Here is a 55,919-nt window from a genome sequence, read left to right on the forward strand (position 1 = left end):
TTGGGAAAGGTCATCTTGTTCATGGCCAGCCTCCTTGTTCTCGACGTCGAACACGGCGATGGCGCCACCGAACCTCGGCCTGCGCGAAGGGTAACGATAGCACCTGAAACGCCATCTTCGCGCACTGATCGTGACAAGCGCGTGAACGCAGCCCTGTCCAGCACGACCAACGTCGTGGGCGGGCAGGTCATGTTGCAGCGGCAAGCGTCTAGTGCGCGGTTTCTGGCTGATGGCACGCACGCTTCAGCACGCGAGCATCCATGGGTTTTCCGACCAACGGTCGGCACGGGCGCGTCTTGATCCAGTGATGGGCGTTGATCGTCTGGACGTGCCGAATGCGGTACCATTCCCCGTGGCCCCGCGCCGAGGCGCTGGCGGGCGGAGCCGATCTCCCCAAGCGTTCATCCCGCGTGCACAGGACCTCGTTTTGCCCAGTCTTCCGCTCAACCCATTGTCGCACTACCTCGCTCGCCTGGCGCCGTCCAGTCAATTGACCATGCGCTACGTGCTGCAGGACGTCGCCGACCGCCTGGGGTTCGACGATTGCGACATCGCCGACGTGCCGTGGCACCAGCTCGAAGCCGGGCACGTGATCGGGCTGGTGGCGGCCTTGCGCGCCGACGGATTCGCGCCCAATACTTCGTCGCTGTACGTCAACGCCGTGCGCGGCGTGATGAACGAAGCCTGGCGCCTGGAGCTGATCTCCCACGACCGGCTGCTGAAGATCCGCGAGGTCAAGCCGGCGGGTGGCAGTCGGCTGCCCCCGGGACGCAACCTGCGACGCAGCCTGATCCGCGAGCTGATGGACGTCTGTGCTGCCGACCCCAGGCCGCAAGGCATCCGTGATGCCGCGATCATCGCGCTGCTCTATGGCACGGGCATGCGCAAGTCGGAGTCTGTGGACATCGACCTGAGCCAGGTGGATTTCGAGGAACGCAGCGTGCAGGTGCTGGGCAAGGGTAACCGCCAGCTGATCAAGTACGCGCCGCCCTGGGTCTTCGAGCGGCTCCAGGCCTGGTTGAGCTTTCGTCGCGCGGCGTTGCCGCCAGGGCTGGAGGACGACAGCTTCCTGTTCAATCGCATCCGCCGTGGCAACCACATCACCCGCGCGCGCATCACCAAGCACGCCATCTACTACATCGCCCGCCAGCGGGGCGCACAGGTCGGCATCAAGATCATGCCCCATGACTTTCGCCGCGCGTTCATCACCCGGGTGATCGAAGAGCACGACCTGTCGATTGCCCAGAAGCTCGCCCACCATGCCAACATCCAGACCACTGCCAGCTATGACCGGCGCGACGACAACGAGCGGCGGCGCGCGGTAGACCGCTTCGATTATTGACCGACAGGACGGTGCGGCAGAGCCTGCCTCACTGTGGCGTGCCGAACAGACCGGTCCAGTAGATGCCGGCATCGCTCTTGGGGTCCACGGCATAGGCCGCCCCCAATTCGGTGAAGTCGGGATTCATCAGGGTGGCGCAGTGGCCAGGGCTGGCCAACCAGCCATCGACCACCTTGCGCGGTGTGTCGCGCCCTGCGGCGATGTTTTCGCCGATCTGCCGGTACAGGTAGCCGGCCAGCTCGGCACGGTCGCCCGGTGTGCGACCGTCCTTGTCGAGGTGATCGAAGTAGTTCTGGTTGGCCATGGCGCGGGTGTGGGTGGCGGCGACGCCCGCCAGGATCGTGCTCCAGGTGAGCGCGCCGGCCTGGGCGAAGGGTTGGCCGCCGCACTGGCGCGGCAGGCTGCGCGCGGCGTTGATCTCCTGAAGCAGTTTCTGGCCCTCGACTTGCCAATCGCCCAGGCGTCCACTAAGCAGTGGGCGGGCCAGGACGATGCGCCAGTCGCGACCTTCCTGGCTGACGCCGATGTCGACGAATTGCGGGTCAAGCACGACCTGGCAGAAGCTTTCCTCGATCACCTGCATCGCGGCCTGGGCATCCCGTGGGCCGGACAGGCTGATGGCCTGGACGTTGACCATGGGGTAGGCCGCCTGGGTCATGGCCTGCTGAAGGTCGCGCGTGCCTTCGGGGGACAGTGCCAGGCGTGTGTCGCTGTTGAGCGGCGCCAGTTCCAGGGAGGCTTCGCCACCGCAGGCCTGGGTCTGGCTGCGGTAGTGGTTGATCGACTCGATCAGCTGCGTTTCCTCGCCACTCATGGCATGGGCCAGGGTGAACGGCCCCAGGCTCAGCGCCGCGAGGGCAAGGCAAGCAGCGGATGACAACACGCGCATGAAGATCTCCCTATGACTGGCAGCGGCCCGATGTTGCGGGACCATCCTACACAAGCCGTTTGCGTTTGGCCCGGACTGAACTGCACGGTGGCCGCAGGCAAGAGTCGGTAGACCGTCGATGGGACGAAAAGTGCGGCGGGGCTTGCGGTCGTGCCGAGCGGGCATGTGCCGCCGCCATCGCCGGCAAGCCGGCTCCCACAAGAGGCGCTGAGACTGCCGTATCTCTTGTGGGTCCTGCGGACCAAGCCTTTCAACGTCTTTAATTAACACGGTGTGGATCACATCGCTAATCTGGAAGAGCGGTTCACCCCCTGTGTGGGAGCGGGCTTGCCCGCGATGCAGGCGGCGACGGACCGGACGCTATCGCGGGCAAGCCCGCTCCCACATGGATCGCGATGACCTGCATCACCGCGGCCGGTGGAGCGGCCCCTGCCGGGGCGCCGGACCGGCCGCGATTGGCCCCGCAGGGGCCACATTCGCACTTGGCAAAACCCATAGAATCTCCCACAGGAGGGTCGCGATGGGTGCTTCAGCCGCTCAAGGCGCCGGGTTCGGCTGCTCGACGTGAATGGCTTCCAGGGCCTGCACCAGCGAATCGTCAAGTGTCAGATCGACGCTTGCCAGGTTGTGCTCCAGCTGTTCCAGGGTGGTCGCGCCGATGATGTTGCTGGTCACGAACGGGCGGCTGGTGACGAAGGCCAGGGCCATCTGTGCCGGGTCCAGCCCATGCGCACGTGCCAGTTCGACATACCGTTGCGCCGCGGCTTCGGCTTGGGGGTTGGTGTAGCGCTGGAAGCGCTCGAACCGGGTCAGTCGCGCACCGTCCGGTCGTGCGCCTTCGAGGTACTTGCCGCTGAGTACACCGAAGGCCAGGGGCGAGTAGGCCAGCAGGCCGATCTGTTCGCGCAGGGCAATTTCCGCAAGGCCCACTTCGAAGGTGCGGTTGAGCAGGTTGTAGGGGTTTTGGATCGACACGGCACGCGGCCAGCCGCGTTGCTCGGCCAGGTGCAAAAAGCGCATCGTGCCCCACGGCGTTTCGTTGGACAGCCCGATGTGACGGATCTTGCCGGCCTTGACCAGCTCGTCGAGCACCTCAAGGGTGTCTTCGATCGCCACGAACTGATCGTCAGGGTCAAAGGTGAAGCCCAGCTGGCCGAAGAAATTGGCCTTGCGGTCCGGCCAGTGCAGTTGGTAGAGGTCCAGGTAGTCGGTCTGCAACCGTTCGAGGCTATCTTCCAGGGCCTTGACGATGTTGGCCCGGTTCAGGCGCGGGTTGCCGTCGCGAATGTGCGGCATGCGGCCGGGGCCTGCGACCTTGCTGGCCAGCACCCAGTCGCCCCGGTCGCCGAACTGGCGGAAGTACTCGCCGATGATGCGTTCGGTGCTGCCATAGGTCTTGCCATTGGGCGGCACGGGGTACATCTCGGCGGTATCGAGGACGTTGACCCCGGCGTCCTTGGCCAGGCGAATCTGCTCGAAGGCTTCGGCCTGGGTGTTCTGTTCGCCCCAGGTCATGGTGCCGAGGGCGATGGCGCTGACCTGCAGAGAGGTGCGTCCGAGAGGGCGTCGTTGCATGCTGTTCTCCATGACAGTAAGGGTCGGTGAGGGGGCGCTGTCAGACCTCGCGCGAGCGGGAAGTCGAGGTGCCTGGGTGATGCGCCCCATATGCCGAGCTCGACGTTGCCACCTGCACCGGTCGTTTGGCAAGCGCACACGAATGCCTTCCAGGGCCAATCCTTGGCGAGCGGACCATGTTAGGGGCACTCCTGCCGCCTGCTGGCAGTCCATGGTTACACATGCCTCGTCAAGGAGAACACCCGATGGATGCAGTGCTGGACGCGATCGGCGACGCCCTCGAAGCCGAGTTCGCCGACCTGGCCGACGTGGAGCAGGTCACGCGGATCCTGGTCAGGCTGCTGATGGCAGCGCTGCTGGGTGCGGTGCTGGGGTTGGAGCGGGAAAGCAAAGGCAAGTCGGCCGGGGTGCGCACGCACATGCTGGTGTCGCTGGGCGCTGCGCTGTTCGTGCTGGCGCCGAACATGGCCGGTGCCGATGCCCAGGCCATGAGCCGGGTCATTCAGGGAATCGTCGCCGGTATCGGTTTTCTGGGCGCTGGTACCATCCTCAAGGGCAATGGGCGCGAGACCAGCCATGTCAAAGGGCTGACGACGGCAGCCGGCCTGTGGATGACGGCGGCAATCGGTACGGCGGCGGGCATGGGGCGCGAGGCGACGGCGCTGGTCAGTACGCTGATGGCCCTGCTGGTGCTGCACAGCATGCCGGCATTGGTCGATCGTATCGAAGTGAGGACAGAGCAGAAAGCCCGTGAGGAAGATGAAAAGGGCTGAGCGCATAGCACGAGGGGGAGCCTGAGCTCCCCCTCGAAACGCTGCTGCGTGCTCTTTTATTGTTATCGAGGACCGGCCTGTTGTTGTGATTGTCAGCCATGTCTCGGTGTCGCGAACGACCCCCATTCGGGGTCAAGAGCAAACGTATTTTTTTGAGCGCTGACCTGCAATTGCCTGCGGGCCTGAGTCCGACCGTCACTGCCTTGAGGCAGTCTTGTTGTTCTGTGTCGGTTGACCTGCCGTGCACATCGACTTCAAAAAAATCTGCTTGCTGCGTCTCTGCCGTGTTGTTCTTGTTTTGTCAGAACCGCTGCCTGTTGTTGTTATTGGGTGCCGCTGCTGTTGTTCTTGTTATGCGTAAGAGATAGCAGGTGCCGTGCCAACTTTTTAGAATCCTTTTTAAACAAGGAGTTAGCCTAGACTTCGTAGGCTTGCTGCTGAAAATGCGCGTCAAATTGTTTCCCTGTTACCCGTTTCGCCGCGTGCGCTCGCACGGCGGTAACACTCAACTGCCAGCGCCGGTGACAGACACGCCTTGCCGCGCCCGTGCCACCCGCGAACCATTGGCACGCGCCAGTACGTCGCTGATGCGCTGACCCGCCGCGACCAACCGGTCCAGGTCGATACCGGTATCGATGCCCAGCCCTTGCAGCAGATACACCAGGTCCTCGGTCGACACATTGCCCGTGGCGCCGCGGGCGTAGGGGCAGCCGCCCAGCCCGGCAACCGACGCGTCGAAGACCGTGATGCCTTCCAGCAGGCTGGCATAGACATTGGCCATGGCCTGCCCGTAGGTGTCGTGGAAGTGTCCGGCCAACGCTTCCCGGGGCACGGCCCCCGCCACCTGGTCGAACAGCCGGCGCGTGACGCCTGGCGTACCGACGCCGAGGGTGTCGCCCAACGACACCTCATGACAGCCCATCTGGTACAGCGCCCGTGCCACCGGCACCACCTGCTCAGGGTTGACCGTGCCTTCGTAGGGGCAACCCAGCACGCAGGATACATAGCCACGTACGCGTACGTGGTGAGCCGTGGCAGCGGCCAGGATCGGTTCGAAGCGCGCCAGGCTGTCGCTGATCGAACAATTGATGTTGCGTTGCGAAAAGGTCTCCGAGGCGGCGGCGAACACGGCCACTTCCTCGACCCCTGCCGCCAGGGCGTCCTCGAACCCGCGCAGGTTGGGTGCCAGGGCGGCGTAGGTGACCCCCGGCAGGCGCGTCATGCCAGCGAACACCTCGGCCGAGCCTGTCATCTGCGGCACCCACTTGGGCGACACGAAACTGCCGACCTCGATGTAGCGCAGGCCGGCCGCGCCGAGGTCGTCGACCAGGCGGATCTTGTCGGCCACCGCGATGGGGCGCGCTTCGTTCTGCAGGCCGTCGCGTGGGCCGACTTCGACCACACGGACATGCGTCGGCAAGGACATGGCAGGTCTCCTGTTCAGTTCATGGGGTATTGGCGTGGGCGAGGGTGGTGGCCAGCGCCTGCTCGCAGCGCTCCTGGGCCACGTCCAGTTCGATCTGCATCTGCTGGATGTCGAGCATCTGCTGCTCGAGCTGCCCACGGCGTTCGTCGATCTTGGCCAGCATGCTCTCGAGCTGCTTGCGGTTGCCGCTGCTGGGGTCGTACAGGGCGATCAGCTCGCGGCATTCGGCGATCGAGAAGCCGATGCGCTTGCCGCGCAGGATCAGCTTCAGGGTGACCTTGTCGCGGGGCGAATAGATGCGCTCCTGGCCTCGACGCGTGGGGCTGAGCAGGCCTTGTTCTTCATAGAAGCGGATGGCGCGGGTGGTGATGTCCAGTTCGCGCGACAGGTCGGAAATGCTGTAGGTCTGATCGCTCATGGGTAAGCTCGCCAGGAAGGTCCGCTACGCTAGCGTCATGTTGACGTGCACGTCAACATGACGGGGTGCGGCAGCGTGTCGTTCAGCGGTTCACGTCCACGACGAGGCGGCCACGGACCTGGCCCGCCAGCAACGCAGGTGCTCGATCCAGCGCCTCGTTCAGGCCGATCGACTGGGTGATCAGGTCCAGTTGCTGGCGATTGAGCACCTCATCCAATCGCTGCCATGCCTCGACCCGCCGCGCATAGGGCTGGGTCACGCTGTTGATGCCCAGCAGGCTGACACCACGAAGGATGAACGGCGCCACCGAGGATGGGAAATCCATGCCCTGGGCCAACCCGCAGGCCGCCACCAGCCCTTCGGACCGAGTCCCGGCGCAGACGTTGGCCAGGGTATGGCTGCCCACCGAATCGATGGCCGCCGCCCAGCGCTCCTTGCCGAGCGGTTTACCCGGCTCCGACAGTTCACTGCGCGCCAGCACCTCGGTGGCACCGAGGGTGCGCAGGTAATCAGCTTCTTCGGCTCGACCCGTGGCCGCAATGACCTGATAGCCTGCCTGGGCGAGCAGGCTCACGGCGAAACTGCCGACCCCGCCACTGGCGCCGGTGACCAGCACCGGCCCCTGATCGGGCGTGAGTCCATGACGCTCCAGCGCCATCAGGCACAGCATCGCGGTGTACCCGGCCGTGCCGACCGCCATGCACTGACGCGCGTCCAGCCCGGCGGGCATCGGCACCAGCCAGTCGCCGTCGAGCCGTGCCCGCTGGGCCAGGCCGCCCCAATGGCGCTCGCCTACACCCCAGCCGTTGAGCACGACCCGGTCGCCGACCTGCCAGTCAGGGTGGCCGCTGTGCTCGACCGTGCCGGCCAGGTCGATGCCCGGCACCATCGGGAATTGCCGCACCACCGGGCTCTGGCCGGTGATCGCCAGCGCATCCTTGTAGTTGAGGGTGCTGTAGGTCACGCGCACGGTGACCGTGCCGAGGGGGAGCTGGTCATCGTCGAGGTCGGTGACCTGTGCGTGCTGCCCCTGCGCGGCCTGGTCGATCAGGATTGCCTTGAACATCTGTCTCTCCTCTGTAAGCAGGAATGGCCTGGTCAGCGGTCCATGATGCCGTGGAAATGAAGCCGACGACTGCACTTTTTCAGGCTTCGCGGTTCTATGCATGGCCAGGTCGCGCCGATCCCCGGCGCGCCGCCGACTGTCGATCCTGTCTCATGGCTGTTCGTTCGTCCAACCGTATCCGCACGCTGCTGCTGGCCAGCCTGTGTCTGTGCCTTGTCGCGTGCAGCCATCGGCCAGGCCGTGGCCTCGCCGCGCAACTGAGCGAAGGCACCCCCCGCGAGTTCTTCCAGACCAGCGTCGATCGCTTGGCCACCCTGGCGATGCGTGACAACCTGCGCAGCCTGTATCGGCTGATGAACAAGCTGTACCTGCGCAACCCCGAGCAGTGGAAACGCTCCGGCTACGTCGATGCCGCGACCGCCGAGCGGCAGATCCGCGTGGCCATCGAGCAACGCCAGCCGTTGCCGCAACTGGGCCAGCGGCGCGACCTGGCGGCCTTGAGCTACGCGCTGGATCCCGACTTTCGCGGCGACCGGGTCGGGGCCTTCATCTATGCCATCGGCAGCATGCTGGTCACCGCCCATGGGGGACGCACCGAGTTCTTCGTGACCGACGCCATCGACCCGCTGTTCGTCAGCAACGCGGCGCGCAACATCGAGAAGGCCACCTGGATGCTCAGCCAGCGGCAGGATGCCGATGGCGTGCTGCTGCTGTTCTCCAACGAGATCTCGGAGGAGGGCAGCAACCTGAGTTTTGCCGTGGGCTTCGGCAAGATCGTCGCGCGCCTGGACCTGCTGGCCGAGCTGCTCGACGAACGCTACCGGCGCATTGGCCTGAACTACGCCCAGAGCCTGCTGTTCATGAACTTCTTGCCGGTGCAGTGACGCTCACAGCAGCGCGTCGATCGCCTGACGGTACCGCGCGCCGGCGAGGCGCATGCTGTCGATGTGACCGGCGCCGGGCACCAGCAGCAGGGTCTTGGGCTGCGGCGCCGCGTCGAACAGGGCCTGGCTGAAGCGCGACGGCACGTAGCGGTCGTTCAGGCCATGCACCATCAGCAGGGGCATGCCCAGGTCCGGGATCTTGCCGAGCGAGTCGAACTTCTGCGACAGCAGCCAGCGCACCGGCAAGCTGGTGTTGGTCACCACCCCGGCAATGTCGCCGAGCGACGTGAAGGTCGATTCCAGGATCAGCCCATGGGCCGACACCGGGCTGCCAGCCTGGCGCGCCCGCTGTGAAAGGTCAGTGGCCAGGTCCACGGCGATCGCGCCGCCCAGCGAATGGCCGAAGATCAGTCGCTTGCTGGGGTCCGGTTGCAGCTGGGTGAGGCGCTCCCAGGCAATGCGGGCGTCTTCGTAGACCGTGGATTCGGAGGGCAGGTCGCCACGGCTCTGCCCGAACCCGCGATAGTCGACGGCCAGCACCGAATAGCCCATGGCGTGCAGCTGCTCGATGCGAAACAGTTGGCCGGTCAGGTTCCAGCGTACGCCGTGCAGGTAGAGGATCGCGGGTGCATTGGCGCGTTTGGCCGGCCACCACCAGGCATGCAGGCTCTGTTGCTTATCGAAGCTCGGGGCGCGCAGGTCGAGTTCCTGCACGCCGGCCGGCAGGCCGTGGAACCAGCTCGCCTGGCCCGGCTCGATGCGAAACACCAGTTCGCGTTCCTTGTGTTGCAACACGCTGCAGCCGGCGGGCAATGCCACGGCCAGCGTCAGCGCCAGGAGAGCGAACAGCCAGCGGCGCCTGGTGGTGGGAAACGCGTTGGGCATCGTAGGCTCCAGTGCAAGGGAAGAATGCCCTGTTTAACAGATCGATCCGGTCAGGGGCAGGCCAGCGGTCGTATGATCGCCACGCGAGGGTTGCAGCATGTGTCGTCTCGGACGCAGTGGATGCCCCCCGGCCTGAGCAGCAGGCGGGGAGCCGGAGCCGGTTCGCCTCAGTCCAAGGTGGCCAGCCATGTCTGGATCTGCTCGAGCGTTGCCGTCGCGCCTCCGCAGACCACCACCATGGGGTTGCGATAGGCCGAGAGGGCGTCGGGCGTATACGCCAGTGCCAGTGCAGCGCCACAGGCGGGCTCGACCAGCAAGCGGTGGTCGAGCAGAAAGCGTTCGCAGGCCAGCAGCGCTGCACGATCGCTGACCAGGTGGCTGAGCACGGGGTGCGTCTGCGCGCAAGCCAGCGCCTGGGCGGCGACCTGCTTGGCGCCGAGCGTGGTGGCCAGCGACTCGATGCGTTCCAGTTCGATCAGTTCACCTGCTTCCAAGGCCCGGTGCAACGAGGCGGCGCCTTCGGTCTCCACCGCCAGCACCGGCACATCGTGCCAGCCATGGCGCCGCAGGCCTTCGACGACGCCGCTGAGCAGCCCGCCGCCGCCGACCGAGAGGATGATCACGTCGGGCTTGTAGGCTGCCTGGACCAGTTCGTCCACCAGGCTGGCATGACCTTCCCAGAGTAGCGGATCATCGAACGGGTGGATGAAGGCATCGTCCGGCCCGACCAGGGTCAGGGCCAGTTCGTTGGCCTCCTGCCAGGAGCTGCCCTGCACGATGACCTTGGCGCCTTCCATCGCCAACAGTGCCTTGGCACGCTCGCTGGTGGTCTGTGGCACCACCACGGTCACGGCGGCGCCCAGATGACGGCCCGCGTAGGCCACGGCCAGCCCGGCATTGCCGCCGGAGGACGAGACGAAATGCCGGGCGCCACGGGCGAAATGGACCTCGCAGGCATGGCCGACACCTCGCAGCTTGAACGAGCCGCAGGGTTGCAGGGCTTCGAGCTTGAGCGACAGCGGTCGGCCACAGGCCAGCGACAGGGGGCGTGATTCGATCAGGGGGGTGGCGATGTGCAAGGTCACGGTTGGCTCCGTTCGGGGTGCGCGCGGGCGAGGTCGTCCGCTTCGCCGCGCAATTGATCCAGATAGTTGTAGACGGTGAAACGGGTGACGCCCAAGGCCGCCGCAGCCTTTTCCACCCCGCCCTTGACGATGAACAGGCCGCGCGCCTGCATCAGGCGCACGGCATCGACCTTGGCGGCCTTGTCCATCTTGCCGCGACCCGAACGCCGCAGGGCCGCGTCGATGATCTCGCTCATCAGCACGGCCATGTCGGCCGGAGGCTGAGCGGCCAGGGTGGCGTCCTGGACCACGGCAGGCTGAGCGCCCAGGGGGTGCAGGCCTTGCAGCAGGTCCAGCGCGGCGTCCAGGCCCGTCACGTCGGTGTTGACGCACAGGCTGGCAAAGGGCACGCCGTCATGATCGCGGAACAGGGCCGTGGCACTGCGCAGCGAGCGGCCCTTGAGGTGGGTAGGGTAGTCGGGGATGACCACAGGATCACTGCCCGCTTGCTGTCCAGACGCGCGCATCAACGCCTTGAACCCCAGGTCCTGCTCGGGTGCGGCCAGGATCGGGCTGCCCACGGTTCGACCCGAGAGATGACCGTTGGCGATGGCCACCACGGACTGTTCGGGTATACGCAGGTCGTGAAGGATCAGCTCGACATTGCGCGGCAGCACGCTGGCCAGGGCCTGCAGGGCGGCTTTCAAGGTCGTGAAGACGAGGTGGCGGTCGGACTCGGCGGCAGGGGACATGGGTTGAACACTGTGTTGAATTGCAACATGGTGTTGAATTGAGGGGTGGGCGTCAAGCAGGAAGAGGCCACAGCGTTGCCTGGGCTGGTGTCATGGTGGGTCATTCAGCGCTGAAGGCGAGTGCAGCCTGTCAGAAGGGGAAAGATTGCTCGGTGCCTGTGGCAGAGGTCGTTTCGCTGTACCTCACGCGCCAACGTGTGGGGTGATGTGTGGGCCCCTGCGGACCCAATCGCGGCCGGTCCGGCTTCCCGGCAGGGGCCGCTCCACGTTGGCCTGCGGCGCTGATCATTCAGGTCGACGCGATCCCCCTGTGAGCGGCCCCCGTGCCTCGATTGGGCCCGCAGGGCCAGGCCTTTCAACGTCTTTGGAAAAAGCTCCAGGATGGGATCGTTTGTTGCACCCATCGATTCAACGACATGATACAGGCACGCGCAGCCCTCTGTGTGGGAGCGGGCTTGCCCGCGATGGCGTCCGGTCCATCGCCGCCTTCATCGCGGGCAAGCCCGCTCCCACACAGAGGGTGAACCGCTCTGCCAGATCAGCAATGCGGTTCACATCGTGTTAGGCAAAGACGTTGAAAGGCCTGGCCCGCAGGGCCCATCAAATCAGCCACTCCATGTGTCCGGCCAGCATGCCTGAACCGCCCGGACAGGAGGCAGCTGCGCTGCCTTCAGCCAACCAACGGCGGCGTACGAGGCGGCACGCGACGGCGCTGGCCGGTCGCTTCGAACGCCGCTCCGTAACGCAGCAGCGCCGAGTCATCGTAGGCACGGCCTGCCAGGGTCAACCCCACCGGCATGCCGATGTCGGCCATCACCCCCATCGGCACGGTGACGGTCGGTACCCCCAGGTGCCGGATCGCCAGGTTGCCATTGGCCACCCACACGCCGTTGCTCCAGGCGATGTCGGCGCTGGCCGGGTTGACGTCGGCGTCCGCCGGGCCGACGTCGGCCACGGTGGGGAAGATCACCGCGTCGAGCCCGTGCGCGTCCATCCAGTCTTCCAGGTCCAGCTTGCGCGTGCGCTCCAGGCCACGCAGGCCGTCCGGCACACTGGCGATCTCGTCCCAGCGCTTGAGCCCGCGCTTGGCCATGTTCACGTACTCGTCCATCCCGGCGGCCAGGTCATCCTCGCGGTTGGGCAGGGTGCCGGGGTCGTGCGGGAAGATCTTCGGCCCGTCGACGTCTGCCAGACGGTTCAGCCGCGGGTCGTCATTGGCGCGCAGGAAGTCGTCGAAGGCCCAGCCCGACAGTTCCCACAGCTCGTCGTGCAGGAATTCGGGCGAGACGATGCCACGGGTGAACACGGTCGGAGCGCCCGGACGATCGCCCTCGCAGTTGGACACCAGCGGGAAGTCCACCTCGACGACCTGGGCGCCGGCGGCCTCCAGCGCCCGGCGCGCGTCGTGCCACAGGGCCATGACGCTGTCCCGGGTGTGGATGCGCTGGCCGGTCGGGCCGCCGATACCGGGTTTCTCGGACGTGCCGGCTTCGGCGTCGGCATTGATGTACAGGCGCGGTACGCCGAACCGCTTGCCGCGCAGGGCGCTGGCGTCTGCCGCCAGGTCCAGGTAGCTGGCCGGGCGTACGGTGGAGGCGCGCGGGATCGGTACCCAGGGCTGCAGGCGCCAGAGATCGCCACGGGTATCCGGGTCGTCGGCCACCACCACGTCGAGCACCTGCAACAGGTCGGCCATGGTCCGGGCATAGGGCACCACCACGTCCATGGTCGGCGTCAGCGGCCAGTTGCCGCGCACCGAGATCACGCCACGCGACGGGGTATAGGCGCACAGGCCATTGTTCGAGGCCGGGCCGCGTCCACTGGACCAGGTTTCCTCGGCCAGGCCGAAGGCCGCGAAGCTGGCCGCCGTCGCCGTGCCGGCGCCATTGGACGAGCCGGAGGCGAACGGTGCCGTCAGGTAGTCGGCGTTGTACGGGCTCTCGGCGCGGCCATAGACCCCGCGCTGCATGCCACCGTTGGCCATGGGTGGCATGTTGGTCTTGCCCAGGCAGATCGCCCCGGCCGCGCGCAGGCGCTCGATGGTGAAGGCATCGCGCTGTGCCACCAGCTCGGCGAAGGCCGGGCTGCCGGAGGCGGCCGTCAGCCCCTTGACCAGGTAGCTGTCCTTGGCCGTGTACGGAATGCCGTCCAGCGGCCCCAGGCTTTCGCCGCGTGCCCGGCGGGCATCCGACGCCCGCGCTTCTTCGAGCGCCGCGGGGTTGTGCACCACCACGGCGTTCAAGGCCGTGGCGGTCCTGGCACCATCGTAGGCCGCGATACGGGCCTGGTAGGCCTCGACCAGCTCGACCGCCGTCGTGCGGCCCCTGACGAGCGCCTCGCGCAGCGCAGCGATGGAAACCTCGGTTACCTCGATCATTGCAGTCACCAGTCTGTGTGCAGGTGGGTGATAAAGGGCGGCAGTGTACCAACAAGGTGCCGGGCCTCGCAGGCTGGCGTGGGGGCAATGGGTCTTTGCAGTGGAGCAGTGAGGGGCGAGGGGCGAGCTACAAGCCACAAGCCGCAAGCTGACCGTAGGGCGGTGAGTCAGGTGCTGGCAGGATGTCGAGTCGGCGCTGACGCCCTGGCTTGAAGCTTGAAGCTTGAAGCTTGAAGCTTCAGGACACCTGCGACAAAGGCCGAGCGACGTCCTCCAGCGACTTGCGCTCGGCCGCCGTGCCCCATACCGCCTGGACCACGGCGGCCACCACCATCAGGGCGGCGCCGAGCAGGTAGCCGTAGAACACGAAGGTGCGGTCCCCGGTGTCGATCAAGGCGCCGAACAGCATCGGACCGACGATGCCGCCCAGCCCGGTGCCGAAGGCGTAGAACACGGCGATGGCCAGGGCGCGGATCTCCAGCGGAAAGGTCTCGGCCACGGTGAGGTAGGCCGAGCTGGCGGCGGCCGAGGCGAAGAAGAAGATCACCATCCAGCAGAGCGTCTGCTCGGTCACGTCGAGCAGGCCCTGCTGGAAACCGTAGCCGCTGGCGGCCAGCAATACGCCGGACAGCAGGAACGTGGTGCTGATCATGATGCGGCGCCCGACCACGTCGAACAGGCGCCCCAGCAGCAGCGGCCCGCACAAGTTGCCCAGCGCGAAGGGCAATACGTACCAGCCCACCTGGGCCGATGGCACGTCATAGAAGTCCGTGAGCACCAGCGCATAGGTGAAGAAGATCGCGTTGTAGAAAAAGGCCTGGGCCGTGAGCAGCGTCAGCCCGACCAGTGCCCGTTGGCGATGACCGATGAACAACGTGGAGAACACTTCGCGAAGCGGCGTATGGTCCCGCGCGCGCAGGCGCAGTGGCGGGGTGGTGACTGGCGGCAGGTCGATACCATGCGCCCTGTAGCGCTGCTCGATGGCGGCGACGACGCGCTCGGCTTCGTCGGGACGATCATGGATCATCAGCCAGCGTGGACTCTCCGGGATCCACAGGCGCATCCAGACGATGATCAGCCCTAGCGCCGCGCCGATCCCGAAGCACAGCCGCCAGCCCAGTTCGGTACTCACCCAGTGTGCATCCAGCAACACGATCGCGCCAACCGCGCCAAGGGCAGCGCCGATCCAGAACGTGCCATTGACGGTCAGGTCCACCCAGCCACGAAAGCGCGCAGGTGTGAATTCCTGGATGGTCGAATTGATGGCCGTGTACTCACCGCCGATGCCGGCGCCGGTCAGAAAGCGGAACAGCAGGAAGCTCCACAGGTTCCAGGACAGTGCCGTGGCTGCCGTGGCGGCGATGTACAGGAACAGCGTGATGAAGAACAGCTTGCGCCGTCCCAGGCGATCGGTGAGCCAGCCGAAGAACAGCGCGCCCAGCACGGCACCGGCAATGTAGACGGCGCCCGCGATACCGATGTCGGTGTTGCTCAACTGCAAGGCCGGGCTGTCTTTCAAGGCGCCGGACACCGAGCCCGCCAGCGTGACCTCCAGGCCGTCGAGCAGCCAGGTGATTCCCAGCGCGAACACCAGCAAGGTGTGAAAGCGTGTCCATGGCAGGCGGTCCAGGCGTGCGGGGATGTCGGTGGCGAAATGGCGCTCTTGCGTAGAGGCCGAGGGTTCGCGCAGGGCTCGGGTGGTCATGGCAACTCCTGTTCGCTGACAAGCCTTCAGCAGATGGAGCGCCGCAGCGCCACAGAGTTCAAGCCAGGGAGGCTGGCGTCCCCGTCGGGGCCTTCTCGTTTCAGGCGTTCGTCACGAGAAGCGCCCCTGAGCGCCTCACCAGAGCGCGGGTGTCGTGGCCGCGAGAGTGCGCTCGAAGACGTCGAGGGCCCGTTCGACCTCGGCCTCGGTGGTCTGGCGGCCCAGGCTCAGGCGCACGCTGCTGCGGGCCTGCGCCGGGGTCAGGCCCAGGCCCAGCAACACGTGCGAGGCGGCCTGGCTGGCGGAGTTGCAGGCCGAGGTCGAGGACAGCGCCAGATCACTGGCCAGGGCGGCACTGTTGAAGCCGGGCACTTCGATGCGCAGGTTCAAGGTGTGGGGGATGCGCTGGTACGGACACCCATTGAGCGAGACACCCGGTAAGGCCAGCAGCCCTTCGCGCAGGCGTTGGCTGAGCCGCTCCAGACGCTGATGCTCGGCATCGCCCGGTACGCTGGCCAGCGCGAAGGCGCGGCCCATGCCGACGATCTGGTGCGTGGCCAAGGTGCCCGAGCGCAGGCCGCCTTCATGCCCGCCACCGTGGATCTGGGCACGCAGGACAGGACGGGCACGCGGCCCGACGTACAGCGCGCCGATGCCCTTGGGGCCATACACCTTGTGCGCCGAGAACGACATCAGGTCGATTGCATCGCGCTGCACGTCAAGTACCCGTCGGCCAACCGCTTGCGCGGCATCCACGTGCAGCAGCGCGCCGTGACGGCGCACCCGTTGGCCGATCGCCGCGATGTCAGTCCAGGTACCCAGTTCGTTGTTGACGGCCATCAGCGACACCAGCACGGTATCGGGCCTCAAGGCCGCTTCGACGGCCTCGGGCTGGATCAGCCCCTGGGCATCGGGCTGCAGCCGGGTGATGGCATGACCCTGGCGTTCGAGTTCGGACACGGTGTCGAGCACCGCCTTGTGCTCGAGCACGCTGGTGATCACGTGGCCCGGGGTGCCTGAGGTGAGGGTGATGCCCTTGAGCGCCAGGTTGTTCGATTCGGTGGCGCCGGACGTCCAGACGATGTCGCCGCAGGCGGCGCCCACGCGCTCGGCCACCTGCTGCCGAGCCTGCTCGACCGCGGTGCGGGCGGCCTGGCCATAGACGTGGCCTGTGGAGGCAGGATTGCCGAACGTGGCTTGGCTGCCGAGGCAGCCGATCATGGCCTCTATGACACGTTCGTCGACGGGCGTGGTGGCGGCATAGTCGAAATACAGAGGGGTATGTGGCATGGCGGCGACCCATCGTGACAACGGGCATCGACCATCGATGCCCCTGTCAAAATGGTACTAATGGGTTGGAGGAAAAATATTATTTTTTATCCTGATGATGGCCTTATGCAGGGAAATTAAATTCTCATTAGAAGGAAAACATAGAAATTTTATTTATCACTTATGGCGTGTGACGGTTTTCATCGTTATTTTGGTTATAAGAAACGCTCGGCAAGGCTTTGTTCGTAGACTCGACAGGGCCCCCGCCAGCCTCCGGCGGCAACGAAGGCGCGACGTGTCCGGCCGTCAGTGGCGCGGCCGGCTGCCCACGGGTCCTGATCAGCGACAGCACTACACCGCCCACCAGCAATCCCAGCGTCACGCCAAGCGACAGCAGCGCCGGCACCTTGCCGATCAATCCGTGATAGAAGATCTTGCAACCGATGAACACCAGTACCAGCGCCAACGCGTACTTCAGGTAGACGAACCGGTGCATCAGCGCGGCCAGGGCGAAGTACAGTGAGCGCAGCCCCAGGATCGCGAAGATGTTCGAGGTGTAGACGATGAAGGGGTCCTGGGTGATCGCGAAGATCGCCGGCACACTGTCCACCGCGAACACCAGGTCCGCCAGTTCGATCAGCACCAGCGCCAGGAACAGCGGGGTGGCATGACGCAGCGCCCGCGACTGGCCCGGTGGCGTCTTGTGCACGAAGAAGCGGGCACCGTGCAGCTCGTCCGTGACACGCAGGTGCTGGCGGACGAACCGCAGCATGGGGTTGTTGGCCAGGTCGGGCTGGCTGTCCTCCCTGGACAGCGCCATCTTCACCCCGGTGAACAACAGGAATGCACCGAAGACGTACAGGACCCAGGCGAAGTTCTGCACCAGCGCGGCGCCCACGCCGATCATGATCGCCCGCAACACCACGACCCCCAGGATGCCCCAGAACAGTACACGGTGCTGATAGCGACGAGGGATGGCGAAGTAGCTGAAGATCATCGCCATGACGAACACGTTGTCCATCGACAGCGACTGCTCGACCAGAAAGCCCGTGTAGAACTCCATGGCCGACTGGGCGCCCAGCTGCACCCAGATCCAGATCCCGAACAGCACCCCGACACTGAAATAGCCTGAATACAGCAACAGGCTTTCGCGCATCTCGATCTCGCGCTCCTGGCGGTGCAGGACGCCAAGGTCGAGCACCAGCAAGCCGATGACGATGGCGACGAACACCAGCCACAGCCAGGTGCTGGTGCCCAGTACGGGCGTTGTCAAAAACGTCTGCAGAGCTGTCATGAGCCCCTCCTGTGAATGTCGTCGTTGCATGGGCAACCGTGATTCCGACATGGCGGCATGGCAGCCGTCAGAGGGGCCCGGTAATCACTTGAAATCAAGCCTAGCTGCAGTTGGTGAGGGCGTGAGTGGGCAGGGTGTTACAGCGTTTTTCCAGCCGATGGCCCGCCTGCGGCTGACGATTTCGCCTCGTCTCAGCGCACCCAGACTTCGACCCGGCGGTTTCGCTGGCGCCCGCTGGCGCGTGCGTTGTCGGCGATCGGCAACTGATCGCCCAGGCCCAGCACCTCGCGCACCTCCACACCAGTGCGCGCCAGCTCGCGTCGTACGGCCATCGCCCGCAGACGCGACAGCAAGGCAGCGCGTCCTGGCGTCTGCTTGGGGTCGCCAAAGCCGATCAGCGTCACCTGCGTGGCAGCCAGCCCTCGACTGCGCACGTAGGCCGCGATTCGCTGCACATCGCGCAGCGCCTTGTTGTCCAGCGCCGCGCTCGCGGGCTGGAAGCGCAGGCTCACGTTCAAACGCCGCGCTTTGCTCTGCAGGGCCTCATAACGCGCGGGCACGTCGCCCCGGCGCTGCGTGGGCAAGGCAAGCACCTGCTGTGAAACGAAGCCTTGCCGAGCGACGATGGCCTGACCGGCCGGGCTCTGCACGAACGTCACCAGGGCCTGGGCCAGGGGGCATGACACGGACATCGGTTGGTACAGGTACAGGCGCCGGGTCAGCGGGTAGTCCTCGCTGGCCACGGTCGCAGGTGACGGCAGCAGGGCGGGCGCATCGCCCTCGGCGACGGCCAGGACCTTGGCCTGGCGCAGGACGGCCAGGCTGCTGAAACCGATGGCCTGCCGATCGTTCGTCACCCTGGCGACCAATGCCTCGTTGGACTCGAAACGCTCGGCGCCGGCGCTCAAGGCCGTCGACGCGTCGTCGAGCAGGAGGGTCCGGAAGGTATCGAACGTGCCTGAGCGCGCATCGCGCGCTAGCACATGGATCGCTCCGCCCGGGACGCCCAGCTGTTCCCAGCGGGTCAGACGGCCGGCGAAGATCGCGGCGAGTTGATCGAGGGTCAGCGCGTTCAGCGGGTTGGCTGGATGAACGACTACGGCGATGCCGTCCAGACCGACCACTTGCTCGGCCTCGGCTGAACGCAGGTCGCCCAGCTCGCGCAGCTGCTCGGCAGTGGCAGCGTCCATGGGGCGCGATGCGGCAGCGAGGTCGGCCTGACCGGCCGCCAACGCAGCGAAACCGGTCTGGGTGCCATGGGCGGCGATTTCGACATGCAGAGGTTGACCATCGGCGCCTCGCGCAGTGATGACGACCTCGTTGATCACCGGGCCGGCATGGGTCTGAATGTCCGAAGCACCTCGCCCGGCCAGCCAGCCGCGTACCAGTGTGGGCAGGGCAGAGGCACCGAGCGTGTTGGAACCGGCGATACGCAAGGACGCCTCGGCTGCCCAGACAGGGCTCCACGCCAACACCAGCAGAAGGCACAAATGACGCATGTGAACGTGTTCTTGAAAGGACACCTGCCACGCTACCCCCGGTGGATGACACGCGGATGACTGGCCGCCGGCACGTCTCAACGCTTATGCTGTTACGAAATATTTCTAATAATCGGATGTAAGGAGGCACGATGCCGCTGAGAGACCTGCTGCTGGCCCTGGTGGTCATCGTGGTGTGGGGGCTGAATTTCGTGGTGATCAAGATCGGTCTCGACGGTCTGCCGCCCATGCTGCTGGGGGCGTTGCGCTTCGCCTTGGTGGCGTTTCCCGCGGTGTTCTTCATCAAGCGGCCGCAGTTGCCCTGGCGCTGGTTGATCGCCTACGGCGCGACCATCTCGCTGGGGCAGTTCGCCTTTCTGTTCCAGGCCATGTACAGCGGCATGCCGCCGGGCCTGGCCTCGTTGGTGTTGCAGTCCCAGGCGTTCTTCACCCTGTTCTTCGCCGCGTTATTCCTGCGCGAGCCGCTGCGTCCGGCCAGCCTGGCCGGCTTGTTGGTGGCCGCGGGCGGCCTGGCGCTGATAGGCAGCGAGGACAGCAGCCATGTCCCCTTGCTGGCGCTGGTGCTGACCTTGTGCGCGGGGGCCATGTGGGGCATGGGCAACATCATCACCCGGCGCTTCGGTTCGGTGGACCTGGTGGCCCTGGTGATCTGGGGCGGCCTGATCCCGCCGCTACCGTTCCTGGCCCTGTCGTACTGGCTGGAAGGGCCGGCCTTGATCGAGCAGGCCCTGATGGGCATCGGCTGGCACTCGATCGGCGCGCTGGCCTACCTGGCCTTCATCGCCACCATGCTCGGCTACAGCCTGTGGAGCACGCTGTTGTCTCGTCACCCGGCCGGCAAGGTGGCGCCGTTTTCCCTGCTGGTGCCGGTGATCGGTCTGAGCTCCTCGGCCTGGCTGCTGGGTGAACGGCTAAGCGCGATCCAGGGGTGGGGCGCGCTGCTGGTCATGCTGGGCCTGTTGATCAACGTGTTCGGGGCGCGCCTTGGTCAGCGCCTGCGTGGGGTCTTTTGCTAGGATGGACACTTTCGTTCACCCTGCCTGACAGGGGCAGCAGCCCAATGCCGCCTCTTGATACGAGGAGACTTGCATGATCGTGACCACTACCCACCATGTCGAAGGCCGCCCGGTCGCCGCGTATCTGGGCGTCGTCAGCGCCGAGTCGGTGCAAGGCGTCAACTTCGTCAGGGATTTCTTCGCCCGCTTTCGCGACGTGTTCGGCGGCCGCTCGCAGACCCTCGAAAGCGCCTTGCGCCAGGCCCGCGAGCAGGCCACGGCCGAACTGATCGAGCGAGCTCGGCAGCTCAAGGCCGACGCGGTGATCGGCGTCGATTTCGAGATCAGCATGCCGTCGGTGCAAGGCGGCATGGTGGTGGTCTTCGCCACCGGCACCGCCGTGAAGCTGAGCTGAACCCCAGGAGCGTCACGTTGCCCCTGGGCGCTCGATGGCGATATTTTGAGTGACGCAATCAGACGATTGGCAATCTGGTGTCAGAATTTTCCTAAGTTTGTTGACCCGGCTCAAGCGAAGGCCAAGTACGCCTCGCGGTCTTGGGCCTGCTGTGCCTTACTATGCGCGCTTTTCGGCACAGGAGATCGAAGCCATGCGCATCAGGGAAGAGACCTATTGGACGTGGGCGGATGCCCAGTTGCACAGCCGCTGCCATGACGAAGTCCTGAGCGATGGCACCACCCTCGACGTGCAGGTCCGCTTGTCGCGGCTAGGCGCCGTCCAGTTGTTCCTGGGGGTGTATGACCGCTCGGGCAAGGCGGTGGTGGAAGAGTACTACCCGTCGCGACCCGGCGAGAGCATGACCCGCGCGATGGTCTGGGGCGTGAACCGGGCCAGGGCCCTGGCGATCTGCGAGGACGTGCGCGGCGCTCGACAGAAGCGTGCGTGAAGCACGTGAAGGTCGGCCATCCCGCCCTGGACAGATGGGATGGCCGACCGGGAGGCTTCTCAGCGCGCCAGGTGACGGCCCGAGCCCTCAGGCACCAGTGCCTTGAGCGACTCCAGCACGCCACCGACGAAGTCGGTGTCGGCAGCGGCCTTCTTGCCCACATAGCCCTGGCCTCGGCGGAACACCTTGAGACAGGCCTTCATGCTCGGCATGTGCGCGTCGATCTCGCCCTCGCCGATGTTCGGCGGCAGGCGGTCGAGGCGGACATCGCCGGCCTGGCTGATCCACAGGACATGGTCATCGTGGCTGTCCTTGCGCGTGGCGAACAGACGTGCCAGTTGGTCGAGCGTGAGTTGATCGTTCAAGTTCATGGTCAAGCCCCTTCTATCCAGTATGAAGTGATTCCCAGCGCTTCTCATATGTAGCGCATTACCCAGGCTGCTACCGCAGCGTCACCACAGGGGCTTTTTCACCTGCCTTTTGGACAGTTCCTGCTCCACGAGCGGCCGTTTTCTGCTGAATCGACCGCCTGGAATACCCGTGCTTGTCTCCGATCAGGAAGACGGCTTCATCATGCAGAACCGGCAAAGCGCACGTCAACCATTTTGTAGTTAAAAATAAAAGTCACTACAAGACTGCTTGGTCGCGTGCTCGGGGCCTTGCGACCGTGGCATAAAGTGTCCTTTCACCGATACTGGAGGGGGTATTCGCGTTAGCAGGACAGCGCCGATCTGCCTATGCTGTGCCGTTCTTCCTCGCCGCTCGAGACCGGTTGCCATGAAATACCTGCGCATGCTCTTCGACCCCTTCACCCTGACCCTGCTGGCCGTGGTCGCCACGGCCAGCGTGTTGCCTTGCCAAGGTCAGGGCGCCCAGGTGTTCGGCTGGCTGACCAACCTGGCCATCGGTCTGTTGTTCTTCCTGCATGGCGCCAAGCTGTCCCGCGAAGCGATCATCGCGGGAGCCGGGCACTGGCGCCTGCACCTGGTGGTGTTCAGCTGCACGTTCGCGCTCTTCCCCCTGATCGGCTTGGCCTTCAAGCCGTTGTTCCTGCCGTTGGTGGGCAACGAGCTGTACCTGGGAGTGCTCTACCTGTGTGCGCTGCCGGCCACGGTGCAGTCGGCCATCGCCTTCACCTCGCTGGCCCGGGGTAACGTGCCGGCGGCGATCTGCAGCGCGGCGGCGTCCAGCCTGCTGGGCATTTTCCTGACCCCGCTGCTGGTGATGCTGCTGCTGGGCGCCGACGGCGAGACCGGGTCGGGCCTGGATGCGGTGCTGAAGATCACCTTGCAGTTGCTGGTGCCTTTCGTCGCCGGTCAGCTGGCACGCCGCTGGATCGGCGGGTGGGTCAAGCGCCATGCCCGCTGGCTCAAGATCGTCGACCAGGGCTCGATCCTGCTGGTGGTCTACACCGCGTTCAGCGACGCCGTGGTCACCGGCCTGTGGCAGAGTGTCTCGCCCCAGCACCTGGCCGGACTGTTCGCGGTCTGCGCGGTGCTGTTGGCGGCGATCCTGCTGGTGACGAACCTGGTGGGCCGGCTGTTCGGATTCAACCTCGAAGACCGCATCACGATCCTGTTCGCCGGCTCGAAGAAGAGCCTGGCCACCGGCGTGCCCATGGCCCAGGTCTTGTTCGTCGGCAGCGGCATCGGCGCGATGATCCTGCCGCTGATGCTGTTCCATCAGATCCAGCTGATGGTCTGCGCCGTGCTCGCGCAGCGCTACGCGCGCCGTGACCTGGAAGTCGAGGGCGCGTCGGCCGCACGCTGAGCCAGCGCGACGCGTCAGGGAGCGGGGGTCAAGGGATGCAGTGCCCGAAAGCTCTGCGCCTCGGACACCAGCCAGTCGTGCACGGCCCGCGGCCCTGGGCGCATCAGGCCTGCCGGTGGGTAGAGCAGCACGTAGCGCTTGTGGTTGGGGATCGAGGTGCCGAACGGCACGATCAGCGCGCCACGCTCCAGCTCGTCGTTGAGCAGGGTACGCCGGGCGATGGCCACCCCAATGCCGGCGATGGCGGCCTCGATGGTCAGGTGGTTGCGGTTGAAGGTATGGCCGCGACGCACATCCAGCCCGCCGGCACCGATCTTGTCCAGGTAGAACGCCCACTCCGAATACTCCGAGCTGCCGCGCCAGGCGGTGATGTCGTGCAGCAGCGGGTAGTGGACGAGGTCTGCCGGCCCATGCAATGGCGGTCGTCCGCGCAGCAGGGCTGGCGAGCAGACCGGGAAGATCTGTTCGTCCAGCAGGGGCGTGGACAGCATGCCGGGGTAGCTGCCATCGTTCAGGTCGACTGCCAGGTCGAAGTCGCCTTCGTGCAGTGGCTGGTTGCTGTCCTCGGCCACCAAACGCAGTTCGATGTCCGGGTAGCGCTGCTGCAGGCGTGGCAGGCGCGGGGTGAGCCATTTGGCGAGGAACGAAGGAATCGAGCGCAGGCGCACCGTGCCGCGGATGTCGCCCGCGTTCAGCCGCACCAGTTCGGCCTCGATGCTGCCATAGGCTTCGGTGACCGTCTGCGCCAGGCGCTGGCCTTCGGCGGTCAATTCCACACCCCGGGCACGGCGCAGGAACAGCCGAAAGCCAAGCCGTTCTTCCAGGTGGCGCATCTGCTGACTCACCGCGCCGGGGGTGACGTGCAGCTCCTCGGCACAGCGGGTGAACGACAGGTGCCGCGCCGCACAGGAAAACACGTGCAGCCAGACGAACAGAGGGCCGGTGAGTTGTCGATGCACGGTTTAGTCCTGCTAAAGGCTCGGTTAGGAATTTTCGTTGGTCAGTGTAGGGCAATCGCGTCACCATCGCATCACAACGGCATCGAGCGCTTCCTTCATCCGGAATACATCGCTCCTATCGCGTGACCGACGGTGAGGTATTAGCATGGCTATCAGTGTGTTCGACTTGTTCAAGATCGGTATCGGCCCTTCCAGCTCCCATACCGTGGGCCCGATGCGTGCGGCGGCGACCTTCGCCCAGACGCTGCGTGAGCAGGGCCTGCTGGCACAGGTCGACCGGGTCGAGGTGCGGCTGTATGGCTCGCTGTCGGCCACCGGGGTCGGCCATGCGACCGACCGTGCCACCTTGCTCGGCCTGATGGGGCAGTGGCCCGACCAGATCGACCCGCACAGCATCGGCCCACGCATCGACCAGTTGATGCAGGAGCACTGCCTGATGCTCGAGGGTCGTCACCCGGTCGATTTCCACTACACCCGCGACCTGCTGCTGCTCGACGAGAACCTGCCGTATCACCCCAATGCCATGCGCCTGGACGCCTTCGGCGCCGAGGGCACGCTGCTGTCGCACACCTATTACTCGGTCGGCGGTGGTTTCATCGTCGAGCAGGCCGAGATCGACGCGCCGTCCCAGGGCGAGCACGATGTGACGCTGCCCTACGCATTCTCCACGGCGGCCGAGCTGCTGGCGTTGTGCAAGGCACATGGGCTGAGCGTCGGCCAGCTGATGATGGCCAACGAACGCGCCTGGCGCAGCGAGCACGAGATCCGCGAGGGCCTGTTGAAGATCTGGGCGGCCATGCGCGAATGCGTCGCCAATGGCCTGAGCCACGAGGGCATTCTGCCAGGGGGGCTCAACGTTCGTCGTCGCGCGGCCAGGCTGCATCGCAGTCTTCAGGAACTGGGCAAGCCCAACGTCATCGGCTCGACGCTCAGCGCCATGGAGTGGGTCAACCTGTTCGCTCTGGCCGTCAATGAAGAGAACGCCGCCGGTGGGCGTATGGTCACGGCCCCCACCAATGGCGCGGCCGGCATCATTCCTGCCGTGCTGCACTACTACATGAAGTTCAACCCCGATGCCTGTGACGACGATGTGGTCGCCTTCCTCCTGGCCGCCGCGTCCGTGGGCATCCTCTGCAAGAAGAACGCGTCGATCTCGGGCGCCGAGGTCGGCTGCCAGGGCGAGGTCGGCTCGGCCTGCGCGATGGCGGCGGCCGGCCTGGCCGAGGTGCTGGGCGCAACGCCACCGCAACTGGAGAACGCTGCCGAGATCGCCCTGGAGCACAACCTCGGTCTGACCTGCGACCCGGTCGGCGGGCTGGTCCAGGTGCCGTGCATCGAGCGCAATGCGATCGCCGCGGTCAAGGCCATCAACGCGGTGCAGATGGCGTTGCGTGGCGACGGTGAACACTTCATCTCGCTGGACCAGGTGATCCGTACCTTGCGCGACACTGGCGCGGACATGCACGACAAGTACAAGGAGACCTCGCGCGGCGGTCTGGCGGTCGCCTACGTCGAATGTTGAGGGCGACCTGAACGGGGCGTGAGGCCCTGCTCGCTCTCTGAACTTCCCTCGGCCCCGGTCGTTCTGACAGTGCATGTTCTTATGCAATCAGTCCACCGGGGTGCCCATGCAACGCTTGTCCATCAGCCAGATCACCACCCAGCCATTGTCCCTCGAGGACGACCTGCAGCTGTGCAGGCGCCTCGGGTGCGCGCTGGAGCTTGCCGAGAAAAAGCTGTCCAGCGACCCGCAGCAGGCGCGTGACCAGTTGGCGATGATCAAGGACAGCGGGGTGCGCATCACGTCGATCCAACCCCGCACCTTGACGATCTACCCCACGCAGTCGGCGCCCGAACCGCAGGCGCCAGAGGCCCGCCTCGACGCACTGATGCACACGGTCGAGCTGTTCGCAGAATTCTGGCAGGACATACCCCTGGTGACCAACACCGGCGCCGATGCCGAGGGCAACGAGGCGCGCGTCTGGGACGGCTGCCTCGAACACTACCCGACCCTTGCACAGCATGCCCAGGCCCATGGCCTGAAGATCGCACTGGAGGCCCTGGGGCCGTCGCTGATGAACCGCAACTCGATCCTGTTCGCCTTCAGCCAGGCACGCGAGCTGGCCGCCCAGGTGGACCACCCGGCGTTCGGCGTGTGCCTGGACCTCTACAACAGTTGGCAGGATCGCGCGCTGGCCGAGACGATCAGCGCGGACAGGCTATTCCTGGTGCAAGTGGCCGACTGGCGCCGTCCACGCTCGCTGCATGACCGCCGCGCCCTGGGGGACGGTGCGATCCCGTTGAGTGGGCTGCTGCGTGCAATCGCAGCGTGCGGTTATGCAGGCGATTACGTGCTGGAGATCTTCTCCGAGTCCGTGCCTGACTCGCTGTGGGCCGACAAGGCCACACTGGTGCGGGCGGTGGAGGCCAGCCAAAGCACCTTCGATGCGCTGACTGCAACGGTGGAGCGTTCGGCTCAGCCCTGAGCCCCGCGCTGGATGATCCCCAGCACCTCGCGTACCGCGCCGGCCTCCAGTTGCCCAGGTGCCGAGCCCTGGCCGACGCTGGCATAGGTCAACGCCGCTCCCGTCAGCTGACCGGCCAGGCGCGAGGTGACGCCCAGCGGCCCCATGGACATCGTCAGCAGCGGTCGGCGCGCACGGCGATAGGCCTCCTGGCTCGCCGCCATCAACGTCAGGACGTCTTCCGGCGTCTTGGGCATCACGGCGATCTTCAGGATATCGGCACCGAGCGCCTCCTGGCGCAGCAAGCGTTCGACGATCACCGGGTGGGAGGGCGTGGCCTGGAAATCGTGGTTCGACAGGATGACTGCCACGCCTTGCTGATGTGCCTTGGCGATCATGGCCTGCACGCTGGGGCGGGGTTTCATCATCTCGACATCGAGCAGGTCGATGGCGGTGTGCTCCAGCAGGGCGTAGCACAAGCGAACGTAATCGTCGTCGGGTAGTGCACGCTCGCCGCCTTCCTGGGCACTGCGGAAGGTTGCCAGCAGCGGCAGGCCGTGCAGGTCGGAAACGACCTGCTCGACCCACGCTACCGTGTCGCTCAGCGACAGCGTGTTGGGCCAGTGATCCAGGCGCAGCTCGGCGATGTCCACCGCCTCACTGGCCGCGATGGCGCGCGCCTGCTGACGGATCGCGTCGAGGGCCTGGCCGGTGATGGAGGCGATGACCTTGGGTGCCCCTGCACCGATGTCCAGGTGCCCGAGGCGCAGCACCGGGCCTGTACCCTTGTGGGCAGGCAGATGTTCGAATCGACGTTCATGCCCTTGTTTGGCCCATGCGCCGCGCGCAAGCGCCATGCCAGCGGTGGTCACGATGGACGTGATCAGAAATTCACGACGTTGCACACGCTACTCCTGTTGCAATGAGTGGGAGAGGCCCTGACCAGAGCGCTCCGGCGTTCGAACCCCAGGTGTCGGTCGGGGTTCAGCCTCAGGCCTAAACACACACACAGAGCGAGGCCTGCCTGGACCGCCTGTCGTTCAAGTCTTTCCGTTAATCGCACAAGTCCGGTGCATGACAGTTCTTCGGTTATGGTGAAAAGGCGAAGCACGCATTCGCACGTGAGCGAATGACCCTTTGTTGGGCTGGTCTTCCACCAACCGGCGCTCGACGGCAGTCAGGCCTAGCTTCGCACTCACGGACCATCACAAGAGGGTCGAGGTATGTCACTGCTAGGATTGTCGACGTTGGAAATGCGTCAGCTCATCGAACGGGCCTGCTTGCCCGATCGGTGCGAGGTGAGCTGTTCGGAAGACGGTCATCTGACGATTCGCCTGGGCAAGGGCGATTCGCTCGAAGAATGCGTGGTGCTCTGCGATGTGCCGCTCGACAGCTTGAACAGTACGCGGGACGTGTTGGAGCTCATCACGCAACTACGTCATCAGCAGCACGCTCCCGCCAAGGATGCCCGGCCTCGTGCATTTGCCTGAGAAGGGTGGCCCGGCCACGCAGGCCGTCACTCGATGCTGCTGGTGATCACTGAAGCTCCAGCAGCAGCTTGATGCCGCCGTCCCCGCATTTGCCATGGTGACGCACCACACCATGGTAGGCCTTGCCTTCCCAGACGAAGGCAAGGCTGTGCGAGCGATCCAGTTTCTTGGGCAGGGGCGGGGCGATGTGAAGCTGCAAGCCCTGTCGGCCGCCCAGTTGCAGCGGGGCGAGCTGCACTTCGCATTCGACCCGTTGTGACAGGGGGCCAAAGAGGGTATCGCGAACATAGTCCAGTTCGAGACAGGCGCTGGGTGCACGGCAGGATGACTTCATGGGACTGACTCCATCGGCAAGGTTCGGGGCATCTGGCGAATGGCCCGGGAGGGTAGGCGAAAGTCCCTGTTCGAAGCCTCCCGGCTTCAGGCGTTCAATTCATTTGCGCGACAGGTAACGCAGATCGTGGCATCTGCCGGCTCCTTGAGCGTGGCAAAGGCCCGGTCGAGGGTCAAGCGCCAGGTGCGTTGATTCAAAGATCTTCGCTGCGGGCCGATCGACGGTAGCCTCTGGTGGAGACGCGAACGCTCGCGGGTCAGCGAATGAAGTGCACTTTGCCCGTATCATCGTTGCCCATGTAGATGCCGTAGACGCCTGCCTGCCGCTCGAGGATGTAGCGCTCGAGAATCTGCCGTATGGCCGGGTAGTAGATGTCGTCCCAGGGGATGTCCGCCGGCTCGAAGAACCGGTACTCCAGCGTCTCGGCGCCGAACTGCCCGGTTTCTTCGATGACGGTGGCGCGGAAGATGATGTAGACCTCGCTGATGCGCGGCACACTGAACACCGAGTAGGGCGCGAAGATGTCGGCGCGAACGCCGGTTTCTTCCCATACCTCGCGCAAGGCGGCTTCTTCGGTGGTCTCGCCGGCTTCCATGAAGCCGGCGGGCAATGTCCAGGTACCAGGGCGTGGCGGGATGGCACGCCGACAGAGCAGGTACTGGCCATCGCGCTCGATGATGCAGCCGGCGATGATCTTCGGGTTCACGTAGTGAATGTACCCGCAGCCTGTGCAGTGCAGGCGTTCATGGGTATCGCCGGGCGGGGTGCCCCGAGCCAGGTCCAGGGTGCAGTGCGGGCAGTAGCGCGGGGCATTGGGCATGGTCAGCGGCCTATGCGAGGGTCCTTGAGGGCCACTGGAGCGACCAGGTCGCGCGCCTTGGCCGTGTCATCCTGCTTCTGGCGCAAATACTCCAGCGCCACCTTGGCGGCAGCGCGTACGTGATCGACCGAGGCCTGGTGCGCGACCAGCGGATCGCCACTCTTGATCGCCTCGACCATCTTCTCCATCTCCAGGTTGCTGGCACCTCGGCGGTTGACCTGCGACACCGAGGTGGCACGCAGGTAGCTGATGCGCGCCTGCAACTGACGCAGCTGGGTCGCGGCGACCTGGTTGCCCGAGCCTTCCAGCAGCACGTCGTAGAAGCCCTGGACCGAATCGAGCACCTGCTGCAATTCGCCTTCTTCCAAGGCTTCGCGGTTTTCTTCCAGTGCACGCTCCAGGGCCCGGATGTGCTTGGCCTTGGCGTTGAGGGTGAACAGCTGGACGATCAGGCCTTCCAGCACGCAGCGCAGCTCGTAGATGTCGCGCGCGTCTTCCAGGGTGATGATGGCGACCCGGGGGCCCTTGGCGTCTGCAAATTCCACCAGCCCTTCGGATTCCAGGTGACGCAGCGCCTCGCGCACCGAGGTACGGCTGACGCCCAACCGCTCGCAGAGGTCGCGCTCGACCAGACGGTCGCCAGGCAGCAGGTGAAAGTTCATGATCGCGGCGCGCAGCTTGTCGAGCACGATTTCACGCAGGGTAACGGGGTTGCGGTTGACCTTGAAGCTGTCGTCGAGGGGCTGGCGTTTCATCGAGTGCGCTCTGAGAGAGGCCGCCGAATCCAGGCTATGGGGCACCCCGAACCTGGGTGCTTCCTGCAAGGTTCGACTGGCCCGTTGTTAACGGGTTGACTCCGCATCGGCTTCGGCGAACGCTTCGCGGGCCAGGCGGAAACTGTCCACCGCCGCCGGCACGCCGCAGTAGATGCCGACCTGGAGCAGGATTTCGCGAATCTGTTCGCGGCTCAGCCCATTGCGCAAGGCGCCGCGGATGTGCAGCTTGAGCTCATGAGGGCGATTGAGCGCGGAAATCATGGCCAAGTTTATCATGCTGCGTTCCTGGAGCGACAAACCATCGCGGCCCCAGACGTGGCCCCAGCAGTACTCGGTGACCAGCTCCTGCAAGGGTTGGGTGAAGGCGTCGGCATTCTGGATCGAGCGGTTGACGTAGTCCTCGCCCAGCACCTGGGTGCGGATGGCCAGGCCTTTTTCGTACTTCTCGCTGCTCATGGCGCAAGCTCCTGAAAAGAAAACGGGGCCGCAACCGAGGGTGAGTGCGGCACGACCCCCAAAACGGTATCAGCCAAGCGGCGGCAGGGCGCCAAGCTTGCCCTTGTGATAGAGCATCGGTGCCACCGGCGTGTCCGGCAGGATCAGGTGCTTGACCGCGCCGACGATGATGGCGTGGTCGCCACCGTCGTATTCGCGCCACAGTTCGCACTCGATCACCGCCGTGGCGTTGGGCAGTATCGGGTTGCCCCGTTCGCTCAACTGCCAATCGATGCCGTTGGCCTTGTCCTTGCCTTTGCCGGCGAAGGCATAGGCTTCCTTGGTCTGTTCGGCCGACAGCAGGTGGATGGCGAAGGCCTTGCTGTCGCGCAGCACCGGGTAGGTGTCGGAGCTGTAGTTGGGGCAGAACAGCACCAGCGCCGGGTCGATCGACAGCGCGCTGAAGGCACTGGCGGTGATGCCGACGATGCCGCCGTCGGCATCCAGGGTGGTGACCACCGTCACGCCGGATGGGAACGAGCCCATCACGTCTTTGTAGATGCCGGGTTCGATCATCTCAGTGCACCTCTCAACGCATCACGAAGGGGTCGGGCATCGGTGCGGTGGACAGGTTGATCCACACGGTCTTCAGCTCGGTGTAGGCGAGCACCGAATCGATGCCGCTCTCGCGGCCATAGCCGCTGTTCTTGAACCCGCCGATCGGCGCCATGGCCGAGACCGCGCGGTAGGTGTTGACCCAGATGATACCCGAGCGCACATCCCGCGCCAGCCGGTGCGCACGGCCCAGGTCGCGGGTCCAGATGCCGGCGGCCAGGCCGAACTGCGAGTCGTTGGCGATCGCCAGGGCCTCCTCTTCGGTCTTGAAGCGGATCACCGCCGCCACCGGACCGAACACTTCTTCCTGCATGATCGTCATCGAGTTGCTGTCGCATTCGAACAGCGTCGGCTCATAGAACCAGCCGTCCCCCTCGACTTGGGCGCGCTTGCCGCCCATGCGCAGGGTGGCGCCTTCGGCCTGGGCGGCCGCCACCAACTGCTCGACCACGGCCAGCTGTTGCGCGGTGGCCATCGGGCCCATCTCGCTGTCATCGGCCTGGGGGTTGCCGATGCGGATGCGCTGGGCACGGGCGATCAGGCGCTCGACGAACGTGTCGAAGATCTCGTCCTGCACCAGCAGCCGCGAGCCGGCCACGCAGCTCTGCCCGGAGGCGGCGTAGATCCCGGCCACGGCGCCGTTGATGGCGCTGTCCAGGTCGGCGTCGGCGAAGATGATGTTCGGCGACTTGCCGCCCAGTTCCAGCGACAGCTTGGCGAAGTTCTCGGCGCTGCTGCGCACCACGTGACGCGCCGTGGCCGCGCCGCCGGTAAAGGCGATCTTGCGCACCAGCGGGTGGCGGGTAAGGGCCGCGCCCGTGCTCGGGCCGAAGCCGGTGACCACGTTGACCACGCCTGCGGGGAAGCCGGCCTCGAGGGCCAGGCGGGCCAGCTCGAGAATGGTCGCCGAGGCATGCTCGGAGGGCTTGAGCACGAGGGTGTTGCCGGCGGCCAGGGCCGGTGCGAGCTTGATCGAGGTCAGGTACAGCGGGCTGTTCCACGGGATGATCCCGGCCACCACGCCGATCGGCTCGTGCACGGTGTAGGCGAACAGGTCCGGCTTGTCCAGCGGCAGCGTACCGCCCTCGAGCTTGTCGGCCAGGCCGGCGGTGTAGTGGAAGAACTCCGGCAGGTAGCCGACCTGGCCACGGGTCTCGCGGATCAGCTTGCCGTTGTCACGGCTTTCCAGCTGGGCCAGGTGTTCCTTGTTCTCGGCGATCAGGTCGCCCAGGCGGCGCAGCAGCTTGCCCCGTGCGGTGGCGGTCAGGCCGCGCCAGGCCGGGTTGTCGAAGGCGCGCTGGGCGGCCTGCACGGCCTGCTCGACATCGGCTTCGTCGGCGTCGGGCAACTGCGCCCAGACCTGGGCGGTGGCCGGATCGAGGCTGTCGAAGGTCTTGCCGCTCTGCGCATCGCGCCATTGGCCGTCGATGCACATCTGGAAACGAACGAGGGTCATGCGACTATCCCCTTGGCGGATTCGGTAAGCGTGCGGGCGTGGCCAAGGAAGTCCAGCAGCATGCGGTTGACTTCACGGGGCGCTTCCACCGGCATCATGTGGCGTTGTTCGGCGAGGATCACGCTGCGCGCGTCCGGGATGCGCGCTGCCAGCTGGCGCGCCATGGCCGGGGTGGAGCCGGTGTCCAGCTCGCCGGTGGCGATCAGCGTCGGCGCCTGGATCGTGCCCAGGTCGTCGGCGCGGTACATGTCCTGGGTAGCGAACAGCGAATAGGTGGTGTGGTAGCCCTGGGGGTCGTTGTCGCCCAGCACCTGGCGGATGGCCGCGACCTGGGCCGGGTTGGCGGCCTTGTATTCGGGGCTGAACCAGCGTTCCAGGGCGGCGTCGACGTTGGCGTCCGGGCCCAGCTCGGCGGCCTGGGCAGCGCGGGCGATGACCCCGGCACTCTGCTCGGGCGTGCGGTTGAAGACGCTGTTGAGCACGACCAGTGCGCTCAGGCGCTGTGGGTAGTGCAGCGCGAAGGCCCGCGCCACCAGGCCGCCCATGGAAAAGCCGATCACCGTCGCCTGCGGGATCTGCAGGTGGTCGAGCAGTTCGACCAGCTGCGCGGCATAGCCGGCCAGGTCAGTGTCGGCTGCTGGACGTGGGCTCATGCCATGTCCCAGCATGTCGTAGGCGATGACGCGGTAGTCGTTGGCCAGGCCGACGAACTGCCCGCCCCACATTTCCTTGTTCAGGCCCACGCCGTGGATCAGCACCACGGGTCGACCCTGGCCGAGGCTCAGGTAACTGGTCCCGGCCGGTGTACGTTCAGCAGCAGGCTGAATCATGGACGGCGCTCCTTGAGGGGAGGGTGGCCCGTGGGCCCCATCCCGTCTGATCGTTATTATTGAGCGTTGGCTTTTTCAGCGGCGATCTCTTCGAGATCGATGTAGCGGTTGCCGATGCGCGGATGCAGACGGCCGCCGTCGGAAGCGCCCAGTACCACGACGATCTCGTCGGCGCGCGGTGCGTCTTCGATCTGCATCTCCAAGGTGATGTAGTGCGAACGCTGGCCTTCGTCGTCCTTCTGCATCATCGGGATCTGGATCGACGTGCCCGGGCCGCCGCGCTTGTTGGTGAAGCTCAGGTAGCTCTTGGCCTGCACGGCTTCGCGGTAGTGATTGCCGAAGCGCAGGGTATGGATCACCGCGGAAGCATGCTCGATCTCGCCATCGGCGCCGACCACGGCGGCCTTGCCGTAGGCTTCGATCTTGTCCGCGCCACCGATGGCAGCGGTCAGGCGCTCGACCATCAGGGCGCCGAGGTCGGAGCAGTGCTCACGAATCTCGGGCTTGAGGTCTTCGACGAAACCGCGACCTGCCCACGGGTTCTTGATCACGACGGCCAGGCCGACCATGGTCACCGGCGTGTCGGTGGCCTTGCCGCCTTCGATGCGGGTTTCTTCGGAGTAGGTGACGATCTTGCGGATTTCGAAACTCATGAGCGGCTCCAGGAAGGTTGATCGGGCTTTGTTGTCTTATGGTATACCATAAGACGATTCCTGCAATAGCGTGTCTGGAAAATACGTGTGCGCACGAAGGTGGGGTGACGAGGCCGCCAGGCGGCCTCATGCGGTCGCGCCGGTACTCCGGCAGGAACCGCTTCAAAGGGCAGTGGGGCCGCCCTCGCAGCGTTATCGGAACGCCGGCACCACTTCGTTGATGAACAGCGCCAGCGACTTCTTCTTTTCGGCATGGGGCAGGCTGTTGTCGCACCAGAAGCTGAACTCGTCGACACCCAGTTCCTGGTAGTACTTGATCCGTGCGATGATCTCTTCGGGCGTGCCGATCATGGTGTTCTTGCGGATGTTGTCCAGGGCGAAGGCGGGCACCTCGGCGAACTTCGATTCCGGGCTCGGCGCCAGGAAGCCATTGACCGGCGTGGTCTTGTTGCCGAACCAGGCGTCGAAGGTGCGGTAGAAGCGCGAGATGGCTTCGGCACCGATTTTCCAACCCTCCGGCTCTGCCGGGCTGTGCACGTGGGTGTGGCGCAGCACCATCAGTTGGGGGCGGGGGACGTCCGGGTTGTTGTCGAGCGCGGCCTGGAACTTGTTCTTCAGGTCCAGCACCTCTTCATCGCCCTTCATCAAGGGGGTGACCATCACGTTGCAGCCATGCTTGACCGCGAAATTGTGCGAGTCCGGGTCGCGGGCGGCGATCCACATTGGCGGCATGCCGTCCTGCACCGGCTTGGGCGCGCTGGTCGAGGTGGGGAAATTGTACACCTCGCCTTCGTGGGCATAGTCGCCTTTCCACAGCTCACGCACCGCCGGGACCATTTCGCGCAGCGCTTTGCCGCCATCGGTCGCGGGCATGCCATTGGCCATGCGGTCGAATTCGAACTGGTAGGCGCCACGGGCCAGGCCCACTTCCATGCGCCCGTTGCTGATCACGTCCAGCAGCGCGCATTCGCCTGCCACCCGGATCGGGTTCCAGAACGGCGCGATGATGGTGCCGGCGCCCAGGCGGATCGTCTCGGTGCGCGCGGCCAGGTAGGCCAGCAGCGGCATCGGGCTAGGCGAGATGGTGTACTCCATGGCGTGGTGTTCGCCGATCCACACGGTGCTGAAACCGCCGTCTTCGGCCATCAGGGTCAGTTCGGTCAGGTCTTCGAACAGCTGGCGGTGGCTGACCTGGTCATCCCAACGTTCCATGTGCACGAACAACGAAAACTTCATGGGGCTTTCCTCAAGGGCTTGTCAAGGTGGCCTGCCGGGCAGGCGCGATGGAGGGCAGGGCACGACGCCCGGCCGGGACGTGGCTCAGCCGAAGGCGGGCAGGCTGGCCATCTTGCCGCGGCAATAGATCATGGGGTTCGGGGCGTCGGTAGGCACGATCAGGTTCTGGACCTTGCCGACCATGATGGCGTGGTCGCCACCTTCGTACTCGCGCCACAGCTCGCACTCGATGATGGCGGTGGCGTTGGCCAGCAGCGGGTTGCCATGCTCGCTCAAGGTCCACTCGATGCCGGCGGCCTTGTCCTTGCCTTTGCGGGCGAAGGCATAGGCTTCGGCTTGCTGCTCACCGGACAACAGGTGGATGGCGAAGCGCTTGTTGCGGATCAGCACGGGGTAGGAGTCGGAGCTGTAGTTCGGGCAGAACAGCACCAGGGGTGGGTCCATCGACAGGGAAGAGAAGGCACTGGCGGTCAGGCCGACGATCGAGCCGTCGTCGTCCAGGGTGGTGATGACCGTGACGCCGGACGGGAACGAGCCCAGGACGTTCTTGTAGACGGTTGCGTCAATCATGGCGTGATCCTCGATTGGGGGCCGTTTTTTATAGTTGATGTGTCTGATGGTATACCGTAATACCCGATTTGCAAGCGCTTTTTGCAGGCGATGGGAAAACGGGATGAACGGCTGGAGGCCACGTATTTCAAGGCCTGAATGGATTCAGCGAGAGACTGAAAGAAGCGTGAAGGCAGATCAGAACACATGATCTGCGGCGGATCAGTGTTGTCAAAAGTTTGGAATACCATAATATGGTCCTCAGCTGAGAGGCCGCCCTGAGCGGTTTCCGTACAACGATAAAAACGACCTTTCGAGCTAAAATCCTATGTCCCAGCCGTCTTCGCAGCACCAGCTTGTCGAGAATCACACGGTCGATTACGTTCCACCTGCCGAGCGCCACGGGAAGGCGCGCGACCTGTTCACCCTCTGGTTCAGCACCAACATCGCGCCACTGCCCATCGTGACCGGCGCCATGGTGGTCCAGGTGTTCAACCTGAACCTGCTCTGGGGGCTGATCGCCATCGCACTCGGGCACCTCATCGGGGGCGTGGTCATCGCCTTGGCCTCTGCGCAGGGACCGCAGCTGGGCATTCCGCAGATGGTGCAGAGCCGTGGCCAGTTCGGCCGCTACGGCGCCTTGCTGATCGTCTTCTTCACCGCCCTGATCTACGTCGGCTTCTTCATCTCCAACATCGTCCTGGCGGGCAAGTCGATCCACGGCATCGCGCCGAGCGTGCCCATGCCGACCGCCATCATCATCGGCGCCCTGAGCGCGACCGCCATCGGCGTGATCGGCTACCGCTTCATCCACAGCCTGAACCGCATCGGCACCTGGGTGATGGGCTCGGCCCTGCTGGCTGGCTTCATCATGATGTTCAGCCAGACACTGCCCGCCGACTTCTTCAGCCGCGGCGCCTTCAACCTGTCCGGGTTCATCGCCACCGTGTCGCTGGGCACCATCTGGCAGATCAGCTTCTCGCCGTACACCTCCGACTACTCGCGCTACCTGCCCAAGGAAACCGGCATCGCCAAGCCGTTCTGGGCCACCTATTTCGGTGCGACGCTGGGCACGATCCTGTGCTTCAGCTTCGGCGCGGTGGCGGTATTGTGCGTGCCCCAGGGCACCGATGCGATGGAGGCGGTGAAACAGGCCACTGGCTGGCTGGGCCCGGTGCTGATGGTGCTGTTCCTGCTCAACATCATCAGCCACAACGCCCTCAACCTGTATGGCGCGGTGCTGTCGATCGTCACCGCGATCCAGACCTTCTTCGCCCACTGGACGCCGAGCGTGAAGGTGCGCGTGGTGCTGGCCTCGGTGATCCTGTTCGGGTGCGCGGTGGTGGCGCTGAACGCCTCGGCCGACTTCATCGGCCAGTTCATCGGGCTGATCCTGGCGTTGCTGCTGGTGCTGGTGCCATGGGCGTCGATCAACCTGATCGACTTCTACCTGATCAAGAAGGGCGTATATGACATCGCCTCGATCTTCAGCGCCGATGGTGGGATCTATGGCCGCTTCAACCACCATGCGATCATCGCCTATGCCTGCGGGATCCTGGTGCAGCTGCCGTTCGCCAACACGGCGCTCTATGTGGGACCGTATTCGAACCTGGTCGAAGGTGCCGATCTGTCCTGGCTGTTCGGGCTGTTGGTCACCGCGCCGCTGTATTATTGCCTGGCGACGCGGGGTCAGGCGGCTGCCGCCAAGGCTGGGCAGGTAGTGAGCGCGCACGAATGACTCTTTGGGGGGCTGCCTTGCAGCCCATCGCTGGCAAGCCAGCCCCCACAGGTCCCGATTCCACGCCTGCATGAGCGTGATGGCCGCCTTGTAGGTGCAGGCTTGCCCGCGATGCAGGCGGCGCTTGATCGGGCGCTATCGCTGGCAAGCCAGCTCCCACAGGTCTCGACTCCAGGCCTGCATTAGCGTGATGACCGCCGCCTTGTGGGGGCGGGCTTGCCCGCGATGCAGGCGGCGCTTGATCGGGCGCTATCGCTGGCAAGCCAGCTCCCACAGGTCTCGATTCCAGGCCTGCATTAGCGTGATGGCCGCCATCCTGTGGGAGCGGGCTTGCCCGCGATGGCGGCAGTCGCTTCACCGCGCCTTCAAGACGCAAGCGCCAGCCTCAGTGCACCCGTCTGCGTCCCTCGACACACTGCGCCGCTTCCAGCGTCAGCTGGTCCAAGCGTTCGTCACGCTGGCGCTCCGCCTCGATCATCGCCTCTTCGCCATTGTGCTTGAGCAGATAGGCATGGATCTGCCGCACCTCGGTGGTCTGGTACAAGGGTGCGATGTCCAGGCGCCCGATCAAGGCCTCACTGACCCGCCCTGTGCTGGTCATCAGCACCTGCGGGCCGTGGGCCGCCACTGCCTGCATGCCCATGGCCTCGAACCACGGCACCTGGTGCGCGAAAGCGGCCAGTTCGACACAGGCGTAGTCGGCCTGCAGCTCACCCAGCAAGGCTCGGGCGATACCCTGGCGCTGCGCCTCGGGCAAGACGATCAGAAACGCCAGCGCGCAGGCATCGTCGCGGTCCGCCGCCGGTAGTCCGAGGGCAAAGCCCAGCAGACGGTCCGGCGCCTCGGCATCGAGCGCCAAGGTCAGCCGAGCCTGCAGTCCGTGGGTGCCATCGAGTGCTTCGAGGTAATGATGAACTTCCAGACCCACACCGTACTGGTACAACGGATAAAGCGTGTTCGACGGCGCGATGGCCACGCTGCTCACCTCCCCGACATGGTCGATCACCAGTTGACGGATCTGGCTCTGGAACGATTCGGGGGGCATGCCGTCAAGACGGCTGAGAATGAACATCACATGACTCCAACGGGAAAGCGGGGGTGAGCGGCAAGCCGAAAGCTGCAAGCAAAAAGCCGCAAGCTGCAAGCATACCGCAGTGCTTGTCCCATGGTGTTCCAGCAGCGGGTGCGCGACGCTTGGACGTCTCAGATTGAGCGGGAGGCTCGGCGCACGGGAGGCTGGCACCCAAGCCCGTACACCCCCGCCCTATGTTCAGCAATCCAGGTACTTTCCGCCCAGACGCTCTGCTTGCTGCTTGCTGCTTGCTGCTTGCCGCTTGCCGCTTGCCACTTGCGGCTGCGTCAAGCCTCAGAACCAGCGATCGTTGCGTTTGCGGCCACGGGTGAGGGCGGGCAGGATCAGGCCGGCGAGCAGGCCGGCGCCGGCGATGCTGCCGCCATAGACCATGTAGCGCATCATCACCTGCTTGTTCTCATCGCCCAACCGCGCTTGGGTATCGCGCAGGGTGGACTGGGCCTGGTCGAGCTGCTCGCTCAGGTCCTTGTTGCGGGTTTCCAGCTCGGTGATCAGGGATTTGCGCGAGTCGAGGGTTTCCTGCATGCCCTGCACCCGGTTCTTCCAGGTGTCGTCGATGTTCTTGAGCTGGTCGCTCAGCTGCACCACCTGGGCGTCAAGCTGAGGCAGGCGCTCGAACTGGCCGGGCACCGCCTGCAGGTCACTGCTGTTGATCCAGACCACGTCGCCGCTCTGGCCGCGCACCTGGCTGTAGTTGCCCTGGGTGCCGATCAGCGTCACCTTTTGCCCGGACTTGAGCGTGCCGACGATGCGGTGGCCATCGGTCGGTCCACTGCGCACGTAGGTGCTGAGGCTGTCGCTGACCCAGCGGGCATCGCTGGTAGCGTCCTCGGCATGGACGGGCGCGGCAAGCGCCAGCACGGCGCCGATCAAACCACCACGCAGGGCGGCGAGAGCAGTGAAGGAGCGGGAATCGGGCATTGTGAGTCTTCGCATGTACAGGACGAATGTAGGCCCATGGGCGGGCCGGCGAACGGGTCAGGTAAACGACCGTCAGCCAAAGACCTTTTTTTGAAGGTTCGGTTCACTGAGGGCGGTCAGAAAAGTCTGATCGAATGCGGGGTTCGTCGAATCATTCGCCTCGCTTCAATCCCGTCGCGCCTGCAAGACCGTCGCAGCGGGTAAAGGTGGCGGGGCGGTGTGACGGTGGGGCGCTAGCGCAGCACAGAGTGCACGTTGTCCCTGCAGGGCGTCACTGACATGCGCTGGCTCGAGGCATGGCCCTTCGGACCCAATCGCGGCCCATGTGGAGATTCTGTGGTTTCTATCAAGTGCAGATGTGGGCCTTTCAGGCCCAATCGCGGCACAGGGGCCGCTCACCCACCGCTTTGGTACAGGTAGCCGCGGTCCCTGTGGGGCCCCCGTGCCGCGATCGGCCCCGCAGGGGCCGCCGGGCCGCCGGGTCGTCAGATATAGATGAACAACCCCACCAGCGCCGCGACCACCACCCACTTCTCCAGGTAGTAGCGCATGCGGTTGCGCTTCTTCAGCGCCTTGCCGCGTGCCCGGATCGCGTAGATCTTGGTGAACAGGCGGTTGATGCCGCCGGTCTTGTCCTTGGCATCGTTCGGGGCGGCCGCGGCCGACATCACGTGGCGGCTGAACCAGCGGTTGAAGGCCGTCGCCCAGCGGTACTTCAAAGGCCGCTCGACGTCGCAGAACAGGATGATCCGCGTGTGCTCGGTGGTGTTGGCCGCGTAGTGGATGTAGGTCTCGTCGAACATCACCGCCTCGCCATCGCGCCAGGCATAGCGCTCGCCATCCACCTCGATGAAGCAGGCGTCGTCGTTCGGCGTGTCCAGGCCCAGGTGGTACCGGTAGGAGCCGGCGTACGGGTCCCGGTGACGCACCAGCTTGGCGCCCGGCGGCAAGGTGGCGAACATCGCCGCCTTGATCGAACCGATGCCTTGCAGCAGCTCGGTGGTGCGCGGGCACAGGGTCATGGCCGAGGGGTGACTCTCGCCGTACCACTTCAGGTAAAAGCGTTTCCAGCCACTCTTGAAGAACGAGTTGAAGCCGACGTCGTCGTGGTTGTCGGACTTCTTGATCTCGCCCACCTGCAGCAACTGCTGTGCCTCGGCGCGGATCTCCTGCCAGTGGTCCTTCAGCGGCTGCAGCTCGGGAAAGGCCTCGACCGGCAGGTACGGCTTGGCCGGGTGGCGCGAGCACAGATAGAGCAGGGTATTGATCGGTGCCAGGAAGCTCGAGTGGTCGCCCAGTTGACGGGTCAGCTTGTGGCGCACGCGACCGCGCAGGTGGACATAGGCGATGGAGAAGACGAAGAGCAGTACGAGTGCGATTTTCATGGGAATACAGGTCAGCAGGTCGAGCCCAGGGCGTGAGCGTGCCAGCATAAACAAATGACCGACGGCTTTGTACACTTTGTTACGTTGGCAGGGGAACAATACGATCGCACCAATGCCGTGCCGCCTCCTCCAATCGTCATCGTCCGATTGGAAGCTTTCCTCATGAACACACGTGAAACCGGCCAACCCTTCAAGCGCCTGTTCGTCGCTGTCGAGTGCGAGTCGCCGCAGCGCCAGGACATCGCCCGCTTTCGCCACGCCTTGAACCTGCGCGGTGGCAAGCCGGTACCGCCTGGCCAGTTCCACCTGACGCTGCTGTTCCTGGGCGATGTCGACAGCCAGCAGGTGCCGGCCGTGTGCGCCGCCATCGAAAGTGTCAGCCGGCCTGCGGCGATGCGGTTGGTGCTCGATCGCCTGACGGTCTGGCAGCGCCCCGGTGTGCTGGTACTCGAATCCCCCGACGCGCCCCCGGCGCTACGGCGTCTGGCCTATGACCTGCAACAGGCCGTGCTGCCGTGGGTGCCGCAGCCGCCGGCGCAGGAATACCGCCCTCACCTGACCTTGATGCGCGAGTTTCGCGGCCAGGTCCCCGAGGCCGCGAGCGCACCGGCGTTCTGGTTGAAGGTGCGGCAGTTCACCCTGTTCGAGTCGTACAAGGGCCGCTACCTGCCCCTGGCCGACTGGGCCCTGGGATGACCGTACGGGGTTCACACCGAGGCCAGGCGGGCCTGTTCCTGGCCGGGACTGCAGTCGAACTGGCGCTTGTACTCGCGGCTGAACTGCGAGGTGCTCTGGTAGCCGACGCGGTGCGCGACCTGGGCCACGCCCAGTCCTTCGGCGATCAGCATCTGCTGGGCCTTGAGCAGGCGCAGGCGCTTGAGGTACTGGATCGGCGCCAGCTCCGTGCAGCGCTTGAAGTGCTCGTGGAAGGTCGACACGCTCATGTTGGCGCGCTCGGCCAGGGTGTCCACGTTCAATGGTTCGGCGTAATGCTCGCGCAAATAGCTCAGCGCCGTGCCAATGCGGGCAAAGTGCCCCTGCTGCTCGACCAGGGCGCGCAGCACCCCGGCCTGGGGCCCGCGCAAGGCCGTGTACAGCACCTCGCGCACCCGGGCCGGCCCCAGTACCCGTGCATCCACCGGATCCTGCAGGCAGCGCAGCAGCCGCTCGACGCTGTCGCGCATCGGCGCATCGAGCGCGGCCGAGGTCATCGACTGAGGCGTCTGCGCCTGTACGGGTACGTCGAGCGTCGGGCCCATGCGCTGCACCAGCTCGCCGAGCATCGCCCGGTCGATGTCGACTGCAACCCCGAGCAGGGGCGCTTCACGGGTGGCGAAGGTTTCGCACATGAACGGTACCGACAGCGCCTGCACCAGGTAGTGGCCGGCACCGTACTCCAGCGTGCGCGGGCCCAGGCGCGCCAGCTTGCTGCCCTGGGCCAGGATCATCAGGCTGGGTTCGTAGATCTGCGGGCTGCTGGCCACGTAGTGGTCCCAGCTCAGGACCTGGACCTGGGGCAGGGCAGTGGGGACGAAGCCGGGACGCACGGCCAGCGTTTCGATCAGCGCGCAGAGCGAGGCGTTGGCGTCGAGGTGACGGGTCAGGTGCATGGAGGGCCTGGAAAGAGGATTGGACATGCGTATCTTCGCAGAACCAACAAGGCTTGGCAGCTGTCTCGTGAAGGTCCGGAGAATCAGGCACGACTGCCGGAGGATCTGCGGTGGGCACGCGCGCGCTGCGCCGGCACACTGTCGTCACTGAACCGTTTCATCGAGAGGTCCATCGCATGTACACCGCAATCGGCTATGCCGCCCAGACATCCAAAAGCCCGCTGGCGCCCATGACCTTCGAGCGCCGCAGCCCGCGCCCGGACGACGTGGCGATCGAGATCCTGTACTGCGGCGTCTGCCACTCCGACATCCACCAGGCGCGCAACGAGTGGGGCATCGCCGTGTACCCGCTGATGCCGGGTCACGAGATCGTTGGTCGTGTGACCGCCATCGGTGACCAGGTCACTCAGCACAAGGTCGGCGACCTGGTCGGCGTCGGCTGCATGGTCGATTCCTGCCGCCAGTGCCCGGCCTGTCAGGCGAACGAGGAGCAGTATTGCCTGGAAGGTCCGACCATGACCTACGCCACCCCTGACCGGGTCGATGGCAGCAACACTATGGGCGGCTACTCCGACAGCATCGTGGTCAGCGAGCACTTCGTCGTGCGCATTCCTGCCAGCCTGGATGCAGCCAGCGCAGCGCCGATCCTGTGCGCCGGCATCACTACCTATTCGCCGCTCAAGCACCACGGCGTCGGTCCCGGCCACAAGGTGGGTGTGCTGGGCATGGGTGGCCTGGGCCACATGGGCATCAAGTTCGCCAAGGCCCTGGGCGCGGAAGTCACCTTGTTCACCCGTTCGGCATCCAAGGCCGAGGAAGCGCGTCGTCAGGGCGCCGACCACGTGATCGTTTCCACCGACGTCGAGCAGATGCGTGCGGCGGCTGGTCGCTTCGACTTCCTGCTCGACACCATCCCGGTGCAGCACGACATCAACCCCTACCTCGAGACCCTGACCTTCGGCGGCGTGCACATCCTGGTCGGGTTGATCGAGCCGATCGACCCACCGGTGCATGCGGCCAACCTGGTCATGAAGCGTCGCGTCCTGGCCGGCTCGCTCATCGGCGGCATCGCCGAGACCCAGGAAGTGTTGGACTTCTGCGCCGAGCACCAGATCACCTGCGACATCGAGATGCTGGACATCCGCAACATCAACGAAGCCTACGAGCGGATGATCGCTGGCGATGTGAAGTACCGGTTCGTGATCGACATGGCGAGCCTGAAGGCCTGAAGAAATGAGCGGCAAGTGGCGAGCGGCAAGCTGCAAGCGGGCGGTGGTGCGATACATCAGACGTTGACAGGACGTTGAAGTGGCGCTGACCCTGCGGCTTGCGGCTTGCGGCTTGCGGCTTGCGGCTTGCGGCTTGCGGCTTGCGGCTTGCGGCTTGCGGCTTGCGGCTTGCGGCTTGCAGCCCGTACCATGGCCGCACCTTCCCATTCCAACAACAACCTGCCCGCGCCTGGCCGAATACCGTCCAGGCGTTGGCGGGTCGTTGCGTTTTCGGAGTCCTTGCCCTGTCCATGCACGCGTCCACCACCCCTCCCACCGCTGGCGGCAGCTGGCTGAGCGTCATCGCCCTGGCCCTGGCGGCGTTCATCTTCAATACCACCGAGTTCGTGCCGGTGGCGTTGCTCAGCGACATCGGGCGCAGCTTCGCCATGACTCCCGCCCAAGTCGGCCTGATGCTGACCATCTATGCCTGGGTCGTAGCGCTGGCGTCGTTGCCGATGATGTTGCTGACCCGCAACGTCGAGCGTCGTCGCCTGCTGACCGTGGTCTTTGCCGTGTTCATCGTCAGTCACCTGCTGTCCTGGATGGCGCAGAGCTTCGCCATGCTGCTGGTCAGCCGGATCGGCATTGCCCTGGCGCATGCCATCTTCTGGTCGATCACCGCGTCGCTGGCGGTGCGGGTGGCACCGCCGGGTCAGCAGGCCAAGGCACTGGGGCTGTTGGCCACCGGCACCACGCTGGCCATGGTCCTGGGTATTCCGCTGGGACGGGTGGTGGGCGAGAGCCTGGGCTGGCGGGTGACGTTCCTGTGCATCGGCGGGGTCGCTCTGGCCACGCTGCTGTGCCTGATGAAGTCGCTGCCGCTGCTGCCGAGCCAGAACTCCGGATCGTTGCGCAGCCTGCCGGTGCTGTTCAAGCGTCCGGCCCTGGTGGTCGTCTACCTGTTGGTCACCTTGGTGATCACTGCGCAGTTCACCGCCTATAGCTACATCGAGCCCTTCGCCCTGCACGTGGCGCAGATCAGCGGGCAGCAGACGACGGTGCTGTTGCTGTTGTTCGGTGGGGCCGGTGTGCTGGGGTCGGTGCTGTTCAGCCGTTACAGCGACCGCTTCCCCCATGGCCTGTTGCTCGGCTCGATCGGGATGCTGGCCGCCTGCTTACTCCTGCTGCTGCCACTTTCCAGCCACTTCCCGGTGTTTGCCGGGTTGAGCATGCTCTGGGGCATTTCCATCCTCAGCTTCAGCCTGTCCTTGCAGTCGCGTACCCTGAAACTCGCCTCGGACGCGACCGACGTGGCCATGGCGCTGTTCTCGGGCATCTACAACATCGGCATCGGCGGCGGCGCGCTGCTCGGCAGTATCGTCAGCGCGCAGATGGGCGTGGCCAACATCGGCCTGGTCGGCGGCAGCGTGGCACTGGTCGGCCTGGTGCTGGCGGCGCTGAACACGCGGCGCTTCGCCCAGGCCTTGCAGGGGATCTCGACGGATCGCTGAGGCAACGCGGGCGAAAGCTCAGGTCACAGCCACAGCGCTGACCAGGCCGACGCCAGCAGCAGGATCGCCAGCGCCTGGTTGAGGCGCCTGAGTGCCCCGGGGCTGTTCAGCCAGGACGCGCTCGCAGCGCCCAGGGCGGCCCACAGGGTCATGCAGGGCACGGCCACCAGCAGGAAGGCGGCCGCGAGGCAGGCGATGGTAGCGGCCGAGCCTTCGGCAGCGGGCAGGGCGAAGACGCTGACCACCGCCATCGCCATCATCCACACCTTCGGATTGATCACCTGCAAGAGGGCCAGGCTCACGAGGCCCTGGCGAGGCGGTGCGTCGGCCGGCAACGGCTGACCTGCGGCGCGCAGCATCTGCCAGGCCATCACGCTCAACCAGGCGACGCCGAACCAGGCCATCGCCTGCTCGATCAGCGGGTGGCGCACCAGAAGCGCACCCAGCCCGAGACCCACCAGCAGCACCACGGCAGCGGCCGACACGCAGGCAGCCAGCACCAGGGGCAGGGTGCGACGCGTGCCGACCCGGGCGCCCTCGGCCAGGATCAGCACATTGCTGGGACCGGGGCTGATGCTGGCAACGAGGGCGAACAACAGAAACGACAACGAAACGGCGGACATGGCAAGAGCTCCTGGACATCGAGCCCTCAGCCTGCCGCACGGCGGGCTAGCGGTCTGGAAGGTTTGAGCAGCGCCGTCGGTAATCCGCTGGGGTCAGGCGGTACGCCCGTTGAAACCAGCGGCCCAGGTGGCTCTGGTCGGAAAACCCTACGGCGCTGGCCACACGGACCGGCGTATCACCACGGGCCAGCAGCGCGCGGGCCTTGGCCAGGCGCACTTGCACCAGGTAGGCATGGGGTGGCAGGCCGAAGGCGCTGCGAAATGCCCGGGTCAGCCTGAAGCGGTCCACCTGGCAGGCCTCGGCCAGGCTGTCCAGGCTCAGGTCCTGGGCGTAGCAGGCATGGATCAGCTCCTGGGCACGACGTGCCACGCCGGGCAGGCGCGGGTCGGGGTTCAGCGCGCGACGCCAGTGCACATGCCGGGTCAGGTGGGCGAGCAGGTCATCCAGCGCTACGTCCTGGGCCAGGCGCAGCGAGCCGCTGTGGACAGCCTGGAATGCCCGAGCGATCGACTGGGCCAGGGTTGGATCCCCGCTCAGGGTGTCGGCGAACCCTGGCAGGCACTGGGCAGGTGCCTGTTCGAACAACGCGCCCAAGGCTGTTTCGAGCCAGTCCGGGCGCAGGTAGAGCGTCGAATAGGTGAAGCCGTCCTCGGTCGGCGCATGCCCGTCGTGCAGTTCCCCGGGTTCGAGCAGGAACACCTGGCCGGGGGTGCTGTGGTGCCGCAAGCGCCGGCAATGGAACTGTTGCACGCCTTGCTCGGTGAAGCCGATCAGGAAGCTGTCGTGCCAATGCGGTTCATAGGCATGCCCTTTGAAGTGCGCGCGTACCGATTCGATGCCGGTGTCCGCGTGCAGGGCGAGGTCGATCCAGTTGTCCATGGGCGGCCCGCGACAAGGAGAGAGCTTCGACTGTACGGCAGGGCACGCGTGAATGCTGGAAGATTTGTGCACAGGAAGGCATGTGGCTCACTCGATCGCAGCTCACACGCCTAGTGATAAAAAGGATTAAAAATTAATCTTTTGATTATGATTTTTATAGTTATTTTTCTTTTACTTAATGTGATTTATCAAGAGTCTTCATCGGCGTGCTTGGCGCGCCGCCTGGGCATGTGCAGTGCATTGCTCGTAGTAGGTCTGGCGAATCGCCACGGGCTTGAGGCGTGAAGCACTGGTGTAGGTCTGTTCGGTGATACCGAATGCCGTCATGCGCATCCACGGCTTGGGGAACCGGCGGGTCTGCAACCGCTTGCGCACGGCGTACAGGCTCACACCGGACAGCTTGGACTGCTGAGCCTCGGCCGCAATGCGGGCTCCCCACTCACACACCTGGCGATCGCCTGTGCTCAGCCCTTTGGCCTGTAGTGAAGAGGCGGCCGCCATGAGCAGGCATCCGGCCAAGGCGCTTTGAAATGACTTCATGAGGTTGTCCTAACCCGTTGAAAAAATAGAAGTCTGCCGCGCTTTGCTGGGTGTAGGGGCCAGTAAAATGCCGTCAACGGACAAAAGGCGACTGGAGGATGCACGCAGGAAATGCGCGCCGGGTCGAACAGGCTCGGGAGAGACCGCGTGGCCGCTGCCTCACAGGTCGGTGTGATCGTACAACTGCATGAGGTATCATGCGTTCTGATTTCCCCACATGAAACGTACAGGGCATGACAGAGCAGCAGGTACAGCCACGGGCCCGGCGCAAGCCTCGCAGCTTGGCGCAGGAGTTGGTCACGGTGCTGACCGAGCGCATTCGCAGCGGCCAACTCAAGCGCGGCGACAAGCTGCCCACCGAATCGCAGATCATGGTCGAGGAAGGCGTCAGCCGCACGGTCGTGCGCGAGGCCATTTCCCGCCTGCAAGCGGCCGGTCAGGTCGAGACGCGCCATGGCATCGGCACCTTCGTGCTGGACACGCCGCCGAGCAACGGTTTCCGCATCGACCCGGCCACGGTGGTGACCCTGCGTGATGTGCTGGCGGTGCTCGAGCTGCGCATCGCCCTGGAAATCGAGTCTGCCGGCCTGGCGGCCGAGCGCCGTGACGAGACCCACCTGGCGGCCATGCGTGCGGCCCTGGACGAGATCAACCTGGGGGCTGCCAAGGCTTCGGATGCCGTGGCGGCGGATTTCCAGTTCCACCTGCAGATCGCCCAGGCCAGCGGCAACCATTACTTCGCCGACATCCTCGGCCACCTGGGCACCAGCATCATCCCGCGTACCCGGCTGAATTCGGCAAGCCTGGTCCAGGACGATCAGGCGCACTACCTCAGTCGCCTGCGTTACGAGCACGAAGCCATCTTCGAGGCGATCGTCCGCCGCGACTCTGAAGGCGCCAAGCTCGCCATGCGCATGCACCTGTGCAACAGCCGGGAACGCTTGCGCCATGCGCATCAGCAGGCGCAGGGGCAGCAGTCGTCAGGCGCATGAGTGAAGACAGGCACGCACGTGTGGGAGCAACTGTCTTTTCTACTTGGGCCCGACCGAATGGACTGATGTGTGTGCTTACCCGCGACGCAGTCGGCGCCTGACAGGGCCCTATCGCTGGCAAGCCAGCTCCCACCCAGATCTCTGCAGCCGTCGGTCTGGGCATGGCTGCGCAAGCAGCTTGTGGGAGCGGGCTTGCCCGCGATAGCGCCCGGTCCGTCACCGTCTCATTACGAACCGACCATGATGACTCGTAAGCGGCCCTGTCAATCAATCAGCGACACAGCTGCCGATCATCCATGAAAAAGGCAGCCCATCCGGAGCTGCCTTGTCTGCTCGAGCCGGCGATACACTTGCCCGACTCATGCCCTACACGCGATCAGCGTCCCAGCAGTACCTGCTGAACCCGACCCTGCGCCTCTTGCACCGTCTTGGCCTGGGCATTGAGCTCGCCCAGCAAGCCGTTCAGTTCCGCCTGAACCTTGGGGTCGGCGACGCGCACGATGGCGCCATTGACCTCGATCTGGTCCTTGTGGGCGTTGACGTAGTCGGCCACCTTCAGGCTGCTGTCGAGCGTGGCCTCCAAGCGCGGCAAGACCTCCAGGAAGGTCGTGGCGGGCAGGGTCACGGTCTTGTCGTAGGCCTTGTCGTATACCGGCTTGAGGTCGTCCGGTTGCTTGAGCGCAGCATGCGCGGCGTCGGCCTTGGCCTGTTGCGCCTTGAGCTGGGTGCCCATGTCATGCAGGCCGGTCTTGGCCGTTTCCAGGTCGGCACGGCGTTCGATCACGTCGTTGAGCGAACGCACGGCGCCTTTCTGGACCAGCCCCTGCAGCGGCTTGACCGATGCGTCCATGCCGCCGTTGAAATCGGTGATCACCGCGTAGTGGCTGGTGTAGTCGCCGAAGGCCTTGGATTCTTCCGGCGTCAGTTGGGGCACGCGCACACCTGGCTTGTCGATGATCCGGGTCTGCAGGAACTGGCTGAAGGCCGCACGCTGCTCGGGCTCCTTGTCGCCACAGGCAGCCAGGGCCAGAGGGAGGGCGAGGGCGAGCAACCACTGCGGGCGGAATGAGACGTTCATGTCGGTAGGGTCCTTGAGTGAGGGAGTGGAACGGTCATGGGACATTGCCATCATCGTCCGGTTCCGCAGCGGCGCAAGCCGCAAGCCGCAAGCTACAAGCTACAAGCGGACTTCCATGGCGATGGCTTAGCGCACGCCATCTACGTGTTCACCGCTGATCCGAAGCCCTGCAAGACTGCTGTGGCTTGCAGCTTGCAGCTTGCAGCTTGCAGCTTGCAGCTTGCAGCTTGCAGCTTGCAGCTTGCAGCTTGCAGCTTGCAGCTTGCAGCTTGCAGCTTGCAGCTTGCAGCTTGCAGCTTGCAGCTCACCGCTCACCGCTCACCGCCCCAACCTCACCCCTCCCAGGAACCATTCACCAGACGCCGCAGCCCGAGCGGGTTGGCATCCTGCAACGCCGCCGGCAGCAGCGACTGCGGGTAGTTCTGGTAGCACACCGGACGCAGGAAGCGGTCGATGGCCAGGGTGCCGACCGAGGTGCCACGGGCGTCCGACGTCGCCGGGTAAGGTCCTCCGTGAACCATGGCGTCGCAGACCTCGACGCCTGTGGGGTAGCCGTTGAACAGGATCCGACCGACCTTTTCCTCGAGGATCGGCACCAGCCAGGCATAGGCCTCCAGGTCTTCCGGTTCACCGATCACGGTCGCGGTCAGCTGGCCGCGCAGGCCTTGCAGCGCGGCCTTGAGTTGCGCGTCGTCCACCACCTCCACCGCGACGGTGGCCGGGCCGAAGACTTCTTCCTGCAGCAACGCGTCGCTGCCCACCAGCAGGTCGGCCTTGGCCTTGTACAACTGGGCCCGGGCCTGCTGGCCTTCCTGCGGCAGGCCGGCCAGGTGCGCGATGCCGGCGTGGGTGTCCAGGTGCTGCAGACCGCGCGTATAGCTGTCCAGCCCGCCCTGGTTGAGCAGTGTCTGCGGCGGCTGTTGCCCGAGGTGACCGCCCAGGTCAGCCAGCAACTGTTCGAACGCAGGCCCCCGTACCCCGAGCACCAGGCCGGGATTGGTGCAGAACTGCCCGGCGCCCAGGGTGACCGAACCGGCCAGGTCGCGGGCGATGGCCGCGCCGCGCTTGGCCAGGGCACTCGGCAGGATGATCACCGGGTTGATGCTGGACATCTCGGCGAACACCGGGATCGGCTGCGGGCGCTCGGCCGCCAGGCGGCACAAGGCATCGCCCCCCTTGAGCGAGCCGGTAAAGCCCACGGCCTGGATGGCCGGGTGCTTGACCAGCCATTCGCCGACACGATGGCCATAGACCATGTTGAACACCCCGGCGGGCATGCCGGTGCGCTCGGCCGCGCGCTGGATGGCACAGCCGACGAGGTCGGCGGTCGCCATGTGCCCGCTGTGGGCCTTGAACACCACCGGGCAACCCGCCGCCAGCGCCGCGGCGGTATCGCCACCGGCGGTGGAGAAGGCCAGGGGGAAGTTGCTGGCGCCGAACACGGCGACCGGGCCGACGCCGATACGCATCTGCCGGATGTCAGGGCGTGGCAGGGGCTGGCGGTCCGGCAGCGCGTGGTCGATCCGCGCCCCCAGGAAGTCGCCACGGCGCAGGACCTGGGCGAACAGGCGCATCTGGCCGCTGGTTCGGCCTCGCTCACCCTGGGTGCGGGCAGGGGGCAACGCGGTCTCGCGGCAGACGATGGCGACGAAGGCATCGTCCAGCGCGTCCAGCTCGGCGGCGATGGCCTCGAGGAACTCGGCCCGGCGCGCGGGCGGCAGTTGACGGAAGGCAGCGAAGGCATCGGCAGCGGCGCGCGCGGCCTGATCGACTTCGGCCTCGGTCGCTTGACTGAAGGTGAAAGGCAAGGCCTCGCCGGTGCTGGCGTCGAGGCTGTGAAGACGCTGTTCGCCAGCGGCGCTGCGCTGACCGGCGATGAAGTTGTGGCCAAGGATCTCGTGCATGGAAACTCCTTCGAAGTGAGGGGGCGAGCCTGAGTCAGGTCACCGGAGCAGGGTTGAAAAGGGTGATGTCGTTATGCAGGCGGTGCCGCTCGGCCCAGGTCTGCTGACGCCCGCTGGCGACGTCCAGGTAGTAGTGGAACAGCTCCCAGCCCAGGGTCTCGATGCTCGCCTGGCCGGTGGCGATGCGCCCGGCATCGATGTCGATCAGGTCGGGCCAGCGCTGGGCCAGTTCGGTGCGGGTGCAGACCTTGACCACCGGGGCCATGGCCAGCCCGTAGGGGGTGCCGCGCCCGGTGGTGAACACGTGCAGGTTCATGCCGGCGGCCAGTTGCAGGGTGCCGCAGATGAAGTCGCTGGCCGGGGTGGCGCAGAACAGCAGGCCCTTGCGCGCCGCGCGTTCGCCAGGCCCCAGCACGCCCTGGATGGCGCCGCTGCCGGACTTGACGATCGACCCGAGGGATTTTTCGACGATGTTCGACAGCCCGCCTTTCTTGTTGCCGGGCGTGGTGTTGGCGCTGCGGTCGGCGGCGCCGCGTTGCAGGTACTGGTCGTACCAGTCCATCTCGCGCACCAGTGCCTCGGCCACCTCCGGCGTCTCGGCACGCGAGGTGAGCATGTAGATCGCATCGCGCACTTCGGTGACCTCGGAGAACATCACCGTGGCCCCGGCCCGCACCAGCAGGTCGGCGGCAAAACCCAGGGCCGGGTTGGCGGTGATCCCGGAGAACGCGTCGCTGCCGCCGCACTGCATGCCCAGGATCAGTTCGCTGGCCGGCACCGTCTCGCGGCGACGCTGGTCGAGCTTGCGCAGGCGCGTCTCGGCCAGGGCCATGATCTGCTCGATCATCTCGGTGAAGCCCAGGCTGGCGTCCTGCAGCTTGTACAGCCAGGGCTCGCTGAGGTCCACCGAAGGGTCGCCAGCGTGCATCACCTGCTCGGCCTGCAGCTTCTCGCAGCCCAGGCCGATCACCAGCGCCTCGCCGCCCAGGTTCGGGTTGCGGGCCAGGTTGCGCACGGTACGGATCGGGATGTAGGCGTCGCGTGCGTTGATCGCCACGCCACAACCATAGCTGTGGGTCAGCGCCACCACGTCGTCGACATGGGGGTAGCGCGGCAGCAGTTCCTGGCGAATGCGCTTGACCGCGTGCTCCAGCACGCCGGTCACGCACTGCACCGTGGTGGTGATGCCGAGCAGGTTGCGGGTGCCGACCGTGCCGTCGGCGTTGCGGTAGCCTTCGAAGGTATAGCCCTCCAATGCCGACGCGGGCGCCGGGACGGCGTCGCAGCATGGCAGGCTGTCCAGGGCCGGGGCGTCGGGCATGTCGAGCTGGCTTTCGCGCACCCAGCTACCCTGGCGCAGGTTCTCGACGGCATAGCCGATGGTCTGCCCATAGCGGCGCACCGGCATGCCCTGGGCGATGTCCACGGTGGCCACCTTGTGGCTTTGCGGCACGGCCTCGATCAAGGTCAAGCCGTCGGCGAAGCGGGCGCCTTCGCCCAGACCTCCGTCGTTGACCACCACCACGACATTGTCGTCGGCGTGCAGGCGAACGTGGCGGGGTGATTCGGATGTTTCGATCAGTTGCATGACAAGGCCCCTCGTGCGGTGCGCTCAGGCGTGTATCGTCGGCTGGCGACCTGACGGGCAGGTCGCCAGCGTGGGGTCAACGGCGGCTGTCGGCCAGCTCGCTACCGGCCGGTGGCAGGGCCGGTTCGTCTTCACGCGGCAGGTCGCGCAGCTCGATCCGCTTGATCGGACCGACGATCACCAGGTAGCTGAACACCGCCACCAGGGCATTGGCGCCCACGTACACCAGCGCCCACTTGAACGAGCCGGTGGCGCTGATGATGTAGCCGATGATGATCGGCGTGGTGATCGACGCGATGTTGCCGAAGGTGTTGAACATGCCTCCGGACAGCCCGGCGATCTGCTTGGGCGAGGTGTCCGAGACCACGGCCCAGCCCAGTGCGCCCAGGCCCTTGCCGAAGAATGCCAGGGCCATGATCGCCACCACCATCCATTCGGCATCGACGTAATTGCAGATGACCATGGTGGTGGACAGCAGCAACCCGATCACGATCGGCGCCTTGCGGGCGAAGGTCAACGAATGGCCGCGCCGCAGCAGGTGATCGGAGATCACGCCACCCAGCACGCCGCCGACGAACCCGCAGATTGCCGGCAGCGAGGCGATGAAGCCGGCCTTGAGGATCGACATGCCACGGTCCTGCACCAGGTACACCGGGAACCAGGTCAGGAAGAAGTAGGTGATGGCGTTGATGCAGTACTGGCCCAGGTAGATGCCGAGCATCATGCGGCTGGTGAGCAGTTGGCGGATGTAGCCCCACTTGGGGCCGCCATTGCCGGCTGCGCGGGGCTTGTCCATGTCCACCAGGCCGCCGTTTCGCTCGATGTGCTCGAGCTCCCCGGCGCTGATCATCGGGTGTTCCTTGGGGTTGTAGATCAGCTTGAGCCAGACCAGCGAGAACACGATACCCAGGCCGCCCATGACCACGAACACATGCTCCCACCCCCATGAGTGGACGATCCAGCCCATCAGCGGGGCGAACAGCACGGTGGCGAAGTACTGGGCCGAGTTGAAGATCGCCGAGGCGGTGCCGCGTTCGGCGGTGGGGAACCAGGCCGCCACGATGCGCGCGTTGCCGGGGAAGGAGGGCGCTTCGGCGAAGCCGACCAGAAAACGCAGCATGAACAGCGCGACGATGGCGTTGGCCACTGGCAGGTAGCCGACGAAGCCTTGCAGCACGGTGAACAGCGACCAGGTGAAGATGCTCAGGGCGTAGACTTTCTTCGAGCCGAAGCGGTCGAGCAGCCAGCCCCCGGGAATCTGCCCGAGCACGTAGGCCCAGCCGAAGGCCGAGAAGATGTAGCCCAGGGTGATGGCATCGATGCCGAGGTCTTTCTGCAGGGCGGAGCCGGCGATCGAGATGGTCGCTCGATCGGCGTAGTTGATGGTGGTCACCAGGAACAGCATCAACAGAATCAGGTAACGCACATGCGTCTTCTTGGGCGCTTGCATGCGAAGGTACTCCCACTCGTTATTGTTATGCGGGGGCGATCATGTTGTATGAGCGGGCGCAGGCCCGCTCGGCACGGCAGGTGGCAGCCTGCCTGGCTGGGCGCTTATTGCGGCCCGAGCGTGTCCATCAGCGCGGCAAGCTGCGCGTATTCGTCCTGGGTCAGCTCGGTCAGCGGCGTGCGCACCGGGCCTGCGTCGTGACCGGCGAGGCGTGCGCCGGCCTTGACGATGCTCACGGCGTAGCCCGCCTTGCGGTTGCGGATGTCCAGGTAAGGCAGGAAGAAGGTGTCGATCAGACGGTTCACGGTGGCGTGGTCGTCGCGGGCGATGGCGGTGTAGAAGTCCATCGCGGTCCTGGGCACGAAGTTGAACACGGCCGAAGAGTAGACCGGCACGCCCAGGGCCTTGTAGGCCGCCGCATAGACTTCGGCGGTCGGCAACCCACCCAGGTAGCTGAAGCGCTCGCCCAGGCGGCGGCGGATGGACACCATCAGCTCGATGTCGCCCAGGCCGTCCTTGTAGCCGATCAGGTTCGGGCAGCGCTCGGCCAGGCGCTCAAGGAGGTCGGCGTTGAGGCGGCAGACGTTACGGTTGTAGACCACCACGCCGATGTCGACGGCCTTGCAGACCGCCTCGACATGGGCGGCCACGCCGTCCTGGCTGGCCTCGGTCAGGTAGTGCGGCAGCAGCAGCAGGCCTTTGGCGCCCAGGCGCTGGGCCTCACGGGCGTATTCGATGGCTTGACGGGTCGATCCGCCTACGCCGGCCAGAATCGGCACGGTGCCGGCGCAGGTATCGACCGCAGTCTTGATCACCTGGCTGTATTCGCTGGCGGCGAGGGAGAAGAACTCACCGGTGCCTCCGGCGGCGAACAGGGCCGTGGCGCCGTAGGGGGCGAGCCATTCCAGGCGCTTGCGGTAGCCTTCGGCGTGGAAGTCGCCGCCTGCGTCGAAGTCGGTCAACGGGAAGGACAGCAGACCTTGGGAGAGGATCGATTGCAGTTCATGTGGCGTCATGGGGGAGCATCCTGTGGCGCAGTTGATTGTCATTGTGGCGCTTGAGGTAAGTTATCGTACAACTTAAGTTGTGGCTAGAGGGTTGGTGAACATTTTTGAGAGAGGTGTGCTAGGGGTGACTAGGCGAGACAGGGCGAAAGCGAGAATAAAGAGACCGGTTTCGGCTGTATGAGAGGTGATTTGGGGGGCTCGAGCGCCACCGATGGTAAGGCTATCTCCGCTGGCGAATCAGTCCTTAGAGGCGAGTGAGCGTAAGCATGGGCGTCAAGAGGTACGACAACTGGATCGCCAGCGTTCTACAGAGGTGGGCCCTGGTGGGTCCAATCGCGGCACGGGGGCCGCTCACCCGCCGCAGTGGCACGGCCTCTGTAAGCGGCCCCTGTGCCGCGATTGGGCCTGCAAGGTCCACAAAAGACGTCGAAACGCCCGGCCGCACAGGCAGCCGGGGCGTTCGAGAACGAACAGGGTAAAGGTGTCTCGACACCCAGGATCAGGCACGATCCCAGGGGTTCACATCGTCGCTCAGGCCATGGCCTGCCGCGGTACGGCCTGCCGCTTGCGTGCCTGGGCCCGGCACGCCTCGCCGAAGGCCTGGAACAGGCGAATCGAATCCGGATTGCTCGCCGCCTTCCATTCCGGGTGCCATTGCACCGCGAACAGGAAAGGCGAGATCGCCGGGCCATGCACGGCCTCGACCAGGCCATCCGGCGCCCAGGCGATCGCCTGCAGCCCATCGCCCAAGGTACGCAGGCCTTGGCCATGCAGCGAGTTGACACGGATCGTGTCGCACCCAAGGGTCGTCTGCAGCCAGCTGCCGACCTCGACCGTGACGTCATGGACGGCCTGGTACTGCACGTCGACCGGATCGTCCGG

At 65.4% G+C, this 55,919-nt stretch carries 55 protein-coding genes (2 of these 55 only partly in view); 15 read left to right on the forward strand and 40 right to left on the reverse strand.

Annotated features, from left to right (window positions below; genetic code table 11):
- Positions 1-23: the beginning of a DUF1652 domain-containing protein gene (locus tag G7007_RS04975; RefSeq protein WP_181099509.1), read on the reverse strand. The gene continues 238 nt to the left of window position 1, outside the view; the window shows 23 of its 261 coding nt (coding positions 1-23); the start codon lies at positions 21-23; the stop codon falls past the left edge of the window.
- Between the two features lie 473 nt (positions 24-496).
- Between G7007_RS04975 and G7007_RS04980 the strand changes: the two genes are divergently transcribed.
- A complete protein-coding gene (locus G7007_RS04980; protein ID WP_258198483.1) occupies positions 497-1,342 on the forward strand; it encodes a site-specific integrase in 846 nt (281 codons plus the stop codon).
- A 28-nt stretch (positions 1,343-1,370) separates the two neighbouring features.
- On the opposite strand, the gene G7007_RS04985 is transcribed toward G7007_RS04980, so the two are convergent.
- Positions 1,371-2,231 carry a CAP domain-containing protein gene (locus G7007_RS04985; protein ID WP_181099511.1) on the reverse strand — a complete coding sequence of 287 codons (861 nt, stop codon included), beginning with the start codon at positions 2,229-2,231 and terminating at the stop codon, positions 1,371-1,373.
- A 537-nt stretch (positions 2,232-2,768) separates the two neighbouring features.
- Positions 2,769-3,806, reverse strand: coding sequence for an NADP(H)-dependent aldo-keto reductase (locus tag G7007_RS04990; RefSeq protein WP_181099513.1), 1,038 nt, complete (start codon positions 3,804-3,806; stop codon positions 2,769-2,771).
- 257 nt (positions 3,807-4,063) lie between these two features.
- Between G7007_RS04990 and G7007_RS04995 the strand changes: the two genes are divergently transcribed.
- Positions 4,064-4,579: an MgtC/SapB family protein gene (locus tag G7007_RS04995; RefSeq protein ID WP_181099633.1), complete on the forward strand. Its 516-nt coding sequence runs from the start codon at positions 4,064-4,066 to the stop codon at positions 4,577-4,579.
- 505 nt (positions 4,580-5,084) lie between these two features.
- Here the strand turns inward: G7007_RS04995 and G7007_RS05000 are convergent.
- The 3 genes from G7007_RS05000 to acuI form a co-directional block, all read right to left on the reverse strand.
- Positions 5,085-6,005, reverse strand: coding sequence for a hydroxymethylglutaryl-CoA lyase (locus G7007_RS05000; RefSeq protein ID WP_181099515.1), 921 nt, complete (start codon positions 6,003-6,005; stop codon positions 5,085-5,087).
- A 19-nt stretch (positions 6,006-6,024) separates the two neighbouring features.
- Complete coding sequence (locus tag G7007_RS05005) at positions 6,025-6,423, reverse strand: MerR family transcriptional regulator (protein ID WP_181099517.1); 399 nt, start codon at positions 6,421-6,423, stop codon at positions 6,025-6,027.
- Between the two features lie 82 nt (positions 6,424-6,505).
- Complete coding sequence (gene acuI / locus G7007_RS05010) at positions 6,506-7,489, reverse strand: acrylyl-CoA reductase (NADPH) (protein WP_181099519.1); 984 nt, start codon at positions 7,487-7,489, stop codon at positions 6,506-6,508.
- 152 nt (positions 7,490-7,641) lie between these two features.
- On the opposite strand from acuI, the gene G7007_RS05015 reads away from it, so the two are divergent.
- On the forward strand, positions 7,642-8,373 hold the full coding sequence (locus tag G7007_RS05015) for a hypothetical protein (protein ID WP_181099521.1): 732 nt from the start codon (positions 7,642-7,644) through the stop codon (positions 8,371-8,373).
- Positions 8,374-8,376: 3 nt separating this feature from the next.
- Here G7007_RS05015 and G7007_RS05020 read toward each other — a convergent pair whose 3' ends face one another.
- The 8 genes from G7007_RS05020 to G7007_RS05055 all read right to left on the reverse strand — a co-directional run bounded on the left by G7007_RS05020 (position 8,377) and on the right by G7007_RS05055 (position 19,218).
- Positions 8,377-9,258, reverse strand: a complete 882-nt coding sequence (locus G7007_RS05020) for an alpha/beta hydrolase (protein ID WP_181099523.1) — start codon at positions 9,256-9,258, stop codon at positions 8,377-8,379.
- A gap of 167 nt (positions 9,259-9,425) precedes the next feature.
- A complete protein-coding gene (locus tag G7007_RS05025; protein WP_181099525.1) occupies positions 9,426-10,343 on the reverse strand; it encodes a pyridoxal-phosphate dependent enzyme in 918 nt (305 codons plus the stop codon).
- Complete coding sequence (locus tag G7007_RS05030; RefSeq protein ID WP_181099527.1) at positions 10,340-11,074, reverse strand: helix-turn-helix transcriptional regulator; 735 nt, start codon at positions 11,072-11,074, stop codon at positions 10,340-10,342. Before G7007_RS05030 ends, G7007_RS05025 begins: the two co-directional genes overlap by 4 nt.
- Positions 11,075-11,744: 670 nt before the next feature.
- Positions 11,745-13,451: an amidase gene (locus tag G7007_RS05035; RefSeq protein WP_181099529.1), complete on the reverse strand. Its 1,707-nt coding sequence runs from the start codon at positions 13,449-13,451 to the stop codon at positions 11,745-11,747.
- Positions 13,452-13,689: 238 nt separating this feature from the next.
- Positions 13,690-15,156, reverse strand: coding sequence for an MFS transporter (locus G7007_RS05040; protein ID WP_181099531.1), 1,467 nt, complete (start codon positions 15,154-15,156; stop codon positions 13,690-13,692).
- Positions 15,157-15,291: 135 nt separating this feature from the next.
- Positions 15,292-16,446: a cysteine desulfurase family protein gene (locus tag G7007_RS05045; protein ID WP_181099533.1), complete on the reverse strand. Its 1,155-nt coding sequence runs from the start codon at positions 16,444-16,446 to the stop codon at positions 15,292-15,294.
- Positions 16,447-16,606: 160 nt separating this feature from the next.
- On the reverse strand, positions 16,607-17,719 hold the full coding sequence (locus G7007_RS05050) for a TerC family protein (RefSeq protein WP_181099535.1): 1,113 nt from the start codon (positions 17,717-17,719) through the stop codon (positions 16,607-16,609).
- Between the two features lie 191 nt (positions 17,720-17,910).
- Complete coding sequence (locus tag G7007_RS05055) at positions 17,911-19,218, reverse strand: phosphate ABC transporter substrate-binding/OmpA family protein (protein WP_181099537.1); 1,308 nt, start codon at positions 19,216-19,218, stop codon at positions 17,911-17,913.
- A 131-nt stretch (positions 19,219-19,349) separates the two neighbouring features.
- Between G7007_RS05055 and G7007_RS05060 the strand changes: the two genes are divergently transcribed.
- From G7007_RS05060 to G7007_RS05070, 3 genes are all read left to right on the forward strand, one after another.
- Complete coding sequence (locus tag G7007_RS05060; protein ID WP_181099539.1) at positions 19,350-20,234, forward strand: EamA family transporter; 885 nt, start codon at positions 19,350-19,352, stop codon at positions 20,232-20,234.
- Between the two features lie 73 nt (positions 20,235-20,307).
- Complete coding sequence (locus G7007_RS05065) at positions 20,308-20,628, forward strand: YbjQ family protein (RefSeq protein WP_181099541.1); 321 nt, start codon at positions 20,308-20,310, stop codon at positions 20,626-20,628.
- 193 nt (positions 20,629-20,821) lie between these two features.
- A complete protein-coding gene (locus G7007_RS05070; protein WP_181099543.1) occupies positions 20,822-21,118 on the forward strand; it encodes a hypothetical protein in 297 nt (98 codons plus the stop codon).
- A gap of 59 nt (positions 21,119-21,177) precedes the next feature.
- Here G7007_RS05070 and G7007_RS05075 read toward each other — a convergent pair whose 3' ends face one another.
- Positions 21,178-21,489, reverse strand: a complete 312-nt coding sequence (locus G7007_RS05075) for a hypothetical protein (protein ID WP_181099545.1) — start codon at positions 21,487-21,489, stop codon at positions 21,178-21,180.
- 406 nt (positions 21,490-21,895) lie between these two features.
- Between G7007_RS05075 and G7007_RS05080 the strand changes: the two genes are divergently transcribed.
- Complete coding sequence (locus tag G7007_RS05080) at positions 21,896-22,888, forward strand: bile acid:sodium symporter family protein (RefSeq protein ID WP_181099547.1); 993 nt, start codon at positions 21,896-21,898, stop codon at positions 22,886-22,888.
- A gap of 14 nt (positions 22,889-22,902) precedes the next feature.
- Here G7007_RS05080 and G7007_RS05085 read toward each other — a convergent pair whose 3' ends face one another.
- A complete protein-coding gene (locus tag G7007_RS05085; protein ID WP_181099548.1) occupies positions 22,903-23,847 on the reverse strand; it encodes a LysR substrate-binding domain-containing protein in 945 nt (314 codons plus the stop codon).
- A gap of 145 nt (positions 23,848-23,992) precedes the next feature.
- Here G7007_RS05085 and G7007_RS05090 point away from each other — a divergent pair, with 145 nt between their 5' ends.
- Positions 23,993-25,369 carry an L-serine ammonia-lyase gene (locus tag G7007_RS05090; protein WP_181099550.1) on the forward strand — a complete coding sequence of 459 codons (1,377 nt, stop codon included), beginning with the start codon at positions 23,993-23,995 and terminating at the stop codon, positions 25,367-25,369.
- A gap of 106 nt (positions 25,370-25,475) precedes the next feature.
- Complete coding sequence (locus tag G7007_RS05095; RefSeq protein ID WP_181099552.1) at positions 25,476-26,333, forward strand: sugar phosphate isomerase/epimerase family protein; 858 nt, start codon at positions 25,476-25,478, stop codon at positions 26,331-26,333.
- Here the strand turns inward: G7007_RS05095 and aroD are convergent.
- Positions 26,324-27,217 carry a type I 3-dehydroquinate dehydratase gene (aroD, locus tag G7007_RS05100; protein WP_181099554.1) on the reverse strand — a complete coding sequence of 298 codons (894 nt, stop codon included), beginning with the start codon at positions 27,215-27,217 and terminating at the stop codon, positions 26,324-26,326. The genes G7007_RS05095 and aroD overlap by 10 nt on opposite strands.
- Before the next feature lie 318 nt (positions 27,218-27,535).
- On the opposite strand from aroD, the gene G7007_RS05105 reads away from it, so the two are divergent.
- Positions 27,536-27,802, forward strand: a complete 267-nt coding sequence (locus tag G7007_RS05105) for a DUF1652 domain-containing protein (protein ID WP_181099557.1) — start codon at positions 27,536-27,538, stop codon at positions 27,800-27,802.
- A gap of 46 nt (positions 27,803-27,848) precedes the next feature.
- Here the strand turns inward: G7007_RS05105 and G7007_RS05110 are convergent, their stop codons facing one another.
- The 10 genes from G7007_RS05110 to G7007_RS05155 all read right to left on the reverse strand — a co-directional run bounded on the left by G7007_RS05110 (position 27,849) and on the right by G7007_RS05155 (position 35,527).
- Positions 27,849-28,136 carry a hypothetical protein gene (locus tag G7007_RS05110; protein WP_060393880.1) on the reverse strand — a complete coding sequence of 96 codons (288 nt, stop codon included), beginning with the start codon at positions 28,134-28,136 and terminating at the stop codon, positions 27,849-27,851.
- 256 nt (positions 28,137-28,392) lie between these two features.
- Entirely contained in the window at positions 28,393-28,956 is a 564-nt protein-coding gene (locus G7007_RS05115) for an NUDIX hydrolase (RefSeq protein ID WP_181099559.1), read from the reverse strand.
- A gap of 2 nt (positions 28,957-28,958) precedes the next feature.
- Complete coding sequence (locus G7007_RS05120) at positions 28,959-29,711, reverse strand: GntR family transcriptional regulator (RefSeq protein WP_181099561.1); 753 nt, start codon at positions 29,709-29,711, stop codon at positions 28,959-28,961.
- Between the two features lie 87 nt (positions 29,712-29,798).
- Entirely contained in the window at positions 29,799-30,188 is a 390-nt protein-coding gene (locus G7007_RS05125; RefSeq protein ID WP_060393877.1) for a carboxymuconolactone decarboxylase family protein, read from the reverse strand.
- 69 nt (positions 30,189-30,257) lie between these two features.
- The gene (locus G7007_RS05130) at positions 30,258-30,743 is read right to left on the reverse strand and encodes a flavin reductase family protein (protein ID WP_181099562.1); all 486 of its coding nucleotides are present in this window, start codon (positions 30,741-30,743) and stop codon (positions 30,258-30,260) included.
- A gap of 13 nt (positions 30,744-30,756) precedes the next feature.
- Entirely contained in the window at positions 30,757-32,238 is a 1,482-nt protein-coding gene (locus G7007_RS05135) for an aldehyde dehydrogenase (RefSeq protein ID WP_181099564.1), read from the reverse strand.
- Positions 32,235-33,068 carry an alpha/beta fold hydrolase gene (locus G7007_RS05140; RefSeq protein ID WP_181099566.1) on the reverse strand — a complete coding sequence of 278 codons (834 nt, stop codon included), beginning with the start codon at positions 33,066-33,068 and terminating at the stop codon, positions 32,235-32,237. Before G7007_RS05140 ends, G7007_RS05135 begins: the two co-directional genes overlap by 4 nt.
- Before the next feature lie 56 nt (positions 33,069-33,124).
- Positions 33,125-33,721: an amino acid synthesis family protein gene (locus G7007_RS05145; RefSeq protein WP_181099568.1), complete on the reverse strand. Its 597-nt coding sequence runs from the start codon at positions 33,719-33,721 to the stop codon at positions 33,125-33,127.
- A gap of 192 nt (positions 33,722-33,913) precedes the next feature.
- Positions 33,914-34,957 carry an LLM class flavin-dependent oxidoreductase gene (locus tag G7007_RS05150; protein WP_181099570.1) on the reverse strand — a complete coding sequence of 348 codons (1,044 nt, stop codon included), beginning with the start codon at positions 34,955-34,957 and terminating at the stop codon, positions 33,914-33,916.
- 84 nt (positions 34,958-35,041) lie between these two features.
- On the reverse strand, positions 35,042-35,527 hold the full coding sequence (locus G7007_RS05155) for a flavin reductase family protein (RefSeq protein ID WP_181099572.1): 486 nt from the start codon (positions 35,525-35,527) through the stop codon (positions 35,042-35,044).
- Positions 35,528-35,834: 307 nt separating this feature from the next.
- On the opposite strand from G7007_RS05155, the gene G7007_RS05160 reads away from it, so the two are divergent.
- Entirely contained in the window at positions 35,835-37,244 is a 1,410-nt protein-coding gene (locus G7007_RS05160) for a purine-cytosine permease family protein (RefSeq protein ID WP_181099574.1), read from the forward strand.
- Positions 37,245-37,629: 385 nt separating this feature from the next.
- On the opposite strand, the gene G7007_RS05165 is transcribed toward G7007_RS05160, so the two are convergent.
- The 3 genes from G7007_RS05165 to lpxO all read right to left on the reverse strand — a co-directional run bounded on the left by G7007_RS05165 (position 37,630) and on the right by lpxO (position 40,643).
- Positions 37,630-38,316 (reverse strand): GNAT family N-acetyltransferase, encoded by a 687-nt coding sequence (locus tag G7007_RS05165; protein WP_181099576.1) that lies wholly within the window; start codon positions 38,314-38,316, stop codon positions 37,630-37,632.
- A gap of 294 nt (positions 38,317-38,610) precedes the next feature.
- Positions 38,611-39,258, reverse strand: a complete 648-nt coding sequence (locus G7007_RS05170) for a TIGR04211 family SH3 domain-containing protein (protein WP_181099578.1) — start codon at positions 39,256-39,258, stop codon at positions 38,611-38,613.
- Between the two features lie 485 nt (positions 39,259-39,743).
- The gene (gene lpxO / locus G7007_RS05175; RefSeq protein ID WP_181099586.1) at positions 39,744-40,643 is read right to left on the reverse strand and encodes a lipid A hydroxylase LpxO; all 900 of its coding nucleotides are present in this window, start codon (positions 40,641-40,643) and stop codon (positions 39,744-39,746) included.
- A 162-nt stretch (positions 40,644-40,805) separates the two neighbouring features.
- On the opposite strand from lpxO, the gene thpR reads away from it, so the two are divergent.
- A complete protein-coding gene (gene thpR, locus G7007_RS05180; RefSeq protein ID WP_181099588.1) occupies positions 40,806-41,339 on the forward strand; it encodes an RNA 2',3'-cyclic phosphodiesterase in 534 nt (177 codons plus the stop codon).
- Between the two features lie 11 nt (positions 41,340-41,350).
- On the opposite strand, the gene G7007_RS05185 is transcribed toward thpR, so the two are convergent.
- Positions 41,351-42,253 (reverse strand): AraC family transcriptional regulator, encoded by a 903-nt coding sequence (locus G7007_RS05185; RefSeq protein WP_181099635.1) that lies wholly within the window; start codon positions 42,251-42,253, stop codon positions 41,351-41,353.
- A 176-nt stretch (positions 42,254-42,429) separates the two neighbouring features.
- Here G7007_RS05185 and G7007_RS05190 point away from each other — a divergent pair, with 176 nt between their 5' ends.
- Positions 42,430-43,482, forward strand: a complete 1,053-nt coding sequence (locus G7007_RS05190; RefSeq protein WP_181099590.1) for an NAD(P)-dependent alcohol dehydrogenase — start codon at positions 42,430-42,432, stop codon at positions 43,480-43,482.
- 290 nt (positions 43,483-43,772) lie between these two features.
- Entirely contained in the window at positions 43,773-44,975 is a 1,203-nt protein-coding gene (locus tag G7007_RS05195) for a sugar transporter (RefSeq protein ID WP_181099592.1), read from the forward strand.
- A gap of 23 nt (positions 44,976-44,998) precedes the next feature.
- Here G7007_RS05195 and G7007_RS05200 read toward each other — a convergent pair whose 3' ends face one another.
- From G7007_RS05200 to G7007_RS05210, 3 genes are all read right to left on the reverse strand, one after another.
- Complete coding sequence (locus G7007_RS05200) at positions 44,999-45,598, reverse strand: LysE family translocator (protein ID WP_181099594.1); 600 nt, start codon at positions 45,596-45,598, stop codon at positions 44,999-45,001.
- Between the two features lie 46 nt (positions 45,599-45,644).
- The gene (locus G7007_RS05205) at positions 45,645-46,478 is read right to left on the reverse strand and encodes an AraC family transcriptional regulator (RefSeq protein WP_181099596.1); all 834 of its coding nucleotides are present in this window, start codon (positions 46,476-46,478) and stop codon (positions 45,645-45,647) included.
- A gap of 198 nt (positions 46,479-46,676) precedes the next feature.
- Complete coding sequence (locus tag G7007_RS05210) at positions 46,677-47,018, reverse strand: hypothetical protein (protein WP_181099598.1); 342 nt, start codon at positions 47,016-47,018, stop codon at positions 46,677-46,679.
- Between the two features lie 233 nt (positions 47,019-47,251).
- Between G7007_RS05210 and G7007_RS05215 the strand changes: the two genes are divergently transcribed.
- Positions 47,252-48,010: a FadR/GntR family transcriptional regulator gene (locus tag G7007_RS05215; protein WP_181099600.1), complete on the forward strand. Its 759-nt coding sequence runs from the start codon at positions 47,252-47,254 to the stop codon at positions 48,008-48,010.
- A 376-nt stretch (positions 48,011-48,386) separates the two neighbouring features.
- Here the strand turns inward: G7007_RS05215 and G7007_RS05220 are convergent, their stop codons facing one another.
- The 6 genes from G7007_RS05220 to G7007_RS05245 all read right to left on the reverse strand — a co-directional run.
- Positions 48,387-49,088, reverse strand: a complete 702-nt coding sequence (locus G7007_RS05220; RefSeq protein WP_181099602.1) for a DUF3053 domain-containing protein — start codon at positions 49,086-49,088, stop codon at positions 48,387-48,389.
- Positions 49,089-49,420: 332 nt separating this feature from the next.
- Positions 49,421-50,992, reverse strand: a complete 1,572-nt coding sequence (locus tag G7007_RS05225) for an aldehyde dehydrogenase (NADP(+)) (protein WP_181099604.1) — start codon at positions 50,990-50,992, stop codon at positions 49,421-49,423.
- A gap of 34 nt (positions 50,993-51,026) precedes the next feature.
- Positions 51,027-52,580, reverse strand: a complete 1,554-nt coding sequence (garD, locus tag G7007_RS05230; protein WP_181099606.1) for a galactarate dehydratase — start codon at positions 52,578-52,580, stop codon at positions 51,027-51,029.
- 76 nt (positions 52,581-52,656) lie between these two features.
- Positions 52,657-54,030, reverse strand: a complete 1,374-nt coding sequence (locus G7007_RS05235; protein ID WP_181099608.1) for an MFS transporter — start codon at positions 54,028-54,030, stop codon at positions 52,657-52,659.
- A gap of 104 nt (positions 54,031-54,134) precedes the next feature.
- Positions 54,135-55,046 (reverse strand): 5-dehydro-4-deoxyglucarate dehydratase, encoded by a 912-nt coding sequence (gene kdgD / locus G7007_RS05240; RefSeq protein WP_181099610.1) that lies wholly within the window; start codon positions 55,044-55,046, stop codon positions 54,135-54,137.
- A gap of 522 nt (positions 55,047-55,568) precedes the next feature.
- On the reverse strand, positions 55,569-55,919 hold the 3' portion of the coding sequence (locus tag G7007_RS05245; RefSeq protein WP_181099611.1) for a gamma-glutamyl-gamma-aminobutyrate hydrolase family protein. Its footprint extends 462 nt past the window's final position; only the last 351 of its 813 coding nucleotides appear in the window; the start codon falls outside the window, past its right edge; it ends in the stop codon at positions 55,569-55,571.

It is taken from the genome of Pseudomonas entomophila, assembly GCF_013523125.1.
GTDB lineage: Bacteria > Pseudomonadota > Gammaproteobacteria > Pseudomonadales > Pseudomonadaceae > Aquipseudomonas > Aquipseudomonas entomophila_B.

Coding starts and splice junctions, on each gene's coding strand:
- acuI (WP_181099519.1), bottom strand. CDS start 7,489: ATGTTCAAGGCAATCCTGATCGACCAGGCCGCGCAGGGGCAGCACGCA.
- G7007_RS05075 (WP_181099545.1), bottom strand. CDS start 21,489: ATGAACTTGAACGATCAACTCACGCTCGACCAACTGGCACGTCTGTTC.
- G7007_RS05060 (WP_181099539.1), top strand. CDS start 19,350: ATGCCGCTGAGAGACCTGCTGCTGGCCCTGGTGGTCATCGTGGTGTGG.
- thpR (WP_181099588.1), top strand. CDS start 40,806: ATGAACACACGTGAAACCGGCCAACCCTTCAAGCGCCTGTTCGTCGCT.
- G7007_RS05235 (WP_181099608.1), bottom strand. CDS start 54,030: ATGCAAGCGCCCAAGAAGACGCATGTGCGTTACCTGATTCTGTTGATG.
- G7007_RS05045 (WP_181099533.1), bottom strand. CDS start 16,446: ATGCCACATACCCCTCTGTATTTCGACTATGCCGCCACCACGCCCGTC.
- G7007_RS05090 (WP_181099550.1), top strand. CDS start 23,993: ATGGCTATCAGTGTGTTCGACTTGTTCAAGATCGGTATCGGCCCTTCC.
- G7007_RS05040 (WP_181099531.1), bottom strand. CDS start 15,156: ATGACCACCCGAGCCCTGCGCGAACCCTCGGCCTCTACGCAAGAGCGC.
- G7007_RS05215 (WP_181099600.1), top strand. CDS start 47,252: ATGACAGAGCAGCAGGTACAGCCACGGGCCCGGCGCAAGCCTCGCAGC.
- G7007_RS05190 (WP_181099590.1), top strand. CDS start 42,430: ATGTACACCGCAATCGGCTATGCCGCCCAGACATCCAAAAGCCCGCTG.
- G7007_RS05165 (WP_181099576.1), bottom strand. CDS start 38,316: ATGTTCATTCTCAGCCGTCTTGACGGCATGCCCCCCGAATCGTTCCAG.
- kdgD (WP_181099610.1), bottom strand. CDS start 55,046: ATGACGCCACATGAACTGCAATCGATCCTCTCCCAAGGTCTGCTGTCC.
- G7007_RS05095 (WP_181099552.1), top strand. CDS start 25,476: ATGCAACGCTTGTCCATCAGCCAGATCACCACCCAGCCATTGTCCCTC.
- G7007_RS05150 (WP_181099570.1), bottom strand. CDS start 34,957: ATGAAGTTTTCGTTGTTCGTGCACATGGAACGTTGGGATGACCAGGTC.
- G7007_RS05065 (WP_181099541.1), top strand. CDS start 20,308: ATGATCGTGACCACTACCCACCATGTCGAAGGCCGCCCGGTCGCCGCG.
- G7007_RS05205 (WP_181099596.1), bottom strand. CDS start 46,478: ATGGACAACTGGATCGACCTCGCCCTGCACGCGGACACCGGCATCGAA.
- G7007_RS05140 (WP_181099566.1), bottom strand. CDS start 33,068: ATGATTCAGCCTGCTGCTGAACGTACACCGGCCGGGACCAGTTACCTG.
- G7007_RS05155 (WP_181099572.1), bottom strand. CDS start 35,527: ATGATTGACGCAACCGTCTACAAGAACGTCCTGGGCTCGTTCCCGTCC.
- G7007_RS05110 (WP_060393880.1), bottom strand. CDS start 28,136: ATGAAGTCATCCTGCCGTGCACCCAGCGCCTGTCTCGAACTGGACTAT.
- G7007_RS05055 (WP_181099537.1), bottom strand. CDS start 19,218: ATGCGTCATTTGTGCCTTCTGCTGGTGTTGGCGTGGAGCCCTGTCTGG.
- G7007_RS05125 (WP_060393877.1), bottom strand. CDS start 30,188: ATGAGCAGCGAGAAGTACGAAAAAGGCCTGGCCATCCGCACCCAGGTG.
- G7007_RS04980 (WP_258198483.1), top strand. CDS start 497: ATGCGCTACGTGCTGCAGGACGTCGCCGACCGCCTGGGGTTCGACGAT.
- G7007_RS05070 (WP_181099543.1), top strand. CDS start 20,822: ATGCGCATCAGGGAAGAGACCTATTGGACGTGGGCGGATGCCCAGTTG.
- G7007_RS05105 (WP_181099557.1), top strand. CDS start 27,536: ATGTCACTGCTAGGATTGTCGACGTTGGAAATGCGTCAGCTCATCGAA.
- G7007_RS05030 (WP_181099527.1), bottom strand. CDS start 11,074: ATGTCCCCTGCCGCCGAGTCCGACCGCCACCTCGTCTTCACGACCTTG.
- G7007_RS05225 (WP_181099604.1), bottom strand. CDS start 50,992: ATGCACGAGATCCTTGGCCACAACTTCATCGCCGGTCAGCGCAGCGCC.
- G7007_RS05185 (WP_181099635.1), bottom strand. CDS start 42,253: ATGCACCTGACCCGTCACCTCGACGCCAACGCCTCGCTCTGCGCGCTG.
- G7007_RS05015 (WP_181099521.1), top strand. CDS start 7,642: ATGGCTGTTCGTTCGTCCAACCGTATCCGCACGCTGCTGCTGGCCAGC.
- G7007_RS05220 (WP_181099602.1), bottom strand. CDS start 49,088: ATGAACGTCTCATTCCGCCCGCAGTGGTTGCTCGCCCTCGCCCTCCCT.
- G7007_RS05035 (WP_181099529.1), bottom strand. CDS start 13,451: ATGATCGAGGTAACCGAGGTTTCCATCGCTGCGCTGCGCGAGGCGCTC.
- G7007_RS05080 (WP_181099547.1), top strand. CDS start 21,896: ATGAAATACCTGCGCATGCTCTTCGACCCCTTCACCCTGACCCTGCTG.
- G7007_RS05000 (WP_181099515.1), bottom strand. CDS start 6,005: ATGTCCTTGCCGACGCATGTCCGTGTGGTCGAAGTCGGCCCACGCGAC.
- G7007_RS05115 (WP_181099559.1), bottom strand. CDS start 28,956: ATGCCCAATGCCCCGCGCTACTGCCCGCACTGCACCCTGGACCTGGCT.
- G7007_RS04985 (WP_181099511.1), bottom strand. CDS start 2,231: ATGCGCGTGTTGTCATCCGCTGCTTGCCTTGCCCTCGCGGCGCTGAGC.
- G7007_RS05130 (WP_181099562.1), bottom strand. CDS start 30,743: ATGATCGAACCCGGCATCTACAAAGACGTGATGGGCTCGTTCCCATCC.
- G7007_RS05160 (WP_181099574.1), top strand. CDS start 35,835: ATGTCCCAGCCGTCTTCGCAGCACCAGCTTGTCGAGAATCACACGGTC.
- G7007_RS05170 (WP_181099578.1), bottom strand. CDS start 39,258: ATGCCCGATTCCCGCTCCTTCACTGCTCTCGCCGCCCTGCGTGGTGGT.
- G7007_RS05145 (WP_181099568.1), bottom strand. CDS start 33,721: ATGAGTTTCGAAATCCGCAAGATCGTCACCTACTCCGAAGAAACCCGC.
- G7007_RS04990 (WP_181099513.1), bottom strand. CDS start 3,806: ATGCAACGACGCCCTCTCGGACGCACCTCTCTGCAGGTCAGCGCCATC.
- G7007_RS05020 (WP_181099523.1), bottom strand. CDS start 9,258: ATGCCCAACGCGTTTCCCACCACCAGGCGCCGCTGGCTGTTCGCTCTC.
- G7007_RS05200 (WP_181099594.1), bottom strand. CDS start 45,598: ATGTCCGCCGTTTCGTTGTCGTTTCTGTTGTTCGCCCTCGTTGCCAGC.
- G7007_RS05120 (WP_181099561.1), bottom strand. CDS start 29,711: ATGAAACGCCAGCCCCTCGACGACAGCTTCAAGGTCAACCGCAACCCC.
- G7007_RS05050 (WP_181099535.1), bottom strand. CDS start 17,719: ATGACAGCTCTGCAGACGTTTTTGACAACGCCCGTACTGGGCACCAGC.
- G7007_RS05210 (WP_181099598.1), bottom strand. CDS start 47,018: ATGAAGTCATTTCAAAGCGCCTTGGCCGGATGCCTGCTCATGGCGGCC.
- G7007_RS05005 (WP_181099517.1), bottom strand. CDS start 6,423: ATGAGCGATCAGACCTACAGCATTTCCGACCTGTCGCGCGAACTGGAC.
- garD (WP_181099606.1), bottom strand. CDS start 52,580: ATGCAACTGATCGAAACATCCGAATCACCCCGCCACGTTCGCCTGCAC.
- lpxO (WP_181099586.1), bottom strand. CDS start 40,643: ATGAAAATCGCACTCGTACTGCTCTTCGTCTTCTCCATCGCCTATGTC.
- G7007_RS05135 (WP_181099564.1), bottom strand. CDS start 32,238: ATGACCCTCGTTCGTTTCCAGATGTGCATCGACGGCCAATGGCGCGAT.
- G7007_RS05195 (WP_181099592.1), top strand. CDS start 43,773: ATGCACGCGTCCACCACCCCTCCCACCGCTGGCGGCAGCTGGCTGAGC.